The organism is uncultured Pseudoteredinibacter sp. (assembly GCF_947500695.1).
In the GTDB taxonomy this organism is placed as follows: domain Bacteria; phylum Pseudomonadota; class Gammaproteobacteria; order Pseudomonadales; family Cellvibrionaceae; genus Pseudoteredinibacter.
This window is the reverse complement of the sequence record NZ_CANMSS010000003.1, coordinates 1-57671: the sequence shown is the minus strand read 5'-3', so window position 1 is coordinate 57671 and position 57671 is coordinate 1. Positions and strand designations below refer to the sequence as shown.

Sequence of the window (57671 nt, the reverse complement as noted above, 5' to 3'; positions counted from 1 at the left end):
GGCCCCATTAATAATATTGAACAGGTTTTTGCCAACCCGCAAATCCAGCATCGCCAAATGCAAATCGAGGTAGAACATCCTCTATCTGGCAGTATTTCTTTATGCAATAGCCCCATAAAATACAGCCGTACTAAAGTCGAAATCAGCAAAGCCCCACCACTGCTTGGCAACGACACCGAAACAATTTTATCGGATGTTCTAGGTTTAGGCGAAGAGGAGCTTAAAGCCTTGAAAGAAAAGGGTTGTATCTAAGCCCCATTCAAGCCAAAAACAAAAACAGGAGGCCATGCCTCCTGTTTTATTTTGTAAGCCCAAATTTAAAGTAGAAATATACTACTCATCTTCTCGGCCAGTTAGTTTTAAACGATAACTGGTGCCACTAGTGAATATACACTCGGCCCTAAATGCTAGCGGCTCTCCGATCAAGCTAACGGCATCAAAATCAATTGCAATACCCACCGTCGCATCTTTATACAAGGTGGGCTCTGGGCGTTTTCGAGTGAGTACTCGAATCGTACGAAAATCCGCGTACATATCGTTCACTGCCTTTTTACAGGCCATCCAATATTCACGCATAGAGCGCTCGCTAGGGCCAGTATGGAAACGAGATTTTGTGCGATCGTAGGTAGTGAAGCTGCTGCCATCGAGTAGAAGGGAGAAGGTTTTACGCTCATCGTCGCGACATAGAATTTTAAAAACCGGCACCTGCAAGCTGCTTAGATCAACATTTACCGTGCCTTTTAAAACCTTGCTGCAACGGGGGTTAGTACGAGCGACTTCAACGGCTTGCTTTAGCTCTGGCAGCTTCTCTTTATAAGTCGTCGGCAGCCATAAATAGGGCTCAGCAGCCGAACTGACAGCGGATATAAAGAACACAAATAGACCAGATAGAAAACGGCGGGCAGGCATAGCAAATTCCATAAACTCTTCCATTATAGTTATAGCGGAAAATTCAGAGTTTGCTTGAGTTTAAAAGGAGATCAGGGTCAGATCCCACGGGATCTGACCCTCAAGATAAGTGCGCTATACTGGCTGTTCAGCCGCCTTTTTCGTCCAAATATAACGGAAGAACAGGTAGCTAATACGCTGAGGCAAGACCAGCAGCACCGGCGTAACAATCAAAGTAAGAATAGTAGAGAACACCAAACCATAGACCACTGCACTGGCTAGAGGTACGAAGAAGGATGCGATCACCCCGCCAGACACCACTTCACGGCCTACAAAATCGACACTCGTACCGAGCGCGATTGGCAGCAGGCCTAACACGGTTGTTACCGTGGTTAAGAATACCGGGCGCAAGCGCTGAGCACAGGCTCGCACTACAGCCTCAGCTGGTGTTAGCTCCGAATCCTGAGAGCGAACATGGTTGTAGGTATCGATCAAGACAATATTATTGTTCACTACGATACCGGCAAGGGCTACGATTCCCACACCAGTAAGGATCACACTGAATGTCTGCTGGGTGATCAACAGGCCTAACATAACACCCGCTGTAGACATGATCACCGCCGATAGAATCAATACGCCTTGATAGAAGCTATTGAACTGGGTCACCAACAATACAAACATCAAGAACAATGCCAGCGAAAAGGCTACCGAAAGGAAGGCCGCTGAATTATTTTGCTCTTCGTTTGCACCGCGGAATTCAACCGCGACTTCGGAATCCTTCGGCTGCTCGGCTAACCAAGTTTCAATTTCCTTCACTTTCGTATCGGCAAGAACTCCAGGCTGCACATCAGCGCGCACCATCATGATTTCAATACCATCAACACGTTTGATCTTATCAACCTTAGGCTGCGCCTGACGATTTACAAAGCTTGAAATCGGTGTTGAGCCTGCATTGGTATTAACACGCAGATCATCCAAAGCCATCATACCGCGCTCGGCATCTGGGTAACGCACTCGAATATCCACTTCTTCATCGGCATCATCAGGACGATACTCACCCACTTTTACGCCATTGGTAACCAATTGTACGGAGCGTCCGACTTCAACAATATTAGCGCCCATTTGAGCGGCAAGAGAACGATCGACTTTTAACTCCCACTCAATACCTGGTAATGGCGTGGTATCAGTAATATCTCGCAAGCCTTCGAATTCAGTATCCAGAGCATGATGAATTCGGCGCGCCGTAGCAATTAGCTTATCGTGATTATGGGAAGCGATTTGAATTTGAATCGGCTTACCTACCGGCGGACCACCTTCAAAAGCATTAGCGCTGACAATGACACCAGGAATATCTTTAGTGTTCTCATTGATAAGAGCGAAAACTTCGCGGGTTCGCATCGTCAGCTTTTGCGGATCATCCAGCTCTACCAGAATTGAACCAACCTGATCTTTTTCAGGTGGGCGAGCACCGCCGCCTTGGGTTCCGCCACTACCACTGGCTGAGTAAGTTGAAACCACACCTTCTGTGGCAATCACGCGGCGCTCAACTTCCTGAACGATATCACGCGTTTCTTCGACCGATAAGTTACCCTGCGCGCGAACACCGACCTGACCATACTTCTCTTCGGTCTCGGTAAAGAATTCAAGGCCCGCGTTACCAGCACCATAGGCCATAAAGATCGCGACCAAGGTAAAAATACTTACCCCAAACATCACTACAGGGCGTCGTAATAGAGTCGTTAGCAAGCGCGCATAAGCACCCGTAACACCTTTAACTTTGGTGGGAGATTCAGTTTCCAGTTTGCGCAAATGCTGCTGAACCTCCAAGTCCATTTCACTGCGCCCCATCAAGGAACCTAAGACAGGCGCGAATAGCAAGGCGTACAGTAGGGAGCCGGTCAGCACTGCAAATACGGTAGTTGGCAAAAACCCCATAAACTCACCGGCCACACCTGGCCAGAACATTAGCGGTAAAAAGGCTGCTAAGGTTGTTGCCGTTGAAGCAACCACCGGCCAGAACATGCGCTTAACGGAGATCTGATAAGCCCCTCGAGCACTTAAGCCTTCCGCCATTTTTCGGTCGGCAAACTCGGTAATTACAATTGCCCCATCAATGAGCATACCAAGGGCCAGCAACATGCCGAACATCACCATAAAGTTAAAGGTGTAGCCCATATAGGAAATAATAATGATGGCAAACAACAAAGAGAAAGGAATACCTAAGCCAACCAGCAAACCTGATCTAAAGCCCAAAGCCGCTACAACAATCACCATCACCAACAGCATAGCGGTAACGATATTACCTTCCATCTCGCTGATCATGCCGAGCGCAAACCCTGATTGGTCCAGGATGTATTCAACAGTAACGCCTTTAGGAATATTGCCAGCGTTTTGGTTAACAATGGCCTGAACTTTGCGAGTCACTTCAATCTGATTCGCATCACGACGCTTAGTCACTTCAACCGCAATCGCACTTTCACCATTTACACTGGTAAAGCGGCTTGGGTCTTTAAAGGTGCGTCGAATATCAGTCACTTCACCTAAGGTCACCACGCCGTCGGCGGTAGACTTAATCGGGATGCCATATACGTCTTGGGCGGTCTCAATCAAACCAGGAACTTTAATCGCAAAGCGACCCTGACTGCTATCTAGCTCACCAGCCGGTACCAATAAGTTATTGCCAAGTACAGCATTAATCAGCTCATTACTGGTAATACCATAGTGCTCTAATTGGTCAGGGTTGATAATAACCTCAACCACTTCTTCACGGTGGCCAACCATATTGGCCTCTAGAATGTCTGGCACACCTTCGAACTGACGCTTTAGAGCTTGGGCTGTTTTAAAGAGCGTTCGCTCAGAAACGTCACCGCGAAAAGTCACTACGATAGCCGGAAAGTCGCTGGCCGAAGCCTCTTCAACAACTGGCTCCTCGGCTTCCTGTGGTAGTTTTGCTTTTGCACGATCAACTGCTTCGCGCACCTCGGTAACAGCCTGCTTAATCTCTTTATCAGATTCAAACTCTACTAAGATATAGGCAGTAGACTCACGCGCCGTGCCATTGAGCTCTTCCAAACCTTCCAAGGTTCGCAGCTCCTGCTCAAGCGGGCGCAACAATAAGCGAGCACCATCTTCAGGAGAAATCCCCTCCTGGAAAACCGACACGATAACAAAGGGCAAGCTAACATCGGGCTGCATTTCAACAGCCATTTTTTCACGGGAAAACAAGCCCACCATGACGATAAGGAATAGAATACTTAAGGTACTGCGGGAACGGCTGACCGCAACTTCGAGAAACTTCATAGACTGGCTGCCTGCTCCGCGTTTTTATTGCCCGCGAATTTGTAAGCGACCTTTTCACCCTTAGCAACGTACTCTTGGCCCACAGTGATCAGTAGAGAGGACTCTGGAATACCCAAAACCCAAACTCCGTCATCGTCATTGCCAATAATATCTACAAGGTGAAACTGTACTACTTTGGTTTCATCAACCACTCGCACACCGACTTTACCATCGTCATCCAAAGTCAAAAGCGAAGCTGGAATATGAAAGGCATCTACGGCGCCTACAGGTATCACTAATTTGCTGGTGATACCGGCCAACAATTTTCCGTCGGCATTGTCAACTTCAACCTCAATAGGAAAGGTGCGAGTCACACTGTTGGATTCACGACCAATATATCGAATACGACCCGTAAGCTCTTCACCAGTACGTAACTTAGCATGCGCTTCACCACCAACGGCCAATCGAGCAACCTCGGTTTCAGAAACCTGGCCCGCTAAGACAATAGGATCCAAATCGATAACGCGAGCACAGGTATCACCTTTGCGCATATAGTCACCCAGCTCAACTGGACGTAGATCAACCACGCCATCGAAGGGCGCGCGGACATTTAGATTAGCTAAGTCCAGCTCGCTGCGTTGCAAATTTGCCTTGGCGGTTTGCAAACGTGCCTTGGCACCAGCAATGGCGGTTTTCGATTGGTAACCGCCAGACTTCAATCGTAGAGCACCATCGTATTCCAACTGAGCTTGTTGAACAGCGGCCTTGGCTTCGTCTAGACGCAACTTGCGATCTTCCATGGCGATTTCGCACATAGTGTCGCCAATTTTAACCTTCGCGCCTTTATCAACCGGCTGACGAGCGACACGTCCTTCCACTTCGGCTCGAACATCCACCATACGGTGTGCTTGGGTACGCGCCCTTACCCGAACCTGTAGGGCATATGGCTCACTCTTTAGACGCTGCACCTGAACAGTAGTCAGCTTATCCTCAGCCTTTACTACGCTGCTTGTCTCTTCACTATCTGAGCTAACGACTAAACCCGATAGCATCCAAAGAATAGAACACAAAGCAATAACAAAAGCGATGCGATAATTTTTACTTTCCCACAAGGAGTTTAAACTCTGCATAATGAACCACGAACCAAGAGCATCAATATAAAAAAGAAGGGTATTTTCGAGGCTAGTAATTTAGCGCCGACAGGTAATACTGCAAGCCAATAAATGTAAAGCCCCACAAAACGTCCTAATTTTAGCAAAGATTAGGAAAATAGCCGCATTTGGCCGCATATTTATGCATTTTATGAATGCATATTCGCACATGCTTAAGAATTGGAAGCTGCTTGACAAAATCCATGGCACAGCTTGCATCTCAAACGCTGCAAGTTACAATCTCGCCTTTGTTTTTTGCCCTCTTGGAAGAGCTATGAATATCCGTGATTTGCTTACCCAGCGCTTTAGCCAAGCTATGGCTGCCGCTGGCATCCCTGCTGACTGTGCCCCTCATGTGGCCCCCAGCAAAAACCCACAGTTTGGTGACTACCAAGCCAATGGCGCCATGGGCGCTGCCAAAACCGTGGGCCGCAAACCTCGCGATATCGCCCAAGAGATTCTCGACAAAGTCGAGCTTGATGACTTAGCCGACAAAACCGAGATTGCCGGCCCAGGCTTTATTAATGTGCATTTACGTCCTGAGTGGCTCGCCGAGCAGCTAAAGCAGCAGAATTGTCAGACTCAGAGTAATGTAAGCCCACAAACGATCGTTATTGACTACTCCTCTCCCAACCTAGCCAAGGAGATGCATGTAGGCCATCTACGCTCCACAATTATTGGTGACAGCTTGGCTCGTGTGCTGGAGTTTATGGGACATAAGGTGATTCGCCAGAACCACGTAGGCGACTGGGGCACCCAATTTGGCATGCTCACCGCTGAGCTGGAAGAGCAGCTCGGGCAAAATCAAGCTGCCAGCATGGCGCTTAAAGACCTAGAGCAGTTTTATCAGCAAGCAAAAAAACACTTCGACGATGATCCCACCTTTGCCGATAAGGCCCGTGATTACGTCGTGAAGTTACAAGGTGGCGATGCCAAGCTATTAGAGCTATGGGAGAAATTCCGCGATGTATCTCTAGAGCACGGTGAAGAGCTATACCAAGCTTTGGGGGTCACCTTAAAGCGTAGCGATGTTAAAGGTGAAAGCTTTTACAACGACGACTTAGCCAAGGTGGTTAGCGAGCTTAAAGAGCAAGGCCTAGCCGTTGAAGACGATGGCGCTATCGTGGTTTTCCTGGAAGAGCTTGCCGATAAAGAAGGTAATCCTTCGGTGGTCATCATTCAGAAGAAAGGCGGTGGCTACCTATACGCCACTACCGATCTAGCCGCTATGCGTCACCGTGTGGGCGAGCTTAAGGCTGATCGCATTATGTACTTTATTGATGCGCGCCAGTCACTACACATGAAGCAGGTATTTACCTTAGCTCACAAAGCCGGCTTTGTTTCTGAGGCTGTAAGCTTGGAGCACCACGCCTTTGGCACCATGATGGGCGAAGATGGCACGCCATTTAAAACCCGCAGCGGCGGCACGGTAAAATTGGCGGACTTAACGACCGAAGCCGTAGAGCGTGCCAGTGCATTGGTGGAAGCCAAAAACCCCGAACTAAGCGCGCAAGAACGTGCAGAGGTGGCTCGCAAAGTAGGCATTGGCGCGGTTAAGTATGCCGACCTTTCTAAAACCCGCACCAATGATTACATCTTCAGCTGGGAATCCATGTTGAGCTTTGAAGGTAATACTGCGCCTTATTTGCAATATGCCTACGCTCGCATCCAGAGTATTTTCCGTCGCGCTGAAATTCAAGCCGATGATTTGAATGCAGATTTGAATCTTGCTGCAGCTGAAGAACAAGCACTAGCCTTAAAACTATTGCGTTTTGACGAGGCCCTAGAGCAGGTCGCCAAAGAAGCCTTCCCACATGTTCTTTGCACCTACCTATACGAGACGGCTAGCCTATACATGAAGTTTTATGAGGCCTGCCCAATTCTAAAAGATGGTGTAAGTGAAGCTGACAAAATGAGCCGCCTGCAGCTATGTGCGGCTACTGCCACCGTTTTGCGCACAGGCTTGGATTTATTAGGCATAGATACTATGGAGAAGATGTAAATCTTCTATGTTGCAGCTGGTCACCACGGTGACCAGCTTTTAGACCATCAGTGATGCTGTCTTATCTCTTCCTTCGCCAGCTCTCTAGGCAATGTAATATAAAAACAAACCCCTGCCCCTAAATCGCTTTCGCAACGAATCTCGCCCTTTAAATTCTGAGTAATCAGGTTATAAAGAATATTGAGTCCCAATCCAGTGCCTCCACCTTGGGAGTTTGTGGTAAAAAATGGGTCAAAAATTTTCGAAAGATTATCGGTACTGATGCCCTTGCCATCATCACAATAGTTTATGTTGATTTCGCTATCATCAATGGATACTTGAATTTTAATCTGACCAGAATCTTCTTCCTCATAAGCATGGGACAATGAGTTCATTAGTAGGTTCGTCAGCACCTGAGAATAAAAACCAGGGTATGAATCGATTTCAAGTAGCTCTGGGCCTTCCAGGTCAACAGTGATATCGCGATGTGCATACTGACTATGTAAGCTCAACAAAGCATCTTGCAAATATTCGGTTAAATAGAAACGTCGGCGAGCCTCACTGGTTTGATCAACTGATATCTGCTTAAAACTCTTCACCAACTCTGCCGCCCGATGTAAATTATTATGTAGCAGCTCAGCAATCGACATACTGTTTTTAAAATAGCCCTCTAGGCCTTGCTGGCTCATCGAGCCGGACTCATAATCCCTAACAATTCGCTTGGTACTGTCTATAAACTGGGTAGCACCCGTGACTCCAATGCCAATGGGCGTATTGATTTCGTGAGCAACACCAGCAACCAGTCCACTAAGGGCGGCGGCCTTTTCAGATTCGACCAGCTTGCTTTGTGCCTCCTTCAAGCTCTGCAAAGAAACCTCCAAATCATGTGTTCTTGAAGCAACACGCTCTTGCAACTCCTGATTAAATCCTAACATTTTTCGCTTAGCGACAATCTCCTCAGTGGCATCCACACCAAAAATCAAAATTCTACGACGCCCTTTTTCCGCTTGGCGGATAACATTACTCCATAACACTATGCGCTCTTCGTTATCCTTAGTTTGAATCGAAAACTCGAAGTTATTCAATTCGCCCTTTATAACGGCGCGACGCACATCCCTAAAGTTAGCTGAGTTTTCTTCATGCAGAAGCAAATGCCACCAATTAGCATCAATCATTTCTTCTTTACTATAGCCAGTTAGCTGACAAGCTTCGGGGTTGACGTACAGTATCCGAGCATCGACTGATACTTCAAAAACCAGTAGTGGCGCAGCATCAATTATATTTTCGACGTTTTTTCGCTCTCGTTCGGCATGCTCAAAAACGCCGGCATTTTCTAACGCCATACCCGCTTGCAATGCTAGCAAACGTAAAACATCAACATTGTCTGGTCTGAATGCGTCGGCAAAGAGTGAGTTTTCGAGATAAATCAAACCTTGCAGCTTAGCTTTGCGATGAATAGGAATTACCAAAACACTTAGACTGGCACCATTAAGCTCACAGTTTTCTAGCAGAACTCTGCCCTTGTTATCTCTTGCCTTGTGAAGCAAGGATAACTGCAACTGATGTTCGTGTAAGTTGGATTCACCTTCTTCAAGAATTAGGCAATCCGAAGCACCACTTTTAAGCGCCAGTAGGTTTAAACTACCAGAAAAGTTTTCCACATAAGCTACACGATTAGCCCCGGAATTCAGCAGTAACGCATCCATCAGCCCTGAAAGCAGCTGGTGCTTGTCCAAACTGCTCCCTAAAAGCTCAATACTTTGTGAAAGCGCCTTAAAGTCAAGATCCGCACTCACGGTACGGGTAGTAGTCCCTAATATACTGTCAGACGCAGCATAACGATCTTGCAAAAATGCAAACTCTTCACGCAAGGAGCGTAACTTTGGCTGAGCACCCCACTGCTGATAAAACTCATAGGCTAAACGTATCTGGGTATTTGCCAAGCCGATAAAGTTTTTTGCCAGTAGATATCGTGCGAATAACTCATGAGCCAAGGCTTTAGTCTGTAAAACTCCATCTCTAGCGACAGAATCTAGGGCTTTCTGGTAAGCCTGCATGCCTCGCTCAAAGGATCCTTTATGCGCTAGGAAACAAGCTCTTGCCAGTAAGTAATACGGCGTAAAGTTAACCGGGCTTTGATTTGATAAAGCTTTTAAACGGCGTAATAAGGCCCATATATAATAGCGAGCTTTCAACGGCTGATAATCGAGCCTCAGACAGTTGACGGCCGCAACCACTCCAACCATGAAAATAAAGGGGTGATAATAACTCCCCGCAGCTTCCATGATCTTGCCATTGAAGGCACGGCTAAAATTATCAAATGCCAGCTTGTAGTCTTTTTGCAAAATACATAAAAAGGCCTTATCAGCATAAAGCCCCGAGACAAATATGCTCTCGCCTTGATCGGCCTCAAGGCTCAACATGTCCTCTTCATTGAAGAAAGGGCCGGAAATCGTCACCCCATCGCTTTCGTTCAGAGAGGCGGCTCTAAATAGTTCGATAGTAAAATCACTATGCTGAAGGGACAGATCCTTCTCAAATTGCTCAATATACTCACGTGCATTGAGTTGAATTTCGATCAAGGACGGCAATGGTAAACCACGCAAATAACGCTGACCAGTCAGAATAGCGATACCCAAACTGGCCACTTCGAACTCTCCGCAGGCCTCTGCACTTTCCAAAGCCATTTTTACATAGCTTTCATTTTCAGAAATTGGGCGATTAAACCAATGATTAACCAAGGCGCCGTAATTAAGATAAACAAAGGCTTCAGTCGATTTATTGTCGTATCTCTCTAATAGCGCCAGAGCAGATTCTGCAAAGCGTCGAGCCAAATCCCAACGCCCAAAAGCCATACACACTACTGAAAAGCAAATCATAGGGCTTGCGCTCTGATCAAAAACGCCATGCTTCAGAGTCAATTTGATCATGTGCATGACAATCAGGCCAAAATAGTCCGACTCGCAAAGATAAGCCGCCACGAGACAAGCAGACAATAGTTTTATTTGCTGTTTTACGTCCTCGTTTTTAAGCTCTGGTAATTCAAGTATTTTTTCAGGGTTTCGAACCGCAGAATGGCGCATCAAACTGAAAAAGCCCAAGACCTGACGCATTACCCCAACACGCTTAGGCATTCCTATATGCATTGCGCCAAGTAATTCTTTAAGCACGCCCGCCGCTTCAGAGTTAAGATGACCTGCGGAGAAATAGTTTAGCTTGGAGACCAAAGCGGGTATTTTTTCTTTATCTTTGCGAGCCTGGCTTATCACCCAGTCAAGTTTGGCTAATCCATCATCGAAGTTACACAGACCAATATTGGCCTCACCCATTGCGGTGCGCACTTCCCCAAGGCTCTGACTGTAGCTGCCCGCATGTTTTTCTAACAGAATTTTCTCTGCAACCGATAGAAACTCTAGAGCTGAAGCAAAGGCCGCTTGCGCCATTAGCTCGCGCGAAAACTCAAGGTTCATTCTGACCAAATCGTCTAACTGAGTTTTGTCCAGTAGCCGTAGAGCTCGATTATATAGGTGGAGAAATTGAGAGTAGTCAGGTGGCGTGCAGGTATCGATTTGCTTTGCTTGCAGCTTATCAGCTAAAGCGAGGCACAAACTCTGAACCCGCGCCTCGGGTAGCAGATCAAAGGCGGTTTTCTGCACACTGTCATGACAAAAATGTATATATTCACCCGCTTTAAACAAGGCATTGATCTTGATGAGGTCGCGTATTTTTTCGGCCAACTCAAACCTTCTTACATCGAGAAGATCACACATCTGAGAGATGCTGAATTTATTCCCTAATATAGAAAGCTGGGCAAGCAGATTCCTGGATTCCTCACCCAGTCCCTGCAATTTGTCCTTTATATGTTCTGTAGGGCTTAGAATGGGTAATGCCAGCATTGAATCCCAATCTATCTTAACTTTTGCCCCTTCTACAAACACAATCCCTAAGGAAAGAATACTCTCTAGCAGGGAGCGTACATGATAAGGATTCCCTGCTGTTCTAATCATCAGCTGCTCAGCCAGCTTGGAAGCCACATCATTATCGAGGTGAAGGTCCGCCTGCAACCAACCCAGAAGATGCTCTTGCTCCAAAGTCGGTAGTTGCAGCTTCTTAAAGCGATACTCTGATCTCTCAACGATCCTGAGAAGTTGGCTGGCGTGGTAATTCTCTTCAACTTCGTCGTCACGATAACTCAGTAAAATAAGCAAACCATTTGGTTTTCTTTGTAACATCTTTTCCATCAACTCGATGCTAGCAGCATCGGCCCACTGCAAGTCGTCGATAAACATCACCAATTCTCGGCCACGACTATGCAATTGCTCGCATATTGCGAAGAACAACTCCGAAAATAACCTGTTGCGCTGAGTTCTAACCTCATGCTTACTAAATTGACTCTCAAGCTTTGATGGATCACCCAGGAGCAGAGAAAACTTTGGCACCATTTCCAAGAGCAAGGGAAGCGCCGATGCCGCCGACTGTATAATGACTTCGCGCCACGAAACCTTGTCATCTGCGAGCGCTTGATCAATATAATCTTCTAAGGCGGAGCAAATCGCCGTATAGGCATGCCCCTTTTCAAACTGATCAAACTTTCCAGAGATATAGATGCCATTGGTGCGACTAATTTCGGAAAAAAGTTCTCGAATTAGAGCACTTTTGCCAATACCAGAAGGGCCACATACAGACAATAGGCAGGCTTGCTCACGTGCTTCTTCTAAGGATTTTAATAGCTCGGCGTTTTGCTGATCACGACCAAATAATTTCTGACTCAATTGAATAGCGGTGCTGGCGTCACCCAAACCGACATTGAAGTTATCTAGAGATTTATTTTGTCCCAACGCTTTTCGAATGTGTTCAAGATCTTGCTGAACAGCAGTAATACTTTGATATCTTAGCTTGGGGTCTTTTTTAAGAAGTCGATCGATAACTCGGGCGATAACTTTAGGCCAGCGAGGTAAAACGCTATCAAGCGCTGTTGGTGCTTGAGCGATATGGGCGTATATCAGCTCGGCCGACTCCTTGCTTTGATACAAAGTTTGGCCGCTAGCAAGATAAAATAAAGTACAGCCCAGTGAGTACAGATCGCTGCGTTGATCGATGGGTAGGTTTACCCGGCCAGTTTGCTCTGGCGAGATATAAGCTAGTGTACCTGCGAGCTGTTTAGCTGACGTAAATTCTACCGAATGCTCTTGCAGCGCACTGGCGTGCTCGAAGTCTATCAACTTGACTGAACTGAAATCAGCCCGACTGACAATATTGGCCGGGTTAATATCACGATGTATTACGCCTGCATTATGAATAGATTCGACACAGCGACAGATCTCAATGGCTAAATCTAGCCAGACGTGCAAGTCCATACCTTCCGCTGGCGCCAGCTCAGCCAATGAGCGCAAGCCCTCTTCGGCGAAGACAAGCGCTGGTCGCCGATCTAACTGCAGGATAGCGATTGGGCAACTGACATAGCTCGGGTCCAAACCTCTTCCCAGCACCCACTCTTTGCACTCACCATAGCGGGAAAAATCCAAATCCAATGATATAGACTGCTTAACCACCAAGGGCTCTCCACTTAGCCTATCGAGGGCCTTGGATATCCGTGTCCGCTGACTGGTATAGAGGGGGGTAAGGTTGTCTAGCTGAAATTCCTGCTGACTATTCATAGAGAATTCTTGTAATGCGACCCTGCTATTTTGTTATTACTATAAATCTAGCATATGGCGCTCAGTTTGCTCTGCCGTATCGAGATACCCCTGTATTCATTAACAGTCCCTGAGCTTTAGGATGCTCCCAGCAGACCACTCAGATAGCACTTTTGACCATTTTCATTATTTTTTGCCAATGCAATGGCATATCTGGCCATTGCGAGCGAATCTCATCTGGGGTCTTATAGTCGCTGGTACATTTTGTGTCTTGAAATTTGGCAAAGGAAACACCCCATGGCATTACCTGAGATTCTAAAAGGCCGTCTATCTGTCCCTGCAGTAGCGTCGCCAATGTTTATTATTTCCAACCCAGAGCTGGTTCTCGCACAGTGTAAGGCTGGCGTGGTGGGCTCCTTTCCATCACTTAACGCGCGCGGCGAAGGTGAGTTTGAAAAGTGGCTAATTCATATCAATGAAGAGCTCGATCGCCACAACCAAGCAAACCCAGATAAGCCTGCTGCCCCTTATGCAGTAAACCAGATCGTGCATCGCTCTAATAACCGTCTGGACGAAGATTTAGAGCTATGCGTGAAATATGAAGTGCCTATTGTCATCACCTCACTGGGTGCACGTGTTGAGCTTAACGAAGCTATCCATTCTTATGGCGGCATTACGCTGCACGACATCATCAATAACACCTTTGCTAAAAAAGCGATTGAAAAAGGTGCTGATGGACTAATCGCGGTTGCTGCCGGTGCCGGTGGCCACGCTGGCGTGCAGTCACCTCTGGCCCTAATTCAAGAGATTCGTGAATGGTTCGACGGCCCATTATTGTTATCTGGTTCTATCGCTTCTGGCGATTCCATATTGGCAGCTCAAGCTATGGGTGCAGATTTGGGCTATATCGGTTCTGGCTTTATCGCCACCACCGAAGCCAACGCTGATGAGCGCTATAAGCAGATGATTACCGATTGCGGCGCAGAAGATATTGTTTACAGCAATCTATTTACTGGCGTTCACGGCAACTACTTAAAGCCTTCCATTGAGGCTGCTGGTATGGACCCGAATGCATTACCTGAAAGTGATCCGTCTAAGATGAACTTTGGCTCGGGCGGTAATCAGAAGACTAAAGCTTGGAAAGATATCTGGGGCTGCGGCCAGGGTATTGGTGCGGTAAAAGAAGTCCAGCCTGCTGGAGACTATATTGCCAAATTAGGTACTGAATACAAAGCAGCCCTGGCGCGCCTAAACGCTCTGCAGGGCTAAAGGAGCATGTAGAAAAAAGTCGCTCAAAGCCGATGGGGGCTATAAAGCAGGAAGGGGGCTTTATAGCTACCTTGGGGTATGAAGGGCGGCATCCCATCGGCTTGAGCAGTTCCATTTGACCCTGCTCAAGCTGTTCATTCCTCACGCAAATATCACAATTTCCTCATCCCTTCTCGTCGCGTTTTTTTACCATAAGCTCATTCATTTTGAATCTAAACAATGCCTTGCAAGCCGCTGCCTGCTCGGTAAAACTTCCCGCACTTCACAATGAGCGCAACGATGAATTTAAGCGGGATAATTTATGAAAGCATGGACTCTACTTTTTACTCGTGTTTCAACAGGCTTACTATTAGTATTGTGGGGCGCCATAAAAATTGGTGCACCTGACAAGGCCAAGGGTGTCTCTGAAAAATACTATGGAGGCTTAGTCAGTGCCGACGAAATTGTTTTGCTGATGGGTGTTGCCCAGATTGCCGTTGGTGCTTTAGTAGTTTTAGGCTTGTTTCGAAAGTACGTTTACCCAGCCCAGGCGGTGATTTTGGGTTTCGGTTTATTTGCCATTTGGCAGTATATTTTAGATCCGCTTGGCTTGTATTTAGCCGGCGATCCAAAGCCACTATTCTTCCCATCGACAACTGTTTTTTTTGCGACCTTGATTATGCTGCTCTATAAGGAAGATGATTCTTTAGCGTTGGATAATAAATTGTAACGAGTCGATCTCGTTACAATTTAGGGGTCAGATCCCATCCTTATTTAAAACAATGCAGACAAAAAGCCCCGTTTCTTTTTAGAAACGGGATCTGACCCCGATAGTTATCGGGTTCAACTTTGTACTAACAACTAACAACTAACAGCTCTAGGGGTCAGACGCCATTTTTTATAAAGCAATGCAGACAAAAAGCCCCGCTTCTTTTTAGAAACGGGGTCTGACCCCGGGTGTTCTTACACGGGGCTTCCCCCAAGCATTTCCATATCGAACTAATGGCTTAATTCATAGCAAGGGGTGTATTCACCTTTAAGCTTCATCCTCCCTGCGCTCACGAAGCTACGTAACAGGGAGTCCATAGCCTGCATAATGTCGGCATCGCCATTTAATTTATACGGACCATGGTTTCGAATTTGCTCGATCCCAAAAGGTTTAACATTGCCCGCCACGATACCCGAGAAGGCGCTACGCATATTGGCAACCAATTCGTGGGCTGGAACATTCTTATTAAGCTCTAGAGCCGCCATATTCTCGTGACTGGGAATAAATGGCCGCTGTAGTGATTCTGGAATCATTAGCTGCCAATTGTACACATAGGATTCATGCGACTTACGACGCTGGCGTTTTACCCGCTCGACTCCCTTCTTGGCCAAGCGTGCAACTTGCTCTGGCTGCCCTACGATAGTCTCATAATATTGCGCCGCGTCCTCACCCAAGCTAAAGCGAATAAAGCGATCAAGATCTTCAAAATACTCAGGCTTTTCTTCGGGTGCAGCAAAGATTAATGGCACTTCAATATCGCTGTTATCCGGGTGCATTAAAATTCCGAGCAAGTACATGACTTCTTCAGCAGTACCAGCACCACCAGGGAATACAATAATGCAGTGCGCCATGCGCACAAAGGCCTCTAAGCGCTTTTCAATATCGGGAAGAATCACCAACTCGTTGACAATAGGATTGGGGGATTCCGAGGCAATAATGCCTGGCTCGGTAATTCCCACATAGCGGCCATTATGTATTTGCTGTTTGGCATGGCCAACGGCTGCACCTTTCATGGGACCTTTCATGGCGCCAATACCGCAACCGGTGCCGACATCAAGGCCGCGCAAGCCCATTTGATAGCCAACCTTTTTGCTGTAATCGTATTCCACTCGATCAATGGAATGGCCACCCCAGCAAATAACTAGATTGGGCATGCGCTCGGGTTTTACCACGCCGGCGTTGCGCAAAATACGGAATACCGCATCGCTAATGCCTTCAGCGTTACTAAGATCAAAGTTGCCGCGCTCACTCATTTTGTTATGGGTAAACACGATATCCCGCAATACATCAAACAGCTGATCTTGTAGACCTCGAATCATCACACCATCCACAAAGGCAGTCGCCGGGGCGTTGCGAACCTCCAGCTTTACTCCGCGCGATTGCGGTGAGAGTTCAATAGAGAAATCTTTAAAGCTATTTAGCAATAGTTCTGGATCATCATCTTCTGACCCGGCGTTTAAGACCGCCAAGGCACACTCTCTAAATAAACGGTGCACCTCGGGGTGGGAATCCATCAAGCTTTCAATTTCGCGATGGGAAAGCAGATTCATGCTTCGTGTCGGCCTGACACTGGAATATTTTATTTTATCACTCATTTTTTATTCTCCTTACATTCCTTCTTGTACGGAGCTAGCATGAGCGATCAATATGACAGACGGTTGAAACTTATAGGCTATTTTTTTAAATTAATTTTTTAAAATATATACTCGTTTACGTCTTCTCGCTCTAATGCTGAGCTTCCTGAGGTGGTTCCAGCCTATCGGCAATTGTAATAATTAGCAAGGCCAAGGCGGAACACATAGCAAAGCTTAACACTAAGGGAAATACGCTACCGCTGTAGAAACTGCCTATCCACGCCCCTAAGGCAAAGGAGATTAATGTTGAGACAGAACCCACTACTGCAGCGCCGATTCCGGCTAGTTTTCCTAGTGGTTCCATGGCGACGGAACTCATATTTCCGAACACCATACCTACACAGAATAGCAAAAATCCCAGAAATAGCATAAACCACAATAAGCTTGGCTCTCCTAAGATATAAACTGCTACAGAGTAAAGGCTACCCGCCAGCATGATGCACGACATGGCATTGCGACTGATTGCTCGCATGCCATAGCGCACTACGATTCGCGCATTAACTACCGATGCAGCACCTAAACACAGTGCCAAACAAGCAAACAATAGCGGGAAGTATTTTCCACCCCCAAGTTGGATTTCTAGAATTTGTTGTGAGGTTGATAAAAATGCCACAAAGGCTCCGGAGATGCTTCCGGCAGCTACGGTGTATCCAATCGCGGTAGGGTGTTTTAATACATAGGCAAAGCCTTTTGCGATATCGACAATATGGAAGCGTCGTCGATTTTCTTTGCTCAGCGTTTCAGGCTGACGTAATCCTAACCACACCCAAACCACAAGTCCCAGTATTACAAATGAGCTGAAGATCATACGCCAGTCGGCAACAAATAAAATTAACTGGCCTAAGCTTGGGGCGAGCGCTGGCACTAGGATAAATATTGTCATCATAAAGGACATTACTCTGGCCATTTCACGGCCTTTATAAAGGTCGCGAACAATTGCCATGGTGACGACTCGAGGGCCTGCTAATCCCAGGCCTTGTAGTAATCTTCCCATTAACATGGTGTCGAAGTCTTTGGCGAACATGGCCATGAGGCTGCCGAACAAATATATTATTAGGCCAATATAGATGGTGGGTTTGCGACCTATGCTATCGGATAGTGGGCCGAAACCAATTTGGCCTACGCCCAAGCCTAGGAATAGGTATCCGATAATAAGTTGAACATCATTAGAGCTTTCGACTTTTAGCTCTTGGCCGATTTCGGCCAGCGCTGGCAACATGGCATCGATGGCCAAGGCGACCAATGCAGTCATGAGTGCCATGAGGGCGATAAATTCGGGTAGCGCTAAGGGCTTTGTAGGGGACTTAAACAACATTGACTCCTAGAATTAGGTCCGAGACAAACATTACTGCAAACCGGACCACTCTTAAGTAGTGCAAACTCTCGCTGGAAACACGCTAAAACCATCCGCGGGCGCTCGATTCGTCTCGTCCATGAGACTCCACGGTTTCCAGCAAGAGTTTGCACTACTTAAGAGCTGCATTTGTTAAATTTTCAATTCAGGCTGTGGGTATATAGCAGACCTGATCGCCCGTAAGCCCTAGTAGGTTCCTAGAGAAGTCTACTAGGGCTTAGAGGCTATATTTTTTGATTTTGAACTACCTAATTTCATTCCCCGCACTTGGATTGCAAGGGATTTTTCTGGCTAGTATGAATGATACTAAGGCCATGGCGGCGCCTAATAGAAACACCGCGGCGCTGGATGTCATCCAGAGTAAACCAAAACTTACCGGGATAACGACAGCGGCAATATGGTTGATGGTAAAGCTTACTCCCGAGGTTGCAGCGATGTCTTTTGGATCGGCAATTTTTTGGAAGTAGCTGTTAATGGCGATGGCCATTGAGAAAAACAGGTGATCGATAATATATAGGCCGGCGGCTAGTTTAGCATCATTTACAAAAGCGTAGCTGACAAATACTAAAATTAAGCCGATGTACTCCAAACTTAATGCGGTGCGCTCGCCTACTCGGTTTATCCAGCGCCCAATCGGGGCGGCGATAACGCTATTGATCGCGTGATTGATTAGGTAGAGGGTAGCTATGTCGCTGACATCGTAGTGGAATTTTTCTACCATCATAAAGCCGGCAAATACCATAAAGATTTGTCGGCGTGCGCCACTCATAAAGACAAGGGCATAGTAGAGCCAGTAGCGTCTACGGAGGAAAAGGTTTTTATGCTGGGGCTCTCTCTCTGGGAATAGCGGGTAGGCCAGAAACATAAATAAGGCGAGCAGTATGCATAATCCCCCGCCCAGTATATAGGTGGTTTCATAACCGAGAGGCTGCCAGATAATAAAGGCGTAAACCACCATGGAGCTTGCCGAACCAATGCCGAGTAGCTTGCCCATTAGGGCCGGCGCTTGATCTTTAGGTAGCCATTGTAAAGTCAGTGATTTTTTAAGGGTTTCAAAATAGTGAAAGCCCACTGACATAATGAATGTGGTGCATAGCAGGCCTACGCTACTTGGCAGCAAGCCTGTTAATGACACCCCCAAGCCAAGGGTAAATAAGGACAGGATGGCGAAACGTTGCTCACGCAGGAACAAAAGAATAAATACTGCGGTAAATGCTAGGAAGCCTGGTATTTCTCTAACGCTTTGCAATAAGCCAATATCGGCGCCGTTAAATTGTGCACGCTCTACTACGAAATTATTGAGCAAGGCATACCAGGTGGAGAAGGCCAAGGGCATGGCGACTGTCATGAGGGCTAGCAGCGCATAGGGGGAGCGCCAGCCGGTGCCCGGGGTATTTATTTGCGCTGCGGTATCGCTCATTACACTCTCGCCTTTTTGCGGTCTTTACTTGAAGGGCTTATTTACCGTTTTAAGGCCCTACTGCCTAGTCTTAGGTATCGATACGCTGCTGTCTCCACCCAAACATTGATCAATATTATTTAAAGTAGGCACTACACTGTTAAGGATATGGCCGTCCGCTTTGTAAACTTCTTCAGCCATTGCGGCGATGCCACTTACCGCGGGTAAGTCAATTTTTTGCTCCAACATAAACTGTATGCGCGGAATAAAAATAAACTGCAACCACTGGCAAAAATCTAAGGTATCTACGCAAAAGGGCTGGGTACTGGTAAGCGCCTCAGCGCTTGGAGCTGTACTTTGCCACTGCCCCGTTTTTCGCAGAGCGGCTTCTAAATCGATGAGCAGAGCAGCCATTTGCTCGGCCTGATTGAGCTTTCTATCGGACATTTCGAGCTCCTACTCTTTGCTGACTGAGTTTAGAACTGACGAGCAAAGGGCGGCAGTGAATTTAATATCGCCTGACCATAGCGGCGGCTTAGCAATCGATTATCGAGCAAGGTTACTTGGCCGGTATCGCTTTCGGTTCGTAATAGGCGGCCACTGGCCTGAATCAACCTTACACAGGCGTCGGGGACGGTAATCTCCATAAAAGGATTGCCACCGCGCGCCTCAATCCATTCTGAAAGCGATGCTTCTACGGGATCATCAGGCACTGCAAAAGGTATCTTGGCGATCACTACATGGCTGCAATAAGGGCCAGGTAAATCGATACCTTCAGCAAAGCTGGCCAAACCAAAAATGACGCTTTGCATTTCACGATCAACCGCTTTTCTATGAGCGGTAATTATTTCCTGCTTGGATTTATCGCCCTGCATTAAGATCCGCCCCTGCCAAGACATAGGTAAACCTTCAAATACTTCGCGCATTTGCCGGCGGGAGGAAAACAAAGCCAGGCTACCTAACTCATCTTTTAATAATTTAGGTAGCAGCTCGATAATACTGTCGGAATGAGCCATTGCATTGCCAGCATCGGCGGCCTCTTTGGGGATCGCCAATGTGCCATTGCCTTGATAATCAAAGGGGCTGGGCACTGAGTTGTAACAACTATCAACAGGCGTACCGGCTCGCATACGAAAACGATCGAACTTTTGCAGCGCGGTTAAGGTGGCGGAAGTTACCACCGCACCACAGCATCGGCTCCATAAACCATAAGCCAAGGTGCCCGATGCCAGTATTGGGCTAGAACAAACTTCTAGATCAATATAGCCGCTGATTTCCACCACAGTAATCCAGCGCGCCGTTGGTGGTACGCCTTCTTTATCTGGGGTAGCAAATGTTTCCCAGAGAGCCGCATTGGCCTCGGCCCTTGCCTGCCAACTGCCCACCAGCGGATACCAATTTTCTAAATCGACCTTCGGTACTTCGCAATAGCTATCTTCCATGGCTTCTTCTAGCTCACGGGATATCTTGCCAAGTAGATCTTGCAAACGATCAAAGGCGCGATAAATTTCATCGCACTGCTCACGCTGCTCGGTAGGAATAACACCACCCTCAAAACGATAACGCAAATGGCGTTCATCGTCTTCGATGGTATCGGTTAAGGCTTGGAACGCCGGATAAATTTTATCGAGCTGTTGGCGAGCATCCAGCATAGCCGCTGGCAGTTGCTCGGCAAAATGATCGATATTGCCGGCTCCAGAAATATGCCCCAACATGGCGGCTAATTGTTTATTGCTTTGCTCCAACCACTTTGATGTCGATAACATGCGGCTATGATGAGCAAAGTGGCCCAAGGCCTTATCCGGTAGATGATGACCTTCGTCAAAAATATAAATAGCATCCTCAGGCGCAGGTAAAATTGCGCCTCCGCCTAACGCCAAATCGGCCAACACCAAGTCGTGGTTGGTAACAATACAATCCACATTACCAATATTATCGCGCGCTTTTAAAAAGCTGCAGCTGCTGACGTTTGAGCAACGTCTACCCGTGCACTGACGGTGATCGGTAGTTACCCGACGCCAAACATCGTCCTCGACACCATCAGCCCAACCGTCTTTATCACCATCCCACTCGTTCGCCGCTAAAGCATCCACCATATTTTGGTAAATCTTGATGCTCTGCTCATCAACACCACTGGCGTACTCTTCATAAAGTGCTTGGGTAGGATCTACCGGCACAGGCTCATCAGCGCTCTGCAGCAGGTTATCCAATTTACTGAGACACAAATAACGACCGCGCCCCTTAGCCAGAGCAAAACTAAATTGCATGCCGCTATTGTTGCGCACATCGGGCAGATCTTTATTCACAATCTGCTCTTGCAACGCAACAGTAGCGGTTGAGACCACCAGCTTTTTACCCAAGGCCTTAGCGATCGGCAGTGCCGCCAGCAAATATGCAACCGTCTTACCGGTACCTGTACCAGCCTCAACCACGCAAATATGCCCCTCATTATGGCGCTGATCTTGGTCATCCAAGACAATACCACCCAGAGTGCGAGCGATATCGGCAATCATCAACTTCTGCCCATATCGAGGTCGCAAGCCTTTGGCTTCTAGGAATTTACTGTAAGCACCTTGGATTTGGCGCTTGAGGTCGTTATTTAGCATGAATGTGCGTGAAACTACTGGATAAATATCAGGTAGAGGATTCTACCCTTTTTGGGACTTGGAGAATAGCCGCATGATCGGATGGTAAGAGCTGGCCATAAAAAACCCCAGCAAAGGTGCCAGGGCTTCTTAAAGTGCTACTTACAACGGTGAGCGACCTACTTAGACAGCTTATTACCCACCGTATTAGCATACATCGCCAAATAGATGTCGCGCTGCGCTTCGGGCACTTCAGCCAATCGGGATTCAAACTCGGCCTGCTCTTTGGTGTAAGCTTCCTCTTTAAAGTCCTCCGCACTAGCACCCACTTTAACCATAGGCCACTTGCCGTTGAGCTTTTCATAGGCGAAGCAGTTGCTGGGGAAGAGGCGGTATTCTAGACGAATCTGGCGATCAATTTCGGCGGCCACATCATCAGTATTCTCAAACTCACCGCGTAGCACCTCACCAAAGGCCACATGCACTCGACCTTTGTCACCCGTGATGCCCTGGGCAATACTGGCAATATCTTCGTGCTCGTCTTTCTCGTAAGCGCCGTCTTTAGCCTGCCTGTATAACTCGTTGGTTTTTATGCTGTCGCATGGGTCTAGCTCATAAGAAATAGCAACCGGCACGATATGCAGCTCATTAATATACTCGCTAAGACTGCGCTGCTTGCCCTTACTCAAGGCAATCATACTGATCACCGCTGGATTGGTAACATCCAAGCCATCTTTAGCACGCCCTTCTCGATGAGCAATCCAAATATTGGCATTCTCTTCATTAATGGAGTGGTGAATATAGCTGGAAAGGTGTTTGGCGGCCTTTAGCTTTTCACGTGGAGCGGTCGCCGAGCGATTAACGATAAAGCTCTTATTCAGACGCATCAAGTCGGACACATAGGGCTTAGTCAGTAAGTTATCACCTATAGCAATACGTACTGTATCAAAGTCATTTTTGTGAAGGGCCATACCTACAAAGGCCGGATCCATAGCAATATCGCGATGATTACTAATAAACAGGTAAGATTTATTGCGATCAAGCTTTTCAATACCAGAGATGCTCAACCCTCTAGATGTACTGGCGATCATTTTATCCATATAGGACTTTACCACCACCTGGAAGTCTTCCACATTTTTCACGCTTGCTAAGCGGCGCTTTAGCGCAAACTTAATGATAGGGCGTAACAGGCCGCCCATAAGGCCATTTAAGCGTGGAAAGCGAAAGGCCGCTACTGCTTGTAGTAACTCTGGATCTTCTAGAATCTTGTCCAGTGTGGGCCGAACTTCGGCATCATTATAGGGACGGATATCGTCAAACTTGCTCATAGTCTTCCTGCAGCAAAATAAGCGGTCGAGCTATTGTTATTATGGCCTGACCAAAACCTGCCAACATACCGAAAACAGGCCCCAAAAGCTATAAGTTCAAGACTTATAATGCTTATAACATGCCTATAAGAGCGGGGGCTCCAACTAGGGTTGGACTAGTCTCTCGTGTTAAGATCGCGAGTTTTTAATAGGGATAACTATCATGGGCCGCTATGTCCGCTAAGCTCTCCGCCAGCAATTGCTATTGCCAAAGCCAAGCCAGCTTTGAAGATTGCTGCCAAGCGATTCTGGCGGGCAAAGCAGCTGCCACTGCCGAAGCCCTAATGCGCTCGCGCTATACAGCTCATGCCTTGGGGGATATCGATTACCTGATGGCCACTTGGCAGCATAGTGCTGGCCAAGCAGAAGACACCCGAGCCTGGGTAGAAGCCCACGATTGGCTGGGCCTGCAAGTATTGCAATGTCGCAAAGGTGGTAGCCAACAAAACGAAGGCACAGTAGAGTTTATCGCTTACTATCGCCCCAAAGGCAGCCGCGAGCGTTTGGCCCATCACGAGCTATCCAGCTTTAGTAAAATTGACGGTCGCTGGCTCTATGTTGAAGGCAGCACCCCACAAAAGGCGCCGAAAAAAACTGGGCGTAACGATCCCTGTCCCTGCGGTAGCGGCTTAAAATTTAAGCGCTGCTGCGCCTGATCTGTATAGGACTTTTATCATGAGCGCTGCAATCAGCACCCTCTACCAATTATTAGAAAATATGCAGGTGAACTGTCGTTGGTTTGATGCCGGCCACCGCATTAGCAAGCTAAGCCAAAGCCAATGGCAGCAATTTGAAGGCGGACAAATCGGCTACCCTCACCCCTATCTAAAACAAGCTTACCTTGGCCTAGCTTTTTGGCCGGAAGATGATCAGCGCAAGCAGCAAGTACAACTGTGGTGCTTGCGCTTTCCTTTGGACGAGCAGGGCAAATTAGACCTAGCCAGCCGCGACCAGTTTTTAAAACACTTATTAATTGCCCTAAGCAGTAATTTGGAAGCCGCCAAAAAAGACGAACAACTCACGGCGGTGCTTGAGGGCAATCCTTACGTTTTCAAACCCAGCGAAGAAAAGCAGGCCAACCTGCATGCGATTGTTAGCCAACAATTAAAGCAGCCCCATAGCGCTTTTATGAGTACCGCGCTGGAGTATTTCGCTAAACCAGAAGGTGATGACTGGCAACAATTAGGCATTCAAGGCTTGGCCGATTTAGCCTGTCGCTGGCAGGACTATCAAAACGAAATTTGTGCGGCTATTGCAAATTTACCAAGCCCGGTCCTATGCAGCTTTTGTCACTGCTTAGAACACCATGCAATTAACGGCCGAATCGCCGACGCCCTAGTTTTACGCTTAGAAAATACTATTGAAGATAGCGATGCAAAAGCCGAGCAAATTGCCCTTATGCGCGGCGTCAGTTTTTGCCAAGATGCTACACGAGTCGAAAAGGCGTTAAACCTTGTATTATCCAGCCCAGTAATCATGGATGTCGAAATGCTGGTTAGCCTTAGCAGCCGCTGTAGCGAGCAACTGGTAAGCGATAAATACGCCCTAGTATTTTTAGAGCATCTAGCAGCAGCCGGCAATGATGTTTTCGCCGCCGTAGTACAAGAGCTTTTATTCCAAGCGCCGTTACGCGAAACTTTACTGCGCTTCATTCGCTCTCCTGATCGCTCCGAAACTTTGAGCCAAGCCATTGGCCATTTATTTTCACAACCAAAGCCCCAAACGGCCACAGAAGATAAAGCTGCTGAGCAAAAGCACTAACGACAGCGAACCGTAAAACCTTAAGAAGAAAGCAACACAAAAAAGTACAGAGAATTAATGAAAGCGCCCAGCCATATATTGCAAACTATCGCCGACGGATTGGACTTGATTGCTAATCGCTGGACACTCAGTATTCTGCAAGCGGCTTTTCAGGGTTGCTGTCGCTTTGACGACTTTCTAAGCCAAACAGGCATTAGCCGGGCGACCTTAAGTCGACGCTTAGAAGAACTAACACACCATAAGATACTCATCAAAACCCCCAGTGATCATCCGCGTCGCTTTTTATATGTTTTTAGTGAACGCGGCCTTGGGCTATTAAATGCCTCCTTACTCGCCCGCGAGTTAGAAGCGGCTTGGAGCGGCCAGGCACCCAGACCTTTGAAACACACTAGCTGCGGCCATGCGTTTCATGCCAAGCTTATTTGCCAGCATTGTAAAGAAGCGCTACACGATAAAGATATTACCTGGCAGCAGCTGGCTCATGGCCGCGACGAGTTACAAGAGCTAAACCAACTGCAAGCCTTGAGCATAAAAGGCCAAGGCAAGCGCCCCAGGGAAAGCGCGGTATTTAAAAACAGCGCAGGCGACAATAAACAGAGCATAGTCGCCAATATTATTGGCGACCGTTGGTGTCTACTCATTATTATCGCCAACCTTCTCAAGGTAGAGCGCTTTGATGATTTCCTAAAACTGCTCAATATCGCGCCCAGTACCTTAAATGCACGCCTTAAGCTATTTCAAGAACAGGGTTTAATGGTAAAACAACAATACCAAGATAACCCACCGCGCTTTAATTACCAGCTCAGCAAGAAAGGCTTAATGGCCGGGCGCTTTATCAGTGAATTACGCCAATGGGTATTGGCCGGCGATGAACAGGGCAAAGCCATTAGCAGCCAATTGATCCACAAGACTTGTGGGGCAAGTTTACAGCAGCAGCTGGTTTGCGGGCATTGTAACAACCCAGCCACCGCTAGCGAACTTGTCTCATAGACGATATCCTCTTATGCTAAGAACTCAAGCTGGTGAGAAATTCGCCCCATCAAGCCATCCTTGCATATCACCATAGAACTATAACTAATATCTCATGGACCTTAGAATATGGACATTCTTATCAAGTTCTTAATAGCGTTAGCTTTCACAGTAATAATACTATCAGCAATATATTTATTCGGTTGCCCCATCATTAGCGAGTATCAAATGAAGGTATTGCCAGGCATAGCCATAAGCTCCGGCGTGCTTGTAGCCTCTCTATCGTACCTAAAGGATAAAGAAAAATTCAAAGATGAAAGGCAAGTGAAGCACGATGAATTTCAATTACGGATAGCAAAAGAGGGTTTTGAAGAAGTCTACAACCTACTCAAAGATCTAAATAACTCTAGAGTAGTCTGGATAAGAGCCTCGAGAGTCCTACTAAATACGCTCAAATTAGGCTCCTCGATAAAATCAGAACAGATCAAGGAGGCATATGAAATCATAAAGTAAGATCTAAGATCCAAGTTATACAGATTACTTCACATCTCCCCCCAAGATCCGCTGCAGTCTGACAAGGAATCACTACCTCCACAGTTCTTTTACGGCATCGAGAATTGGAGAGACAAGTCGATTTCTATAAACGATGCGGCGATTCTTTCACGCTCTAAAATAAAGGCCTATTACTCTACTCCAGATAAGATTACACCTGAACCCAAAATATCTGAGCTCGATGATAGATCTGTTGTAGCAATTTATGACTTCATACTGCCAACAGAGGATTCTTTTCAAGACCCTTTATCAAAAGTTGAAGTCTGGACGAGCAACCCCAACTTTGAAAGTGGCATCAAACAAGGACCCTCAAAGTATATACACCACCTAAATCGTTATTATGTGGCCGATGGAAAGCTGTTTGAGAGAGAAACGAGAGACGAGTAATAAAAAGTTACATAAGCAAGCAGCCCACTCAGCACTACTGACAGTGTGTGACATTGAAAAAAGGTAAGATATCTTTATGATCACTAAAAGGGTTTACCATGAAGATGAATTACTTTGTTCTAGGCACCAATAATATGACCGCTGCCATTCAATTCTATGACGCGCTCTTCGAGCTGACCGACTATAAGCAGACTTTTGCGACCGATAGAATGACTTATTGGCAGGGCGAAGACAGTGATTCGGCATTTGCTGTAGCCATCCCTTTCAATGAAGGGCCCGCAACAAATGGCAATGGCACCATGGTGGGATTTAGCCTAGGCTCTAGCGAGGAGGTTTCAAAGCTATACAAAAAAGCGCTGAAGCTAGGCGGCCGCTGCGAAGGCGAACCCAATCAGCGGGGCCCTCGCTTCTCAGCCTATGTTAGGGATTTAGATAATAATAAAATCGTTTTTTCGAACTAGGGGCTTTCTTCAAGCTCAACTTATCAGGTAAAGCAGAGGCGGCCCTTTGTCGCCCACACACCCCACTTTAATACAACAACCTCCACAAAACCCTAGCACTTACCTCCTGCAAAGCACTCCAATCAAACAAAAACTATCAACACCTTAGTTGGCATTTCAGGTTACACCGTTGCCGAAAATTTTGGCCAGTGATTAAATTAATTCTCTCCCTACCGACGTTTAAATCGGGTAGAGCATCACACATTTACATTTCAGAATTCTCTAAGCCCTCCCCCTGGAAGACAACATTGTATAGACATCTACTACTCGCCATCTTAGCCCTTACTAACCCAACTATTGCTGCAACTGTAAACACCCACACAAACCTTGCTGATTTCGAATCAGCTTTAAACTCAATCCCGCACAGTTCAACATTAGAAGACTTCTCTACGGTAAGTACCAACTACACAATGAGTAATCTTGATAAGGGGGATTTGTGGCGAGGCTTTTTTGCACGAAGAGTTGGAACAGGGGGATTTGGTGACTCAGGGTACTGCCCTTTGCTGAGCGACCCAGTAGACTCTACCCCTACCCGCTGCTTAAACTACAACCCATCTTCACCAGACTTACCTGGAATATCAGGATCTTTTGACGCCCTGAACGCTGCCTCAATTGTGTTCACCCCTCTAGAAACAAACAGGGTGTTCGGATTCCACTTTGATTTTGTCGATTGGAATGACGGAGGGGTTCGCTCTGAACTCGTAGTTAACCTCAGTGACGGCACCAATCTTCCTGTATCAGGATCTGCCAATATTGGCGGCGCACCAGCACAGTTCTTTGGATTTACGCTGGATTCTACCGCAATATCGCAAGGAGTATACATCGAGAATATTGAGTGGAAAGGGGTTACTTCCGAGCTCGTTGGCTTCTGGAATATAGGAACACGCTATAAGCCAAGCACAACAGCAAGCATTCCCATAATGCCATATTGGTCCTACATCACCTCTCTTATCTTGCTAATAGGCATAGGGCTTCAAGCTTTGCGGCTAAAAGTATAAGAAGGACTCTCCTCATATAAAATTAGAACAAAGAAACCTACTGCTTTGTAGTTTGGATATAGGCAACACCACTGTTTACACCTTTATCCGCACGGTTAGGTGAAGCAATAATAATATGAGATTGCTCTTCGGTATCCTTGATACTTAAAGACTGCGCTATATTCCAGCCAAACCTATCACCCAATTTACCGTCCTTCGCTAAAATTTTAGACGCCAAGATCCAATTCTTGTTTGATCTTTTGTACACATACACAGCCCCAGCATCATCGCCATTCACATCGTGATTCATCGCGCTGATAATAGCGGTATCATTTAACAATGAGACGCCACGACCGAACCGATCATCGGCCTTGCCATCAGGTGAAATTAACTTAACTTGCTGAGCCCACCTACCCTGTGTTCGCTCAAAAATATAAGCTGAACCAGCATCAATACCAATACCCTCAACATCATCCCTTCTGGCTGAAATCAATGCCGTATCGCCTGATAAGGAAACTCGCACCCCAAAGATATCCGTGTGCCCACCATCAGCCGCCATTAGCTTAGCCTGCTGCTGCCATTTACCATTTTCAAATACAAACGCATAAACCGCACCCGCTTTTTCGGCTTTTTCATCATTTAAATCCGCTCCCACTAAAACCGTATTGCCATCAATAGTCACACTGATACCAAAGAGGTCGCCTTCAGCTCCATCACTTGCGGTTAATTTTTTTTGAAATTTCCACATTCCTTTTTGACGCTGGTAAACATAGGCCGAGCCGGAGTCTTTCGCCAATGCATCGCTCCGGGGAGCGCCAATTACCATGATATTTTCTGTAAGTGCAATACTCTGCCCAAATGCGTCTCCAGCCATTCCATCATCGGCTACAAGCCAAGTTTTCTCCTCCCATTTGTTGCTCTGCTTTTCGAACACCAGAACAGCTCCCGCATCTTCAGCAACATCATCCCGTCTCGACACACCAAGTACTGCCGTACTACCTTTAAGAGCCACATTGCCACCCAAGGTATCACCAGCCTTTGGTTCACGGGCAATCAGCTTACTATCAAGAGTCCACCCTTCTGAAGTCAGCTTATAAACATAGGCTGCACCGGCGTCTGGCACAGGGCCCAACTGAGACTCTAAGTCAGCATTGAAAGCGCCAATCAAAGCTGTATCGCTATCAATCGCTACGCTAAATGCGAAAGAATCACCAGGTTTACCGTCATAGGCCTGCAATTTCTGTTGCCCGGCACTTAAATGGGTGGCCCAGAATACAGTGATTACAAGTAAGATTTGCCGTTTCAGTATTTTCAACATCAAGATAGCTCTTTTGAATCAATGGTTTTCCCGATAGAGTACCGGACTGTTAGATCTGGATATTAACGGGAAGAGCGTCCAACACAAACAGTACTGGGCTAAATAGAGCAACAGAGACGATAAATAAGCAAATGATTACCCACCTTAAGCAGCAATCTATGGGGATCGCCCTAGCAATTCACGAGGTTTTTCAGGCCTCCTATAAGATCGAAGCTGAGCTAATAGGGGCAGACAACTTCCCACCATTATCGAGAAGTGTTCAAGATATCGCCCACTCAAGCAGTATGTTTTATGGTTACTATGCAGATGGCGAAATCGCTGGGGTGATTGAGCTCGCTCAACTAAACGATCAGCTAGATATTAATAGCTTAGTCGTTTCACCAGAGCACTTTAGAAAAGGTATTGCCGGAAAACTCATAGAGCATGCACTTACGCAGTTTAGCTATGACGAGGCCGTTGTAGAAACAGCTACCGCGAATAAACCCGCTATCCAACTCTATCAGAAGCATGGCTTTGTTAAATTTAAGCAGTGGGTGCCAGATCACGGCGTTACTAAAACCGCTTTGGTGCGCCGCAGCGATAAATCAAGAGAACAACAGAAATAAGGCACGCGAAGCGATAGAATTGTTTATAGTTAAAGGCAACAGAAGAATAGAGCGAGCATTCATTGCTTACTCTATTCATTTATTTTCAAATTAGCGCTTCAACTTCGGAATCAAAACCGGCGTATTTTGCTTGTACGCTTGATACTCCTCCTCCTCTCCCCAACGCTTGTCCGCACCAGCCTCAAGCCCAGGAATACCAGAAATACGGGTTAATAATACGATAACAAATACTGGGCTTAACAATGCCGCATACTGCCAACCTTGAAGAACTGGCAGCGCTAGAATCGCTACGCCAATCCATAAGCAGATTTCACCGAAATAATTTGGGTGGCGAGAATAGGCCCATAAGCCACTATCAATATAGCGGCCTTTATTGGCAGAATCGGCACGGAAAATACGCTTTTGGCGATCTGAAATAGCTTCAAAGGCAAAGCCCAATAACCATAAAGCAATCGCGAAACCATCCCACAACTGCAGCTCCAAGGTGGCCTCGCTACTGATAGCCGCAAGTGCCGCTGCGGCGGTAAAAGAAACCCATAGGCCTTGCAGCGTCCAGACCACAAAGAAACGAGCAAAGTTAGGCTTTATCTCATCGAAGCGATGATCCGAGCCATCTTGCAAAATACGGGTAAACAGAAAGCTACCCAAACGCAGCGCCCAAACCAAAACCATCGCCAGCAAAACAATGCTCCGGGTATCTTCTTTGGCCGCCAAGAAAAAGGCCAGCAAGGTGACACTGATATAGGTGAGACTGCCCGTTAGATCAAAGTAACGCTCGGTTTGCCAAATATAAGCCGGAATAAACATCAGCCATTGCACGGCGAAAGCTAGCCCCATGCAAATAGCGAATATCGGCCAATCAAAAGCCATCAAACTATGGCTACTTCCCGCATAGCCCAAACCCGCCGCAACCAATGCGATCACCAATAAGAATTTCAACGCCCGCATATACTTCGCCATAAGGCCCTCGCTTTTAATTATTTTCTACGTATTGCTAAAGATTTAGGATCACCGACTAACGTTACTATCACTATAAGACTTAAAAGAGGCCAAAGCAAGCTGCCAAAAACGTCACTTTCTATGGCCCACATTGACTAGTTAGACTTAGCTATTCAAGACAGCCCTCAAGGATTAGACCATAGAGTCTATGTAGTTTGCATATATAACTAAGGAGCTTTGATTTCAAACCTTAAACAGGAGATAAACGAAAAATCATGATCACCGACAACAACAATGAACAGCAGACATCACCATCACTTTTAAGAAAATTCTAAGCATCCCCCAAAAGCACATTTATATCCGCCAAAGAACAGTGGCTAGGCTACTCGAGAGGGAGAAGCTTTAGGGACAACGATAAGAAGTTTATTGCTGACTGCTCTCATTCTTGCTCAACACTCTGTGTAGCCAACCGTTTATTAAGGGCTTCAACGCCCCATTTTTGATATAAAGCCTTTGGGTTTTCCCTTCAGAAAACCGCTCAAGCAAACCAGCTTCTTCTAAATTATTAAGGCGGCGCATAATAGAAAACCTGGAAACAGGAAAACGTTCACACAAAACCCCTGTCGTTATTCCAGGCTCTTCTAGAATGATGTCAAGCAGTTCTCTAGTGACTCGATCAGCGAAAGCTGAGAAGATCTTATTGAGCGATGAGTTGTCGTATTCTTGGCTAATAGTAACCTCGGTCTCAGCTAAGCCCATAAATTATCAATGAGGCCATGACAACAGAAAATAGCTCAAAGCCACTATCAATAAAAAATAGTATCGCAGGCCTATCTTCCCAAAAAATCATCTTAAACATGGCGTTGATGGAGAAGCAGAACCATATTCCAGCACCAAATAGAGCGGCCAAGCCCCATGAGCTAGGTTGAATGTAACTAAACAGTACCATTATACCGATAGCTGTTGCTGCTGAAGCTACCACACTTGCAGAAACAGCTCGCAAAATGGACAACCCTGAACCATCAACATCCTCCCTTTTGATACCTAGGGCTTTCATCCATGGCTTGGAAAACAACACGCTATACCAAAAGAACCCCCCAAAGAATGAAACCGCCGTTGCCAAGCCCAACGCCATAAAATTAAAGCTCATTCTTAGTCCTCGCTCTGCCTGTGGAAAACTAACTTCATTGTCGGCACACTAACTTCATTGGGCTTTTCTTTATAAGTACTTATTGTAAAACCCTCTTCACCACCTGAAATCAATGTGTAACTGAGGCTTCTGACTTCACCCTCAAGCCCTGAGTTTTGAAACTGAAACACTCCACCTTTACTGAGCGTACCAACCTTCAGCCCCAAGCCTTTGTTAAAACTATCAACCCAAACCAGGGAATATTTTCCTATAGGCTTTTCGCGAGAAATAATTTCTGTCAGATTAAAGCCCTTCATTGGGCCATCTATACTTGTATATTCAATAATGACAGAGTTTTTGGCGGGTCCCCATGTGGCGGTCGCCACTCCACTCCCAACAGACTCGCGCCCCATCATGCTTTCAACTACAACCCACTTTCCAACGAACATGGCCAAAGGGTTATCAGGCTTCTTGATTTGCGTAGCTGCGCCAGCCATAACTAATCTGGCCAATCCGCAGGTCAACATCAACACCATTAATACACGCTTCATCCTCACTCCATCTATATGTGCGACATTTCGCACATATAAACATATGTGAAATTCTGGCGCAAGCACACCGCCATAAACTGTTAACTCACGTTAGCTGAAAACTTCAGGTCAAAATGGATTAAGCGTATAGCCATTCTGCTGCAATAGGGCATGGGCTGTCATTGCAGAAAGTGACATTTGCACACCTTGGTAGAGATCTTCGTTTTTAATACCGTAATAGGCCGCCGTTTGGCCACACAGGAAGACTTGGGTATTGTTATCTAGCAGTGCTTGTAACAGGGGTAGATTTGGGTTCTCTGCCAACTCTTTTTCCGTACGAGCCTTATTATGCAATAAATCATTTGCTGCCTTACCATGGACAACAAGGGCAAGCTCAATATTTTCGGGTTTCACTCCAGCGGCCACATGCATATTGATAAAACGAGCCAACGAATTAAAGCTGCGATTTAGCTTGCCTTCTTCGGCAGGCTTCCCGACATCAAAAGCCACTTTAAATTTAGCATCTGAATTGACCGTCTTGCTCTGATTAACTTTGGCATTTTCGCCAAAATTCTTAATCTGCGGGCCAGGTGTAAAAGCATCGGGGCCTGCCATGGCGCTGTTCAATACACTTAAGCTCAGAAGCGATACTAGCAAAACCGCATTAAAAAACTTCACTTTTACACCTTCCTTTATTATTTGCACTACTATTCAATTATTCACTGGATTTGGTAAATACCTTAATTGCTTTAATTCAAACCCTGGCGAATAAAACGCATTAGGTATTCTTTAACTTCATCCTCGGTGTAATCCTGCACACTCCAGTAGCGCAGTGACCAAACATTACAGAAGAAATACACCATATTAGCCGCTAGGCGTGATTTCGGGGCATCGAAAACGCCTTCTTTGTTGCCTTCAATAATGATGGCTTCCCAAAGCTGGGTGAACTTGCGCTCGATATCAAAAACCTTCTCGCGATTATGGCGGCTCAGTGCACGAGTTTCACGATAAACCAGATTAATATAACGACGGTTTTTTGAAATGTACTTCATATAAGCCGAGACCGCTTCTTCCAGCTTTTGTACTGGAGGATGATCGGTACTCATCTCTTCATACATATAATCGAAGATCTCTTCCATGCAGCCACTGGTGATCATAAAGAGCAGATCTTCTTTACTCTCGATGTACTGGTACATGGTAGAAATTGGCAAACCAGCTGCCTTAGCCACTTTACGGATGGTAGTGGCCGCATAGCCTTCTCGACCTATGACTTCACAGGCACCTTCAAAGATACGACGCTTCTTATCTTCGATGGCCTGCTCTTTGGCACTCAGGGGGGCACTCTTACTAGCAACTGGCTGCTGCTCATTGCGGGCAGCGACAATTTCTTCGGCTTTTGCCGCGGCTTCACCAATATCGTACCAAATACCTTGCAGATTATATTCGGCGATTAGCGTTTCGGGGCTCGCCTTATGTTCCGCAGCACCGCGAAACAGCTGTACACGTATGGCACAGCGTTCGCCATTTTTGAAAATCACTTCGGCGACGGCTTGTAAACAAGCCCCCTCACCTTGAGCGAAGGCATTTAGGTGGGTGTTTTCAATACGTAAAAGGCGATGCTTTTCTTGGCTGCGTAATAATTCATGTGCAGCAACCCAAGCCATGCGGGCACAGGCATCATCCAGTACCCAAGCATGATTACCGACATCTTCCTTGGTTAGATCCGACTCAATGCAAACGCCTTTTTCACTCGTGCGTTTACGAATACTGTAGCTGCTTTCTATTTTGTTAAGCTTTTGCTCAAGACTTTTATTTGCAGTTTGTTTGTCTTCGGCCATTGGGTCCCCCAAATTTTGCCCAATTGTATCAAATCCATTGAATAAAGAATGCATTATTATACAATTATTGTTTATCACCACTTACAATTAACCCTATGCATAACCGTACCTCTGTCAGCCATGCTCCGGCGGGTCGCACCTTTTTAAAATACTTGCTGCCCTCACTTATCGGCCTACTAGCCATCTCCTCGGCATCTATCGTGGACGGCATTTTTATCGGCCGCTATGAAGGTGAAACCGCTCTGGCAGCCATCAACCTGCTGATCCCTATTTTCTCGATGTATGCCGGGCTTTTTTATATGCTCGCCGTCGGCGGCTCGGTATCAGCCGGCAAGTGGATTGGCGAACAAAATCTTGACGATAGCTCAGCGATTTTCAGCAAAACCCTAATCGCACTAGCACTGATATCAATACTCTTTGCCGGCAGTAGCTTTCTGCTGGCTGATGCCCTTTATGGCCTACTAGGCGCGCAAGACTCACTGAAAGAGCTGCTTAATGATTATTTCAAAACCTTACTGCCATTTTTACCCATTCAAGCTTTAAGCGTAGGCCTATACTTCTTTGTGCGCATTGCAGGCAAACCTGCTCTCGCATCAGCTGCTTTGATAGCCGCCGCCGTTTTAAATATTGCCCTGGATTATCTATTTATCGCAAAACTCGATCTAGGGTTATACGGTGCGGCCCTTGCTACTGGGCTTTCTCAGTTATCGGCTTTACTGGTCTTACTGTTATACTTTTTTCAGAGAGATAAAATTCTGCATTTCAGCACTCGTCAAAAGAACTGGAGCAGCCTTGCTGCAAGCGCTTTTAATGGGCTTTCTGAGTTTATTAATGAGATGTCGGCTGGCACTGTCGCATTTATTATTAACTTACTCATTATCAAACAATTAGGCACTCAAGGCTTAGCGGCGTTCAGCCTGGTCAATTACACGATGTTTATTGGTCTTCTAGTCAGCTTCAGTATTGCCGATTGCCTGCAGGCACTAAGCAGCCAGTGTTATGGCGCCAAGCAATGGGACCAGCTCCGCCGTTTCTTGCTCATTGCATTAGCGAGCAGCATCTCCGTCGGTATCGCTTTTAGTGCTTTACTACTCAGCTCGGCTGATTCGATTATGGCGGTATTTATTAAAGGTCAAAATCCTGAGTTACTTGAGCAAGCCATGTTGTTTGCCAGTATTTTGTGGCCGGTGTTTATTTTAAATGGCTTGAACATTACCCTTTCAGCCTATTTAACAGCTCTACATAAAGCCGCCGCTTCATCTCTAATCGCCCTATGCCGAAGTTTAATTTTACCTTTGTTGTTTATTACCTTGTTCATTAACTTTCTACCCGAGTATTCGCCGGTGCTGAGCATTACCTTGGCAGAGGGTTTTACCTTGATTGTGGCAATATTGCTGTATTGGAGGTTTCGCATCTCTAGAATGAAAGCTAAGAATTAGTAAGTGCCGACCTGACCGCCTGCCATGAACCTAGACCGCTTTGATGGGCACGCAAAAAGCAGCATCCATGCTAGCTCGTCTCCTCCTCCAAGTCGGAGACGGCCCTTCAAAGCGATCTAGGTTCATGACATTCTACGACAAAATGACCTCAACCATTGTTGCCTTCAAGATATCTACACCAAATCAAATTAACTACAAGCAAACTTTATTAAGGCACAAATGTAGAATGTTTTGCTTGAAGGAGGCTATTTAGGGGCATCTCCGACTTGACCAAATCTCTAGGAGAGATTTTGGGCTTGGCCGAAGGCTGAGCACCCGGATGGTGCGAATCCAAGAGGAGGTGAGCTTGGATGGATCCAGCTTTTTGCGCCCCCTAAATAGCCTCCATCAAGCAAAGCATGCGGTCAGACTTCTACCTTATCGATACTGACTTACAAGCCCATCGGATTATCAATTATAAATTGCCACTCACCATCAGTATTTTTCTGTAAAACATCAATAGCCTTGTGAAGCTCAGGCGAATCAGATTTAGCATCCGCCCAATGCCAAGCAACAACTACCAAAGCCGTATTTTCAACAATATGAATACTACGCTTTACCAAAGCCATATTGGCGATAATATCCGTGAAGCGCTCAAGCTCGGCATTAAGCTCTGTCTCATTTTGAGTTAACTCACCGTCTGCTTTGACATAAGCACCCTGCTCAACATACAAAGCTCTTGCAGTAGCGTAGTCTTTTTTCAACAAAGATTTGACCAAGGTTTTATAAACCGCCTCAATAGCTTCTTTATCAATAGCGCTCATAAATGACTCCATCGGTTTTCAAGTAGATAGTTAAGCCGGGGTTTTGCGATAAGAATCTTTAACTTTGATTTTATCACCAGCAAATTCGAATAGGTCGCAGCCCATTAAATTGACACTACTGCCATCAGCCTTGGCGCCCGTAAAACGCCACTCGGACACACCACGGTCACCCGCAACAAAGTGAGTGTCTTCGTTCCACTTTGCATCAGGGAAGACCTTAAAGATAGCTAGATAGCTTTCCCTAACAGCTACCAAACCTTCCGCACGATTACCAAAAATATCCGCACCTGCCGAGCTATCGAAGCGGCAATCCTCTGACATACAAGCCATGAGGGCCTCAATATCGTGATCATTCCAAGCTTGGGCAAAATCTTTTAACAACTGTAGGCGAGTCGCCTGTAGAGATTCACTCATAGTATCCTCTTTACTCTAATTCGTTTTTACTTCAACAAACTCTGGCCAAAGTCTTGGGATAACATCACCAGCAGCATCTAAGCCGTAGCAACTATCAACCAGAGGTTTAAATATTTGTGGGTTTTCGGTGTAGTCTATTGGGCGATAAACCGCATCTGTAATGGCTTGGTAAGCTACAGTGGCCATAGGGCCAAGTAGCTCTCTCAAATGAGTGCAGCCTTCCGTTGCCCCAAGCCGCTGTTTAATCTCACGCTGCCAACCTGGGCCTATTACCACGCCTAATAAACGCTGATAGTTTGGTAAAACATCAGGGCAACGCAGATAAGGGGTATCACTCATCGTGGCTTCCACTTCTTGAATAGTCATATCCAAATCTAAAGCGATACGAAAGCACATATCGTGAAGATAATCGTCACTTGTGATCAACTCTCGATCTGGGGTGCCCAAGCTAAAATGCTTCTTATCGGTTAAATGTGCCTCGATATCCCATAAACCATCTTCGCGCTCAAAGGCTTGCACCTGGATATTGCGAGTATGTGATAATTTTCTTTTACTCATACAATCAACCTAGCCAGCAAGAAACCTAGAACGGCTCTTTTAACCAATAATCAGCAATGGAGTCATTACCCGCACTAATAGCCGCCGCCAGTGCTTGGGTACGCGGCAAAATACGTGCAACATAGAAACTTAACAAAGCTTGCTTTTGCTCAAGAAACTCAGAACTATAGTCACCGCCCTGATAGGCATTGGCTTTATTTGCAGCACGCAACAGATAATACGCCGCCACAATGTAACCACAGAACATCAGATAATCGCTGGCGGCCGCATTAACCTCCGCAGAGTTTTCTGCAAATTTCGCCAAGCAGCTTGCATTCAAATTTTGCCAGTCAGCCACGACATCCGACAGAGCACTGGCGCACTGATTAAGATCGGGCAAATCGCTGGCTTTAGCTTCTTCGCAAGCTGCACTGACTTGATCAATAAAGGCATTTAGCTGTCGCTGGTCATCTGCAATTATCTTACGGCTAATAAGATCGATGCCCTGAATTGCCGTGGTGCCTTCATATATCGCCGTGATACGTACATCGCGATATAACTGCTCCATCCCGTATTCGGAAATAAAACCATGGCCACCTAAAATCTGCACACCGTGACTGGTGGCTTCCATAGCAGCTTCAGTAATAAAGCCCTTAGCAATTGGCGTTAAGAAGGCCAGCACGGCTTGAGCCTCAGCTGCCACTTCGCCGCCATCGTGCAGACGATCAACCTTTTCTGCTAGCTCATAGGACATCATTCGTGAAGCTTCGGAAAAGGCCTGCTGCGTAAGCAGTAAGCGACGTATTTCTGGGTGGGCAATAATTGGATCAGCCGCTCTATCAGTTGAAAAACGCGGACTCGCCTTCATTTGTAAACGCTCTTTAGCGTAAGCTAAGGCATTTTGAAATGACTTCTCTATTTGGCCCTGGGCCTGCAAGCAAACATCGACACGTGATTCATTGATAAAGGTAAACATATTGGCTAAACCACGATTGGGCTCACCAATTAAAAAGCCTTTCGCACCATCAAAGTTGATAACACAGGTCGCGTTTCCGTGAATCCCCATCTTGTGTTCGATAGAACCGCAGGCCACAGTGTTACGCTGATTAAACTCACCTTGCTCATTGGGGAGAAACTTAGGCACCAAAAACAATGAAATTCCACGCACCCCTTCAGGTGCACCTTCAATACGGGCCAGAGTGATATGTACCACATTGTCGACCATATCGTGCTCACCCGAAGAAATGAAAATTTTGCCACCACTAATCGCATAGCTGCCATCTTCATTCGGCGTTGCTTTGGTTTTTAACAAACCTAAATCAGAGCCACAATGTGCTTCGGTTAAACACATAGTCCCCTGTGATTGCCCACTCACTAGGCCGGGTAAATAATCGGCCTTTTGCTCTTCAGTGCCGTGGTTTTTTAGGGTAGTAACCGCACCCCAAGTAATGGTTGGGTATAACGTCCAAGCCAAATTTGCGCTCACCAGCATCTCATAAATTGAAAACTGTAAGCTCATCGGCAGGCCTTGGCCTCCCAGCTCTTCTGGCTGAGCAAGAGCGGGCCAGCCATTTTCTACAAATTGCTGATAGGCCGATTTAAAACCTGTGGGCGTAGTCACCTCGCCATCTTGCCACTGACAGCCCTCATCGCCGCTTTGATTTAAAGGAGCCAACTGCTCCTGGGCAAAGCGGCCGGCTTCTGCCCAAATCGCCGATACAAATTCCATATCCATATCGGGATTATTTTTTGTATAGGCCGCAGGGACCTCCATTACTTGCTCAAAAGCAAAACGAATGCTCTCGTAGGGAACGTGATACTGGGTCAAAATACTTTCTCTCGAATTAATACGGTGTTAAATCAGCTAGTAGATATTTCTTGCAGCTTTACAGAACCTCAAACAAACCTGCAGCACCCATACCGCCGCCCACACACATAGTGACGACAACATAACGCGCACCACGGCGTTTACCTTCGATTAGGGCATGCCCCACTAAGCGAGTGCCTGTCATGCCATAGGGGTGGCCAATCGAAATACCACCGCCATTTACATTCAGTTTATCCATTGGAATACCTAGCTTTTCAGCGCTGTAGATAACCTGGCAAGCAAAGGCTTCGTTTAATTCCCAAAGGCCAATATCATCAACAGTTAAGCCATGAGCTTTGAGCAACTTTGGTACAGCATAGATAGGACCAATACCCATTTCCTCGGGCTCTAGTCCCGCTACCATCATGCCTTTATAGGCACCTAGCGGCTGTAAGTTTTCACGCATGGCCAATTCATCAGAAACCAAGACGCAGGCCGCCGAACCATCTGAAAGCTGAGAGGCATTACCCGCCGTAATATAACCCCCTTCGATAACCGAGCTCAGCGCCTGCAAACTTTCCAGTGTAGTCTGTGGACGATTACCTTCATCAATACCTAGCGTCACTTCTTTAAACGAAGTTTCTTTGCTTTCCCTGTTAAAAACAGCTTTAGTCGTTGTAACAGGAACAATCTCCTGGTCGAAAGCACCCGACTCCTGCGCTGCCGCAGTGCGTTGCTGAGACAGCAAGGCATATTCATCCTGCGATTCGCGAGAGATACCGTACTTCTTACAAATATATTCAGCAGTTTGCAGCATTGGCATATAAGCCGTATCAGCATTAGCCAAAACCGTTTCGTCTTTTTCCTTCATAATCCAATCGAAGGCCGGTGTTTGCACCATGGAGATATGCTCATGCCCCGCCGCCACGACGGCATCCATACGATCAACCATAATTTGCTTTGCCGCTGTCGCCACCGACATTAGGCCAGAAGAGCATTGACGATCGATCGACTGACCAGAAACCGTTAAAGGCAAGCCTGAAGCCAAAGCCGCCATACGACCTAAGTTCATGCCTGCCGTACCGGCCTGCAATGAAGTCCCCATTACTAAATCATCAAAGTGATCAGCGGCCAAACCGCTTCGCTCTACCGCCGCTTTAATAGAGTAAGAAGACAAGGTGGGTGATTTAGTAATATTGAAAGCACCGCGAAAGGCTTTAGCAATTGGCGTACGTGCGGTTGATACAATAAGGGCTTGACGTTGACTCATAAGATAACTCCAAAAAATTTGTATTCGCTTTAGGCTAGACACTTAGCCTTTATGATTTTCTATATGATTTAAGACTGCTCTGATTTTCAGATAGCTCACTTAGCAGGGCGGCTGGCTTAAACCAACGCTCACCATATTCCCCAAGGCTCTTTTTCAATTGAACTAAGCTTTCCTGAATATTATCCAAGCCCAGCTCATCGATATATTGCATTGGGCCGCCACGCCAGCGAGGGAAGCCATAGCCATTGAGATAAATCACATCGATATCACCAGAGCGCAAAGAAATGCCTTCTTCAAGAATACGCATACCTTCATTGGCCATACTGAGGATGCAACGTTGAACAATTTCTTCTTTTGAGATCTCTCGCTGTTTAATGCTGAGATTTTCAGCAATCTCAGTGGCCAGAGCCAATACTTGTGGATCTTCTTGTTTTTTACCTTCCGGATATTGATAAGCCCCGGCTCCCGTTTTTTGTCCTAAGCGGCCTTGCTCACGCAGGGCAAACTGTAAGGCCTGATAACTTTCTTCACCCTGCCACTCATTTTGATTAGCCAGAGCTGCCATACAGCCGACATCAATGCCCGCCATATCAGCCATTTCAATTGGGCCCATTGCCATGCCAAATTCCCGCAACGCAGAATCAACCTCACTTGGCGTCGCACCTTCAAGCACCATACGAAACGCTTCACGTGAATAGGGGGCTACCATGCGATTTCCCACAAAGCCGTAGCACACACCCACGGTCACCGCAGTTTTCTTTATAGTTTTTGCTAACTGCAAACAACTTGCCAAAACCGAAGCCGAGGTACGCTCGGTACGCACCACTTCAAGCAGCTTCATAATATTGGCCGGGCTAAAAAAGTGCAGACCGATAACATTCTCTGGGCGAGAGCAAACCTCGGCAATTTCATTCAGATCGAGGGTGGACGTATTACTAGCGAGAATCGCGCTGGGCTTACAGTGGCGATCCAGCTCAGCAAATACCGACTTTTTCACTGACATATCTTCAAATACCGCCTCTATAACCAGATCGGTATTTGCTAATTCTTGATAGTCACTTACTGTGGCAAGAGCCGCTAAAGATGCTTCGCATTTAGCAGCACTGATGCGACCCTTATCGCGATTAGATTCAATAGTTTTAGTAATGTAAGCGCGGGCTTTCTTTAATGCCTCTGCATTTACATCTAACAAACGAGTTCTAATGCCAGCCAATAAGAAGTTAATAGCAATGCCACAACCCATTAATCCGGAGCCAATAATGGCTACCTCGTTGATTTCCAAAGAGGCATCAGCTGAATTAATACCAGGTACTTTCAATGCTTCTTTCTCAGCAAAAAAAGCATGCTGCAAAGCTCGAGCCTGGAAGCTATTAGCGCATTCATCAAAGAGTTTTCGCTCCAAGGCAAGGCCCGCCTGCAAGCTTAGCCTCATCCCCTCGCGCACCGCCTCAACAATAGCAGCAGGGGATTTTTGACCATACCAGCGGCGAGACTGCTGCGCTTGATAAGCTCGCAAGGCTTGCTCATCATCCTCACTTACCGTGAAGCTCTGCTCAAACATATTGATAGGCTCAACGTTTTTAGAGGATTCTGCTAAGGCCAAGACAGCCTCATTAGCTTGCTCTTGGCTTTCAAAAACGGCTTCAATCAAGCCCAATTCTAAAGCCTGCTCCGCAGAAATCGGCTTACCGTCGCACATCATTTTTGCTGCAGTCGCCATAGGTATTATTCTTGGTAATCTTTGGGTACCACCGGCCCCTGGCAGAATACCTAAATTGACTTCCGGCAATCCCAAGCGGCTGCCCGCTTCAGCAATACGCTGATCCGCTGCAAGAGCCAGCTCCAAGCCACCACCTAAGGCATAAGCTGAAACCTGCGCAATCACCCACTTCGGAAAACTGTCTATACGATTGCATAAAGACGGCAGACTTGGTTCAGCAAAAGATTTTTCGCTGCCAAACTCAGTAATATCTGCACCTGCCGAAAATGCTTTTAGGCTTGAACAAATTAGTACAGCCTTGACCTGCTCGTCCTGTTCAGCCGCATCCAGGTAATGATCGATCGCGCAACGAAGCTCATAGCTCAAGGTATTCACTGGCGCATGGCACATGCTCAGTGTCGCCAAATCGCCCTGAACAGAATAATTTACATACTGATTAAATTCAGACATCAAACTTTATCCCTCGTAGGAAAAATCACGGTATTGCTCACGCAAGTCTTTTTTGCTGATTTTCCCCGTTGCGGTGTGCGGTAGCTCAGTCGTAAACAAAATGGATTCCGGTATCCACCAGCGCGTTACCTGAGTTTCCAGGAAGTCTTTTAATTCCTGCTCACTCACTTCTTCACCGGGTTTGCTAACAACAATTAAGAGGGGGCGTTCAGACCATTTGGGATGGTAAACACCAATTGCGGCGGCCTCCAAAACTTTGTCATGAGCCATCACAGCGTTTTCGAGATCAGCAGAACTGATCCATTCACCACCGGATTTGATAACATCTTTGCTGCGATCGGTAATGGAGACATAGCCCTTAGAATCAATAACGGCGATATCGCCAGTATCAAACCATCCATCTTCAGTGTGGGCATCGGCTTTTTCTATGCCTAAATACTGAGAGCACACCCATGGGCCGCGCACTTGGAAAGAGCCAGGGCTTTTACCATCCCAAGGCATTTCATTTAGAGCATCGTCAACAATGCGCACCTCGATACCAAAAGTTGGGCGACCTACAGTTTTGCGCAATGCAAATTGCTCATCTTTTTCCATTGCCATCATGCTTGGCGTTGGCATATTCATCGTGCCTAAAGGGCTAGTTTCCGTCATTCCCCAACCCTGCTGCATGAATATACCCTGCTCTTCTTCGAAGGCCTGCATCAACGCAAGAGGTGTTGCAGCGCCACCTACCATCAAACGCTCAACAGTTTCCAACTTGGTATTGCTTTCGCGCAAATACTGCAACAAGGCCAGCCAAACCGTGGGCACACCCGAAGCAAAGCGAACGCGCTCAGCGTTCATTAACTCGGCTAGTGCTTGGCCGTCACCCATAAAGCGCCCAGGAAAAACCATTTTGGCACCAGCCATTGCGCCAGCGTATGGAATATTCCAAGCGTTTACGTGAAACATAGGCACAACCGCCAACAAGGAATCTTCTGGCAGCATGCCAACGGAAGAACTAGTATTTGCAGTCAAACTGATCAATACAGTTGAACGATGACTGTAAACAACACCCTTTGGATTACCGGTAGTACCCGAGGTATAGCAAATACCACAGGCCTGGTTTTCTTCGAGCTCTGGCCAATCAAATTCACCACTTTGCTCGGCTAAAAGTGTCTCATAGCAGTAAACGTTAGGTAGTTCGTGAGCCGGCATTGCCTCCTCATCACAAAGAACCACATAGCCTTTAACCGTTTTAAATTTATCGGCCAGACGGCTCATCAAAGGTAAAAAGTCTGCATCAACAAATACCCACTGATCTTCAGCATCGTTTAATACAAAATCAAACTGTTCATCGGATAGACGCGGGTTGATGGTATGGCATACTGCTCCTACTCCTGGGATCCCATAATACAATTCAAAGTGACGATAACTATTCCACGCCAGGGTTCCAATTACATCGCCTTGTTTAACGCCAAGCTTTTCTAAAGCGCCCGCCAACTTTGCAGCGCGTTTAAATGCATCTGCATAGCGGTAGCGATGCAAACTGCCATCCGCCAATTTAGAAACAATTTCAGTATCACCATGGATTCTTGCGGCATGACGCATAACCACAGGAATGGTGAGCTGAAAATCCATCATTTTTCCGAGCATTTTTAACTCCTATAAACAAGCTTCTGTGCCAAAGATCGTCGTTGCCTGACTAGACAGCGTGCCGCCATTACCATGTGCCAAAGCAAGCTCGGCCGATGGTATTTGTCGATCGCCACATTCACCGCGTAACTGACGGACTGCTTCGATCATGCAAAACAAACCGTACATGCCGGGATGCACACAGGAGATACCACCCCCATTGGTATTGACTGGACGCTCACCACCAGGCGCAATTCGCCCAGCAGAAACGAAAGCACCGCCTTCACCTTTAGCGCAAAAACCAAGATCTTCTAAGAATAAAATGACGTTAATGGAAAATGCGTCATACAGCTGGATAACATCGATATCACTGGCTTGGACGCCAGCCATTTGATAGGCACGACTGCCGCTTTGTACTGCGGCCGTTGTTGTCAAATCAGGCATCTGATCTATTTGTCGATGAGTTGTTGCCGAAGATGCCCCTAGGACATAAGCGGCTTGTTTGCCATATTCTTTGGCGCGATCTTTAGCAACTAAAACCATCGCTGCGGCGCCATCAGTTACCAAACAACAATCCATTACCGATAGCGGATCAGAAACCATCTTCGCGGCAAGTACCGTTTCTAAATCAACTTTTTCTTGAACAAAAGCTTCTGGGTTCATCGCGCCCCAAGCACGAGCCGCCACCACCACCTCAGCCAACTGCTCTCTAGTTGTTCCGTATTCATGCATATGTCTTGCTGCAGCCAGGGCGTAACCGGTGACGGGAATGCGTGGGCGATAGAGCTGCTCCCATTCTGGGGTTTCAATTAACCCCGCATGATTACCGCCATTGCTGCGCGCATTACTGCCGTAGGCAATGAGCACGGTTTTGCACAAGCCAGATTCAATCGCCATTACGCCCTGCAAAAGCTGAGACATAAACGACGAGCCGCCATTCATATCGCAACTAGTAAAACTTGGCTGAATACCTAGATATTCAGCAGCACTAAGGTTGGCAAAATAATGGGAGCCTGTAGTCGCACAAAGCCCATCAATTTCGTGCAGCCCTATGCCGGCATCTTCCAGAGCACGCTGCACGGCGACTCCCATTAACTCTAATGGTTGCCAGCCTTCGTAATTTCCAATACCTGCTTGCGCTACGCCAACAACCGCAGCCTTTCCACGTAAACTTTCAGCTGACATTAGCGCGCCCCTTCCTGCAAACCGTGCTTAAAAAGCAATAGCGCATCAGCGCCTTCTTGCTGCTCGATAAAAGCCTCAACTGCATCGCCGATTTTTGGTAGCTCATCCGATTGCAGGCGCAATTGAGTCATCATTCTCGGCCCTTCTTTAAGCTCTACAATCGCTACGTAATAGTCACCGCCGCGCTCTGGCCGCTGCGGAATTCGACTAAGTGAATAAATACTGGCTGCACCACTGGCAGCCACCCACTGCCAATCATTGCTGCCACTGCCGGGCGCAATAACGCGCGGATAAAAGAAAAACTGACCATCGCCCCCTTGCTGAATGCAAAGCTGCCCCGCATTCAAACGCGCTTGATACTCGGCCCAAGGGCCATGACCACTAAGTGATTGCTCCACCATCGGCTTTTAATTACCTCATCGTTTTTGTATCTGCGACAGACTGGCGAGCCTTACGAGACGCCAGGAACACAAATGGCACTTTTGGCCAAACTGCGCTGAAAATGCCAATCAAATAGTATTTTCTAAGTCTAATAATTACTTAATATACTTTTAACCGAACGAACGATCATGTCAAGATCAAATTAAACCCATTTGATCGACTAAAATTTGACTTAAATAGCTCTCGAACATAATATTATCGAACGTTCGTTCGTTGCTTATTGAGCAGATTTGAAGACAATGGACACATATCAGACAGAAATTGAATTTGTGAGAGTGGTACCGTGGAAGAAAAGCACACCAACAAGCCGATAGACCCCAGAGAGCTCAGAGATGCCCTAGGCCAATTTGCCACCGGGGTTACAGTGATCACTTGCTTTGATCAACACGGTAAGCCAGTTGGCATGACAGCCAGCAGCTTCAACTCATTATCGCTAGAGCCAGCACTAGTGCTATGGAGCATCGGCAAAGGCAGTAGCAACTTTGAGGCCTTTAATAGTTGCAGCCACTTCAACATCCATATCCTTAAGCACAGCCAGGGCGACTTAGCCTACCAATTTGCCAGTAAAGACGGCGACCGATTTGCCGGCGTTAAACTTGCTCAAGGCGAACAGAGCGCCCCAGCCATGGAAGATTGCCTAGTTCGATTTGAATGCTCTTTAAACGCTAATCACGACGGCGGCGACCATCGCTTGCTGATCGGCAAAGTAGAGAAACTACAACACAATGACGGTGAAGCACTGGCGTTTTACCGAGGCAAATTTGCCGGGCTTTTAGCATGAAATTTTGTAGCGACTGCGGGCACAGTTTAATACTCGCAATACCTGCGGGCGATTTGCGCGAGCGCTTTATTTGCAGTCACTGCGGTCGTATTCACTACCAAAACCCCAACCTAGTCGTTGGCGTCATTGCTCATTGGCAAGACCAGGTATTGCTTTGCCGACGAGGTATTGAGCCACAAAAAGGTCTCTGGTGTCTGCCGGCCGGCTTTATGGAAAACGGCGAGTCCAGCGATGAAGGCGCCATGCGCGAAGCTAAAGAAGAAACCTGTGCGGAGCTTGAGATTCAATCTTTGTACGCGGTGTATAACCTACCCCATATCAATCAAACCTATATGTACTACCGAGCCAAGCTGCTGAGTCCAAAGGTAGAAGCAGGCCTAGAAACCTTAGAAGCTCAGCTTTTTAAGCAAAACGAGATCCCTTGGTCACAGCTCGCTTACCCAAGTATCGCCGCTGCCTTACACCAGTTCTTTATCGATCACAAAAGTAGCCAGAGTGGCGAAGAAAAGTACCCACTGATCCATGAAACCATTAACAATCAAGCCAGCCTACTAGGGAACGCTTCATGAGTGACATTTCTAACTTAAGCGCACTGGAACTCAGCCGTCTTTATCAAAACAAAGCGCTAAGTCCAAAGGAAGTTATCGACACTCAATTGCAGCGCCTCGAAGCGCTAAACTCCAAATACAACGCCTTTTACGAAATTGACCATGAAGGCGCCCGTCGCGAGGCCCAAAAATCCGAACAGCGTTGGTTTAATGGTGAACCCAATAGTGTTTTAGACGGCACCCCTACAAGTGTAAAAGATGCACTATTAAGTCGCGATCAAAAAAGTTACCGCGGATCAACCGCCAATAATGCTGACGATATCGACTGGAACGAAGACTGCCCTCTCGTTGCACGCCAAAAAGAAGCTGGAATGATTTCATTAGGTAAAACCACCATGCCAGATTTTGGCATATTGGCTTCCGGCTACAGTTCATACCATGGAATTACTCGCAACCCATGGGATAGCAGCGTGACTACCGGCGGCAGCAGCTCAGGCACGGCTGCTGCAATAACAGCCGGCTTCAATACCGTTGCAGCCGGCACCGATATTGTTGGCTCCATACGACTACCAGCTTCCTATACCGGATTATTTGGGCTCAAGCCCAGTCAAGGTAGGGTTCCTTACTTCCCAAGCAATGCTGACACCTTAGTAGCAGGGCCAATGTCACGCAGCGTTATGGACTCGGCCGCCTATTTAAATATCTTGAGCCGCCCAGATCGGCGCGATGCTCGCTCTCTTGCCTGGCAAGATTTTGATTTTACCCAAGGACTGCTATCTGCCCGCCCTTCTTTACGTCTGGGCCTGCTATTAGATATTGGCTTTGGAACAAGCCCCGACCCAGAAACCCTAGCCGCCGTCAGCCAAGCCGCCGAGCAACTTGAAGATCTTGGACATAGAATTGTTCCGATCCAGTCGCCTTTTAAAAGCGGCGATGAAGATTGCGCTGAACTCTATTATCAACAGCGCTGCCACAATGAGTTTAAGCAATACAACGAAGAAAAGCGCCGCCAAAGTCCGTACATCTGGAAATTTACGGAACACTGTGAAGACGTTTCTGCGCCGGATTTATTTGAGGCCACCATGCAAATGCGCAAGCTTGGCGTACAAACCTTGGAGATGTGTTCGCAAGTAGATTATTTGTTATTACCATCGACTCCCCGCCCTGCATTTCCTGCTGAGCTTCCTGCCGATGATGCCGACAAACTATTTGACCCATGGTGTAATAATTTTTTATTCAATATCAGCGAGCAGCCTGCGGCTTCCATTAACTGCGGTTACAGTAGTGAAGGCTTGCCCATAGGCTTACAAATTGTTGGACCAAGGTTTGATGATTTTGGTGTGCTGCAGCTAGCTAAGCAGTATGAAAATATTCGGCCAGAGCAAAGGGCATTTCCGATTTAAGAGCGGGAGAACTTGTAGGGGTCAGACCCCACACTTATTAAGCTAACCTTAGCCTGCTAAACCGCGTACTTTTTAGAAACGGGGTCTGACCCCGGCGCGCTGAGCCGCAGAGCCTTTTGCCCAAAAATACTTTTAATAGGGGTCAGATCCCATACTTTTTAAGTTGGCCTTAGCCTGTTAAACCGCGCACTTTTTAAAAACGGGATCTGACCCCGGTGTGCTACCACGGGTTTGTGGCTCACGGACAATCAAACCCGCAAACTTTGCAGCAGGGTTTTTGCCGCTTTCAGACCGCTACGCTGATAGAGTTTTGCGGAACCTAGAGGCGCCATAGAAAGATGGCTAAGCGAAATACTCGCTAATCCCCAGGCAACCGCAGCACATTGCTCAGCCTGGGACTTTGGGTAAACCTGCTGCAACAAGCTTTGAAGGTTAGCAATAAAATCATTATTCCACTGGCTAAGGCGTCTTTTGATACTCGGATAATTTTCTACCGCCGCCAACAATGCCAGCGCCACCCGAATTCGCAATTGCTCTTGCTCCGGCATTTCGCCAAATAGATAGGCAATAATAAGCTCTTCATTTTGCTCAACAGAGGAATCGCCAGAATGGAGATCATCAAACAAGCGCTGAATATCATCCTGTTCGGTGCCCACACAACGCTCAAGCAGACGCTCAAGCAAAGCCTCACGGTTCCCCACATGGTGACGCAGCAAACTGCGATGTAGGCCGGACTCTTGTGATATACGCTCCAAAGTCGCCCCTTCGACCCCGTAGCGCGCCACACAGCGCTCAAAGGCTGCCAAAATAGCCGCTGCCCTTTCCTCTTTTACACTTGGTCTTGCCATATTTACCCCTGCTGATTGGGGAAGTATTTTAGCAACTGCTTGTGAAAATAATAGAGCTCTACACAGCGTAAGCTTTATAACTACTATTTCTGCACTAGCAGACTTAAGCCATGATCACGCACTCAAGCAGCTTAAGGCCGTTTCAAATCCCCCTTATGATTATATTAGAAGGTTATATTCAAGTACCGATGCATGAACTCTCGCTGTTTAAGAACGCCCTACAGCAGCATATAGCTGCTACCCAACAAGAACCCGGCTGCGTTTGCTTTAGGGTGAATCAGGACAGCGAAAGAAAAGAAATTTTCTGGGTCTACGAAGAATTCATTGACCAAAGGGCTTTTGATTTTCACCAACAAAGAAGCAGGGCTTCAGAGTGGGCCAAAGCCAGCCAAAACTGTGAAAGGTTTTACGAATTAAAAGAAGTCTAGCAAATTCGAAGCCGCAGCAAGCCATAAAAAAAGGGCCACAATGTGGCCCCAAGCAATGTGGTGAGGATCTCACCTAACCGTCGCTAAACAGCTATAAGCGATAGGCTACCGTCAAACCAACCGTGCGAGGTTTACTGTAGGTTGAAAAGGTGGAGCCAAACGACTCTGTAAATTCACGAGTGTTCGAGCTGTTGTAAACCTCATCCGTTAAGTTCTCAACAAAGAAAGTAGCATTGAGGCTTTCATCGGTGCTGGTCCAGCTGATACGAGCATTAGTCATCCAATTATCTTCCGTCTTGCCCAATGGGTTATTGGCAATATCCGTGAAGTACTCATCGGTGTAGGACCAATCCAATTGCGGAGTAATAAAGCCCATCTCGCCTAACTCAAAGGTATAGCTCAACACGCCATTAAAGGTAAACTCTGGCGCATAGCGAAAAGCATTGCCACGAATATCTGGGATCGCACCAGCGGCAACTGTTGGCTGCTTATCCACTTCCGAATCCAACCAAGAAGCACCCAAAGTTAATACCAGGTTGGTGACCGGATTGTAAGCCATCTCAACTTCTGCACCGCGAATAGTTGAATCTGGCACATTGACCAATTCATTAACCACGGTAGTGCCTTGCAGTTGCGAAGGTAGAGTCACGGCGATAACAGCTTGGAAATCCGTGTAGTCATACTGGAACAATGCAGCATTTAAAGTCATGCGGCGATCCAGCAGATAGTGCTTAGTCCCCAGTTCAATTGAGGTCAGCTTTTCAGGATCAACTTCAACTAGACGATTGTAATAAGTACCGTTAAAGCTGCCACCCTTAAAGCCACGAGAAATACCGAAGTAGTATAGAGATTCCTCGTCGGGCGTATACTCGAATGAAACCTTACCGCTTAGTGAGTCCCAACTTGCATCGCGAGCAAAACTCTCTGGCGCGCCATTGTTAACACCGCAAATTTCCGGATCCATTACTAAGCCGGCGATATCAAAGCCAAAGGGCGCATTAGGATCAACACCAATACCCTGCAACTGATCAAAGCGTCCTTGTCCGGCATTTGGGTTTTGCCCCACATAACAACCTAAGTACTGACCAGAAAGATCTTTTTCATCACGACTCCAACGCAAGCCTACGGTAGCCCCCCAATAATCATTGATGCGATATTTCAAATGGGAGAATAGAGCCATACTCTCCAAGTTTTGCTTGTGCTTATTGGCACGAGTAGAAACATTGCCCGCCGGGATTCGGCCAATTGCCTGCAGAACATTATAGGCCTGCGCGACATTCAAAAAGTCCGTCGGCGCAAAACCAGCGGCGGCTGCCGATGCAATCCAAGCACCATTCAGACCTAGAGCTGCATCAAAGCCACCCACTGAGCCATCGCTACCTGGCACAAAGCCGTGGGGAATTGCCGCCAACACACCGTTGATGTCATAACTGGCTTGCGACTCCACATCTTCATCCATAAAGAATGCACCGGCCACCCAATCGAGCTTTTCGGTTTCACCTTGCAGGCGAAATTCTTGGGTAAACTGACGCTGCCCAGTAAAAGCTTGGCTATGTCCGATTGGCTGCGTGCTGGCATCCTCATCGTTTTGATAAAGGAAATCATGATCAACAAAACCCGTTACCGAAACCAAGTTAACATCACCCAGATCCCAATCAAAAGTTAAGGAGCTCATGATAGTCTCGCCCTTTTCTTTTCGCTCATAATCGGGGCTGAGGGTAACTCTACGATAATCCGAGGCGCCACCACCTGGCGAGCTTGGATCAAAAGCATTCGCTGGCAGCTGGTTATGAAAAACCACTGGTTTGTTGTCGATTTGCTGGTGAGCTAAGCGCCACTCAACGACGATGTCTTTATTTACATCCCAGTCAACACTCAAACGTGCGGCTTGCACGTCTTCGTTTTGAGCATCGCGGCCTAACTGATCTTTTACATAACCGGAAGAGCGGTTGCTAACATAGGCCAAACGCCCGCGAACATCTTCGGTCAAAGCACCAGAAACGAAAGCCTCCTGACGAGAACGATCAAAGCGCCCAAAGGTAGCCTCAATACCAGCACTGAACTCCTCCGTCGGTCTGGCAGAAAAAACCTGCATCGCTCCCGTTGTGGAGTTTCTTCCAAATAGCGTACCCTGAGGACCACGCAAGATTTCAACCTGATCAAGATCGAACATGGCGAAGCCATGGGTTTGAATATTGTTTAAGATCACTCCATCGCTGTACACAGCAATCGGGGTATTGGATATCGCACTAAAATCGACATTACTTACCCCACGCATACTGATAATCGGCGCCGACAGGCCGAAGTTACCATCAACCGCCACCATATTGGGGGTTTGCGCAGCCAGCTCACTGCTACGGGTAATATTCACGATTTTCAGGTCTTCTGCACTGTAAGCCGTTAGGGATACAGGTACATCTTGAGCCGATTCCGTGCGGCGCTGGGCCGTTACCAACACCTCTTCAATTTGCGCTGCCGCCCAATCAGCCGCCAACGTTGAACCCACTACAACCGCTGCTACTAATGGTTTTACCGGGAAATTTCTAGTCACTGACATTCTCCTAGCCTCTCGATCTTTATTGTTTTAGAAATTCTTTGCATTCACTCCGCATACACCACAATCGAATCACTCAAGCCATTGCATGACCGAACGTTCGATCGTATTATGGGCGAGACTACAAATTTCAATAAGCCTTTGTCAATGAGAATTTAATCGGGAAGCCGATTTTTAGCCGAGAAGCGAATAATGATTCAATCTAGTTTTAATAAACGACAGATCAGCGCTCTGCTGGTTTTAGCCGTGATTGGTGGCTCTGCTGCCAATATTCTGCCTTTTATCTTTTCTTCATTTAGCTTGGTTTTCGATATCGAATCGACTGCAACCCTCACCACTGCCGAGCTATTCGGTATTTGCGTCAGCGGCCTTAGCTTCAACCTTTGGCGCAAGCGCTTGAGCCTAAAGCTGAGCTGTTTGCTAGGCTTATTACTTTTTATTGCCGGTAATGCCATTACCATGGCGGCCGATGGTGACTTCAACCTGACATTATTTGCCAGACTGATGTGCGGCCTGGGTGCGGGCATTGTTACTTCCCATGCTTTTTCTATTATTGGCAGCCAGAAAAACCCAGAGGCTCTTTTTGCCCTGGTGCTGTTTGCACAGGTACTTTGGTCTGCCGTGGCATCCTTTGCGATGCCTACCTTGAGCGAAAGCATGCCCTTACTTTCCTTCTCCTTCTTATTGATCTGTGGCTTGATCGCCATTATCCCAATGGCCTTATGGACACCTAAAGGCGATCAACAGGAAGAGGAAGTCGAAGATTTCAAGGCAAGCCCCTTACTGAAGCGCTTAAAAGCCATTGTTATTGGCACCACCATCATTTGGTACGCGGCACTCGGACTGTTTTGGGCTGACTCGGCAAATCGTGGGATGGAAATGGGTTTATCTGCTACTTTTATTAGTAGTATTTTTGCCGCAGGTTACTTGGCAAGCCTAACGGGGAATGGTATCGCCATCTACTTAGCGAGCCGTTTTGAGCGCACTTACCCCATGCTGATCGCCGGCGGCATTCACCTAATGGTGTATTTTATGTTCTACCTATCGACTGGCCCTCAAGATAAGTGGATTTATACCGTTGCGGTACTTATCTACTCGATTTCATGGGCAATCTTTACGCCATTTCAACTTGGTCTATACAGCGAGTTCAGCATTGACGGGCGCTTTGCCGCCATCTTCCTACCCGCCACCGTTGTTGGTATGACCTTTGGCACCCAGTTTAACGGCTTGCTCAGCGAAGACGGAAAAATGATTCTGGCAACGTTTTTTATGGCTATTTGTTTAGGCTGTTACGCCTATGTCTTTAAGCGTTTGCCGGTGTTTTATCGTGAACTCGAAGAGCAATACGGCGCAGAAGCCCTTAATGATGAAAATTATTCTCAAGTGTAATAGTGTGATTAGCAGGTAAAACTATGAACTTTTTTGTCTCAGCCTTAAGCACCATCTTACTCGGCTTAGTGGTAGGCTTTGCCCTCAGCTTGCAAAAAGCCGAACCGCCCACTGAATTTGAAAAGTACAGCAGTGCTAACATGGACTTCGCCACCATGAGCGAAGTTGGCTACGCCATGGCCGCCTTTGGCCGTGAATCTACTGCAGATTATTTCGAGCTAAAGGATTATCAGGAATATGTACAACTAGCGCAAAATGATCATGCCAAAGCGCTTAGCGCCAGCGACTCCCCTCAAGTAGCAGCCAGCGAAGCCCAAGCAAGCAAGGCGGAAGCACCGACGATGCAACTGGCTCAAGTTGAGCATCCAGCCAAGCCTAAAGCAAAACCATCACTAAAAGACTGGCCCAAATCCGTGATTGGCATACAGCGCAGCACCGAATTAATTAATGTCGAGAAAGTGTGGCAGGAATTTGCCAGCAATAGCGCCCTTAGCGACCAGCTAGATAGCTATACGGTGAGTGTGTTCGCCATATACAGCGATTTCAATAGTGATTACAGCCGCGCCACCATCAGTATCGGTTATGACAAACCGAGCATGAAAGGCGAGCAGCAACTGATTCCAAAAGGCAAAATTGAGACCCTTCTTAAACCCAGTAATTATGGAAACAATGCGCTGCTTAATGCGTGGCAGGATATCGACTATAGCAAAGCTGTTAAAGCGGTAGTGGAACGTCGCGACTACACCCAAAACAGCGAGCTGACGTCTTTATTCGTGATTTATCAATAGAGAGCTTTGCCATGATGGAATTTTTACAGCAACGCCTTACCGATCTCGAGCTTTTTGGCTGGGATGAGTATATAAACTACTGGTTCTTCCTAGCGATGATGGCCCTGTTTGCCTTCGAGCTGATCGTTATGGCCTTTAAGAAAGCCGTGACTTGGAACCTCATTGGTGACTCCATCACCAACTTCATCACTTTATTTGCCTACCGCTTTATTGGCGGGCTTATTTATATCCTGTTTTATCTAACGGCCTTTTTTTGGGTATACGAAAACTTCAGCATTACTCAACTACCGCTAACTTGGATGAGTTTGCTGGGCTGTATTTTATTAGCGGATGTCATCTACTACTGGGAACATCGCTTTATGCATGTTTGCGGTTTGGGCTGGGCAACCCACACGGTTCACCACAGCTCGCCACATTTTAATATTTCTGTGGCCTATCGTTTCGGTCCACTGGATGGCTTCTTCCCGTTCTTTTTCCACTTACCGCTGATCATGCTAGGTTTCCATCCGTTCATGGTGTTCTTAGCAGAAGCACTGGTGCAGCTATACCAGACAGCGCTACATACGCAAATGGTTAAGAAATTACCACGCCCAATCGAGTACATCATGAACACGCCTTCGCATCATCGTGTTCACCATGCCACCAACAGCAAATACATTGATAAAAACTACGCAGGTATTTTTATCATCTGGGATCGCATGTTTGGCACCTTTGCCGAAGAAGACGAGAAAGTGAAGTTTGGTGTTTACCCTCGTATTAACAGCGTAAATCCATTTACTGTGTTCTTCCATGGCTTTACCAAGCTGGGCAAGCAATTATGGGAAGCACCGAGTTGGTCTTATCGTTTTCAGCTGCTGATTCGCCCGCCGATCTGGGCTTGGGAACAAGAGCAAAAACGCAAACGAGAAGCGGCGGCAGCCGAAGCTAAAGCAAGCCCTTAATGACAACACAACCTTTTGCCTCATCTAGCAGCTGAGGCAAAAGGTATTTTTTTAAATAGTTGTTTGTAACACATTACAATAAAGATTGATTAGCCAATACGACTCTGAAGGAGATGAAAATGACAGTTCTGGATTCGATAAAAAAAGTCGCCAGTGCCAAAATTGAGGAGGCCACCGGCTTACCATTTGCCGCCTACTCAGACGAAGAAGTTTACCAATTAGAAATGGAAAAGATTTATCGCAATGATTGGGTGTTCGTCTGTAATGAGGGAGAAGTTGCTAACCCTGGCGATTACTACGCATTAACCATTGCCGATGAACCCATCATTATTATTCGAGGTAGAGATGGCGAGCTACGAGCTATGTCCAACGTATGCCGCCATCGCGGGACGCCACTAAACGATGAAGGTTTTGGTAATAAAGGCCGCATGGTTTGTCCTTATCATGCATGGACCTATACCGATCAAGGAAAGCTGATTGGCGTACCTCACCCTGGAATTATTGCTGTAGACAAAGAAAAACACTGCCTACCTCATTTCAAATTGGAAAGCTGGCATGGCTTGATATTTGTGAATATTAATGGCAATGCGGAAGCTTTGAGTGAGCGCTATTCTGGCATAGAGAAGTATTTGCAACGTTACAATATCGGCTCTTTTGATAAAGGTGTTGGCGGCGAAAATGAATACTGGGAGACCAATTGGAAGCTAGCCGTAGAGAATGGCATAGAAAGCTACCATCTATTTAAAGTTCACCAAGAAACCCTTGAAGTTAACACCCCGACTCGTGAAGCATTTTACATAGAAGGCAAACCGGACTGGACTTTGACAGGCGGGAATTTGGTCGGCGAAAGTCGCAGCTTTACAGAAAATGCCATGATGGCCTTAATGCCCAAATCACAGCAACGTCTATGGGAACATTATGTGCTATTTAGCTTACCGCCGAATTTTGTTGGTATTTTGCTTGGTGATACTCTCGGTTATTTATCGGTAATTCCTGTTGACGCTAACAACTCTATTATTCGAGCAGGCACTATTTCTTCTAGCAAAATTAACCCTGGGGCGGGAGAGCAAGAGTTCGTTGAGGCCTTTTTCGCTGAAGACAAGTGGATCTGTGAGCGCAATCAAAAAGCCATGAAATCCCGCCATGGTGAGCCAGGAAAACTGGTTGAGCTGGAGCAGGTGGTTGTGGACTTCCACCACTATCTAGCTGAGCGCCTTTTCGATACCAAAATCGATAGTCATATCGTTGATGAAAGAGCCAAACCGCTGATGGATTAAGCCCCCAAACGGAGGGGGGGTCAGAACCCTTGGGTTCTGACCCCTGGTGCCTGCACAATTTTTAAGTACACACCTAAGCGCAGCGAAGCTTCATATAGGTAACCTTTTAAGCTCGCCGCTGCAGATACATCTCGGCTCCGAAGAGCGGGGTCAGAACCCGCGGGTTCTGACCCCTGGTGCCTGCACAATTTTTAAGTACACACCTAAGCGCAGCGAAGCTTCATATAGGTAACCTTTT

At 46.8% G+C, this 57671-nt stretch carries 48 protein-coding genes (1 of these 48 running past the window's edge); 20 read left to right on the top strand and 28 right to left on the bottom strand.

The window, feature by feature from the left end; all coding sequences use genetic code 11:
* Positions 1 to 252, top strand: the 3' end of a protein-coding gene (locus Q1A08_RS06895; protein ID WP_299771206.1) for a CaiB/BaiF CoA-transferase family protein. The gene continues 999 nt to the left of window position 1, outside the view; 252 of the gene's 1251 nt are visible here — the last part of the coding sequence; the start codon falls outside the window, past its left edge; it ends in the stop codon at positions 250 to 252.
* An 81-nt stretch (positions 253 to 333) separates the two neighbouring features.
* On the opposite strand, the gene Q1A08_RS06890 is transcribed toward Q1A08_RS06895, so the two are convergent.
* The 3 genes from Q1A08_RS06890 to Q1A08_RS06880 all read right to left on the bottom strand — a co-directional run bounded on the left by Q1A08_RS06890 (position 334) and on the right by Q1A08_RS06880 (position 5297).
* Positions 334 to 921 (bottom strand): hypothetical protein, encoded by a 588-nt coding sequence (locus Q1A08_RS06890; protein WP_299771204.1) that lies wholly within the window; start codon positions 919 to 921, stop codon positions 334 to 336.
* 102 nt (positions 922 to 1023) lie between these two features.
* Complete coding sequence (locus tag Q1A08_RS06885; RefSeq protein WP_299771202.1) at positions 1024 to 4188, bottom strand: efflux RND transporter permease subunit; 3165 nt, start codon at positions 4186 to 4188, stop codon at positions 1024 to 1026.
* The gene (locus Q1A08_RS06880) at positions 4185 to 5297 is read right to left on the bottom strand and encodes an efflux RND transporter periplasmic adaptor subunit (protein ID WP_299771200.1); all 1113 of its coding nucleotides are present in this window, start codon (positions 5295 to 5297) and stop codon (positions 4185 to 4187) included. Before Q1A08_RS06880 ends, Q1A08_RS06885 begins: the two co-directional genes overlap by 4 nt.
* 295 nt (positions 5298 to 5592) lie before the next feature.
* Here Q1A08_RS06880 and argS point away from each other — a divergent pair, with 295 nt between their 5' ends.
* Positions 5593 to 7320 (top strand): arginine--tRNA ligase, encoded by a 1728-nt coding sequence (gene argS, locus Q1A08_RS06875; RefSeq protein WP_299771198.1) that lies wholly within the window; start codon positions 5593 to 5595, stop codon positions 7318 to 7320.
* A gap of 47 nt (positions 7321 to 7367) precedes the next feature.
* Here the strand turns inward: argS and Q1A08_RS06870 are convergent, their stop codons facing one another.
* A complete protein-coding gene (locus Q1A08_RS06870) occupies positions 7368 to 12956 on the bottom strand; it encodes an AAA family ATPase (RefSeq protein WP_299771196.1) in 5589 nt (1862 codons plus the stop codon).
* Between the two features lie 276 nt (positions 12957 to 13232).
* On the opposite strand from Q1A08_RS06870, the gene Q1A08_RS06865 reads away from it, so the two are divergent.
* Positions 13233 to 14204, top strand: coding sequence for a nitronate monooxygenase family protein (locus Q1A08_RS06865; protein ID WP_299771194.1), 972 nt, complete (start codon positions 13233 to 13235; stop codon positions 14202 to 14204).
* 301 nt (positions 14205 to 14505) lie between these two features.
* A complete protein-coding gene (locus Q1A08_RS06860) occupies positions 14506 to 14913 on the top strand; it encodes a hypothetical protein (protein ID WP_299771192.1) in 408 nt (135 codons plus the stop codon).
* A gap of 269 nt (positions 14914 to 15182) precedes the next feature.
* On the opposite strand, the gene ppnN is transcribed toward Q1A08_RS06860, so the two are convergent.
* The 6 genes from ppnN to Q1A08_RS06830 form a co-directional block, all read right to left on the bottom strand.
* Entirely contained in the window at positions 15183 to 16547 is a 1365-nt protein-coding gene (gene ppnN, locus Q1A08_RS06855; RefSeq protein ID WP_299771190.1) for a nucleotide 5'-monophosphate nucleosidase PpnN, read from the bottom strand.
* A 130-nt stretch (positions 16548 to 16677) separates the two neighbouring features.
* Positions 16678 to 17901 carry a multidrug effflux MFS transporter gene (locus Q1A08_RS06850; protein ID WP_299771188.1) on the bottom strand — a complete coding sequence of 408 codons (1224 nt, stop codon included), beginning with the start codon at positions 17899 to 17901 and terminating at the stop codon, positions 16678 to 16680.
* A 283-nt stretch (positions 17902 to 18184) separates the two neighbouring features.
* Positions 18185 to 19360 (bottom strand): MFS transporter, encoded by a 1176-nt coding sequence (locus Q1A08_RS06845; protein ID WP_299771186.1) that lies wholly within the window; start codon positions 19358 to 19360, stop codon positions 18185 to 18187.
* 57 nt (positions 19361 to 19417) lie between these two features.
* The gene (locus Q1A08_RS06840; protein ID WP_299771184.1) at positions 19418 to 19786 is read right to left on the bottom strand and encodes a YqcC family protein; all 369 of its coding nucleotides are present in this window, start codon (positions 19784 to 19786) and stop codon (positions 19418 to 19420) included.
* A 29-nt stretch (positions 19787 to 19815) separates the two neighbouring features.
* On the bottom strand, positions 19816 to 21945 hold the full coding sequence (gene dinG / locus Q1A08_RS06835; protein ID WP_299771182.1) for an ATP-dependent DNA helicase DinG: 2130 nt from the start codon (positions 21943 to 21945) through the stop codon (positions 19816 to 19818).
* 158 nt (positions 21946 to 22103) lie between these two features.
* A complete protein-coding gene (locus Q1A08_RS06830) occupies positions 22104 to 23252 on the bottom strand; it encodes a 1-acyl-sn-glycerol-3-phosphate acyltransferase (protein ID WP_299771180.1) in 1149 nt (382 codons plus the stop codon).
* 212 nt (positions 23253 to 23464) lie between these two features.
* Here Q1A08_RS06830 and Q1A08_RS06825 point away from each other — a divergent pair, with 212 nt between their 5' ends.
* From Q1A08_RS06825 to Q1A08_RS06800, 6 genes are all read left to right on the top strand, one after another.
* Positions 23465 to 23947 (top strand): YchJ family metal-binding protein, encoded by a 483-nt coding sequence (locus Q1A08_RS06825; protein ID WP_299771178.1) that lies wholly within the window; start codon positions 23465 to 23467, stop codon positions 23945 to 23947.
* 19 nt (positions 23948 to 23966) lie between these two features.
* A complete protein-coding gene (locus tag Q1A08_RS06820; RefSeq protein ID WP_299771177.1) occupies positions 23967 to 25052 on the top strand; it encodes a DUF3549 family protein in 1086 nt (361 codons plus the stop codon).
* A 57-nt stretch (positions 25053 to 25109) separates the two neighbouring features.
* Positions 25110 to 26042, top strand: a complete 933-nt coding sequence (locus Q1A08_RS06815; RefSeq protein ID WP_299771176.1) for a winged helix-turn-helix transcriptional regulator — start codon at positions 25110 to 25112, stop codon at positions 26040 to 26042.
* 108 nt (positions 26043 to 26150) lie between these two features.
* The gene (locus Q1A08_RS06810; RefSeq protein ID WP_299771175.1) at positions 26151 to 26534 is read left to right on the top strand and encodes a hypothetical protein; all 384 of its coding nucleotides are present in this window, start codon (positions 26151 to 26153) and stop codon (positions 26532 to 26534) included.
* A gap of 524 nt (positions 26535 to 27058) precedes the next feature.
* Positions 27059 to 27421 (top strand): VOC family protein, encoded by a 363-nt coding sequence (locus Q1A08_RS06805; protein WP_299771174.1) that lies wholly within the window; start codon positions 27059 to 27061, stop codon positions 27419 to 27421.
* A 287-nt stretch (positions 27422 to 27708) separates the two neighbouring features.
* Positions 27709 to 28458 carry a hypothetical protein gene (locus Q1A08_RS06800; protein WP_299771173.1) on the top strand — a complete coding sequence of 250 codons (750 nt, stop codon included), beginning with the start codon at positions 27709 to 27711 and terminating at the stop codon, positions 28456 to 28458.
* 37 nt (positions 28459 to 28495) lie between these two features.
* Here the strand turns inward: Q1A08_RS06800 and Q1A08_RS06795 are convergent, their stop codons facing one another.
* Positions 28496 to 29755: an FG-GAP repeat protein gene (locus Q1A08_RS06795; RefSeq protein WP_299771172.1), complete on the bottom strand. Its 1260-nt coding sequence runs from the start codon at positions 29753 to 29755 to the stop codon at positions 28496 to 28498.
* Positions 29756 to 29886: 131 nt separating this feature from the next.
* Between Q1A08_RS06795 and Q1A08_RS06790 the strand changes: the two genes are divergently transcribed.
* Positions 29887 to 30360: a GNAT family N-acetyltransferase gene (locus tag Q1A08_RS06790; protein ID WP_299771171.1), complete on the top strand. Its 474-nt coding sequence runs from the start codon at positions 29887 to 29889 to the stop codon at positions 30358 to 30360.
* Between the two features lie 90 nt (positions 30361 to 30450).
* Here Q1A08_RS06790 and Q1A08_RS06785 read toward each other — a convergent pair whose 3' ends face one another.
* The 6 genes from Q1A08_RS06785 to Q1A08_RS06760 all read right to left on the bottom strand — a co-directional run bounded on the left by Q1A08_RS06785 (position 30451) and on the right by Q1A08_RS06760 (position 34796).
* A complete protein-coding gene (locus tag Q1A08_RS06785; protein ID WP_299771170.1) occupies positions 30451 to 31308 on the bottom strand; it encodes a DUF1295 domain-containing protein in 858 nt (285 codons plus the stop codon).
* Positions 31309 to 31722: 414 nt separating this feature from the next.
* Positions 31723 to 32058: a helix-turn-helix domain-containing protein gene (locus Q1A08_RS06780; RefSeq protein WP_299771169.1), complete on the bottom strand. Its 336-nt coding sequence runs from the start codon at positions 32056 to 32058 to the stop codon at positions 31723 to 31725.
* Complete coding sequence (locus Q1A08_RS06775; protein ID WP_299771168.1) at positions 32045 to 32449, bottom strand: DUF1761 domain-containing protein; 405 nt, start codon at positions 32447 to 32449, stop codon at positions 32045 to 32047. Before Q1A08_RS06775 ends, Q1A08_RS06780 begins: the two co-directional genes overlap by 14 nt.
* A gap of 2 nt (positions 32450 to 32451) precedes the next feature.
* On the bottom strand, positions 32452 to 32979 hold the full coding sequence (locus Q1A08_RS06770) for a hypothetical protein (RefSeq protein WP_299771166.1): 528 nt from the start codon (positions 32977 to 32979) through the stop codon (positions 32452 to 32454).
* 108 nt (positions 32980 to 33087) lie between these two features.
* Positions 33088 to 33636 carry a DsrE family protein gene (locus Q1A08_RS06765; protein ID WP_299771164.1) on the bottom strand — a complete coding sequence of 183 codons (549 nt, stop codon included), beginning with the start codon at positions 33634 to 33636 and terminating at the stop codon, positions 33088 to 33090.
* 71 nt (positions 33637 to 33707) lie between these two features.
* Positions 33708 to 34796 carry a TetR/AcrR family transcriptional regulator gene (locus Q1A08_RS06760; RefSeq protein ID WP_299771163.1) on the bottom strand — a complete coding sequence of 363 codons (1089 nt, stop codon included), beginning with the start codon at positions 34794 to 34796 and terminating at the stop codon, positions 33708 to 33710.
* Positions 34797 to 34891: 95 nt separating this feature from the next.
* Here Q1A08_RS06760 and Q1A08_RS06755 point away from each other — a divergent pair, with 95 nt between their 5' ends.
* A complete protein-coding gene (locus Q1A08_RS06755; RefSeq protein ID WP_299771161.1) occupies positions 34892 to 36235 on the top strand; it encodes an MATE family efflux transporter in 1344 nt (447 codons plus the stop codon).
* Between the two features lie 431 nt (positions 36236 to 36666).
* Here Q1A08_RS06755 and Q1A08_RS06750 read toward each other — a convergent pair whose 3' ends face one another.
* The 9 genes from Q1A08_RS06750 to Q1A08_RS06710 are packed head-to-tail and all read right to left on the bottom strand — an operon-like array spanning position 36667 to position 46436.
* Complete coding sequence (locus Q1A08_RS06750; RefSeq protein WP_299771159.1) at positions 36667 to 37038, bottom strand: nuclear transport factor 2 family protein; 372 nt, start codon at positions 37036 to 37038, stop codon at positions 36667 to 36669.
* Positions 37039 to 37068: 30 nt separating this feature from the next.
* A complete protein-coding gene (locus Q1A08_RS06745; protein ID WP_299771157.1) occupies positions 37069 to 37452 on the bottom strand; it encodes a nuclear transport factor 2 family protein in 384 nt (127 codons plus the stop codon).
* A 15-nt stretch (positions 37453 to 37467) separates the two neighbouring features.
* Positions 37468 to 38010 carry a DUF2889 domain-containing protein gene (locus Q1A08_RS06740; RefSeq protein ID WP_299771155.1) on the bottom strand — a complete coding sequence of 181 codons (543 nt, stop codon included), beginning with the start codon at positions 38008 to 38010 and terminating at the stop codon, positions 37468 to 37470.
* 25 nt (positions 38011 to 38035) lie between these two features.
* Complete coding sequence (locus Q1A08_RS06735) at positions 38036 to 39817, bottom strand: acyl-CoA dehydrogenase family protein (protein WP_299771154.1); 1782 nt, start codon at positions 39815 to 39817, stop codon at positions 38036 to 38038.
* Between the two features lie 58 nt (positions 39818 to 39875).
* Positions 39876 to 41066 carry an acetyl-CoA C-acyltransferase gene (locus Q1A08_RS06730; protein ID WP_299771152.1) on the bottom strand — a complete coding sequence of 397 codons (1191 nt, stop codon included), beginning with the start codon at positions 41064 to 41066 and terminating at the stop codon, positions 39876 to 39878.
* 49 nt (positions 41067 to 41115) lie between these two features.
* Positions 41116 to 43236, bottom strand: a complete 2121-nt coding sequence (locus tag Q1A08_RS06725) for a 3-hydroxyacyl-CoA dehydrogenase NAD-binding domain-containing protein (RefSeq protein WP_299771150.1) — start codon at positions 43234 to 43236, stop codon at positions 41116 to 41118.
* A 6-nt stretch (positions 43237 to 43242) separates the two neighbouring features.
* Positions 43243 to 44871 carry a long-chain fatty acid--CoA ligase gene (locus Q1A08_RS06720; RefSeq protein ID WP_299771148.1) on the bottom strand — a complete coding sequence of 543 codons (1629 nt, stop codon included), beginning with the start codon at positions 44869 to 44871 and terminating at the stop codon, positions 43243 to 43245.
* A 9-nt stretch (positions 44872 to 44880) separates the two neighbouring features.
* Complete coding sequence (locus Q1A08_RS06715) at positions 44881 to 46035, bottom strand: acetyl-CoA acetyltransferase (protein ID WP_299771146.1); 1155 nt, start codon at positions 46033 to 46035, stop codon at positions 44881 to 44883.
* Complete coding sequence (locus Q1A08_RS06710; RefSeq protein WP_299771145.1) at positions 46035 to 46436, bottom strand: OB-fold domain-containing protein; 402 nt, start codon at positions 46434 to 46436, stop codon at positions 46035 to 46037. The genes Q1A08_RS06715 and Q1A08_RS06710 overlap by 1 nt, the downstream gene beginning before the upstream one ends.
* A 323-nt stretch (positions 46437 to 46759) precedes the next feature.
* Here Q1A08_RS06710 and Q1A08_RS06705 point away from each other — a divergent pair, with 323 nt between their 5' ends.
* Genes Q1A08_RS06705 through Q1A08_RS06695 form a run of 3 tightly spaced genes read left to right on the top strand, consistent with a single transcriptional unit; the run spans position 46760 to position 49208 of the window.
* Positions 46760 to 47257 (top strand): flavin reductase family protein, encoded by a 498-nt coding sequence (locus Q1A08_RS06705; protein ID WP_299771143.1) that lies wholly within the window; start codon positions 46760 to 46762, stop codon positions 47255 to 47257.
* Complete coding sequence (locus tag Q1A08_RS06700) at positions 47254 to 47826, top strand: NUDIX hydrolase (RefSeq protein WP_299771141.1); 573 nt, start codon at positions 47254 to 47256, stop codon at positions 47824 to 47826. Before Q1A08_RS06705 ends, Q1A08_RS06700 begins: the two co-directional genes overlap by 4 nt.
* Positions 47823 to 49208, top strand: a complete 1386-nt coding sequence (locus Q1A08_RS06695) for an amidase (protein WP_299771138.1) — start codon at positions 47823 to 47825, stop codon at positions 49206 to 49208. The genes Q1A08_RS06700 and Q1A08_RS06695 overlap by 4 nt, the downstream gene beginning before the upstream one ends.
* Positions 49209 to 49456: 248 nt before the next feature.
* Here the strand turns inward: Q1A08_RS06695 and Q1A08_RS06690 are convergent, their stop codons facing one another.
* On the bottom strand, positions 49457 to 50056 hold the full coding sequence (locus tag Q1A08_RS06690) for a TetR/AcrR family transcriptional regulator (RefSeq protein ID WP_299771136.1): 600 nt from the start codon (positions 50054 to 50056) through the stop codon (positions 49457 to 49459).
* A 110-nt stretch (positions 50057 to 50166) separates the two neighbouring features.
* On the opposite strand from Q1A08_RS06690, the gene Q1A08_RS06685 reads away from it, so the two are divergent.
* Positions 50167 to 50484 (top strand): antibiotic biosynthesis monooxygenase, encoded by a 318-nt coding sequence (locus Q1A08_RS06685; protein WP_363323501.1) that lies wholly within the window; start codon positions 50167 to 50169, stop codon positions 50482 to 50484.
* 91 nt (positions 50485 to 50575) lie between these two features.
* Here Q1A08_RS06685 and Q1A08_RS06680 read toward each other — a convergent pair whose 3' ends face one another.
* Positions 50576 to 53035 (bottom strand): TonB-dependent receptor, encoded by a 2460-nt coding sequence (locus Q1A08_RS06680; protein WP_299771132.1) that lies wholly within the window; start codon positions 53033 to 53035, stop codon positions 50576 to 50578.
* 195 nt (positions 53036 to 53230) lie between these two features.
* On the opposite strand from Q1A08_RS06680, the gene Q1A08_RS06675 reads away from it, so the two are divergent.
* The 4 genes from Q1A08_RS06675 to Q1A08_RS06660 all read left to right on the top strand — a co-directional run bounded on the left by Q1A08_RS06675 (position 53231) and on the right by Q1A08_RS06660 (position 57433).
* Positions 53231 to 54427, top strand: coding sequence for an MFS transporter (locus tag Q1A08_RS06675; protein ID WP_299771130.1), 1197 nt, complete (start codon positions 53231 to 53233; stop codon positions 54425 to 54427).
* Between the two features lie 23 nt (positions 54428 to 54450).
* Complete coding sequence (locus Q1A08_RS06670) at positions 54451 to 55215, top strand: hypothetical protein (RefSeq protein WP_299771128.1); 765 nt, start codon at positions 54451 to 54453, stop codon at positions 55213 to 55215.
* An 11-nt stretch (positions 55216 to 55226) separates the two neighbouring features.
* On the top strand, positions 55227 to 56156 hold the full coding sequence (locus tag Q1A08_RS06665) for a sterol desaturase family protein (RefSeq protein WP_299771126.1): 930 nt from the start codon (positions 55227 to 55229) through the stop codon (positions 56154 to 56156).
* A 119-nt stretch (positions 56157 to 56275) separates the two neighbouring features.
* Positions 56276 to 57433, top strand: coding sequence for an aromatic ring-hydroxylating dioxygenase subunit alpha (locus Q1A08_RS06660; protein ID WP_299771124.1), 1158 nt, complete (start codon positions 56276 to 56278; stop codon positions 57431 to 57433).
* Positions 57434 to 57671 lie beyond the last annotated feature (238 nt).

Bases quoted from the DNA above. Each gene is read 5' to 3' on its own strand.
- Q1A08_RS06810 (WP_299771175.1), top strand. From the start codon at position 26,151: ATGGACATTCTTATCAAGTTCTTAATAGCGTTAGCTTTCACAGTAATA.
- Q1A08_RS06845 (WP_299771186.1), bottom strand. From the start codon at position 19,360: ATGAGCGATACCGCAGCGCAAATAAATACCCCGGGCACCGGCTGGCGC.
- Q1A08_RS06805 (WP_299771174.1), top strand. From the start codon at position 27,059: ATGAAGATGAATTACTTTGTTCTAGGCACCAATAATATGACCGCTGCC.
- dinG (WP_299771182.1), bottom strand. From the start codon at position 21,945: ATGCTAAATAACGACCTCAAGCGCCAAATCCAAGGTGCTTACAGTAAA.
- Q1A08_RS06685 (WP_363323501.1), top strand. From the start codon at position 50,167: ATGATCACGCACTCAAGCAGCTTAAGGCCGTTTCAAATCCCCCTTATG.
- Q1A08_RS06725 (WP_299771150.1), bottom strand. From the start codon at position 43,236: ATGTCTGAATTTAATCAGTATGTAAATTATTCTGTTCAGGGCGATTTG.
- Q1A08_RS06785 (WP_299771170.1), bottom strand. From the start codon at position 31,308: ATGCGGGCGTTGAAATTCTTATTGGTGATCGCATTGGTTGCGGCGGGT.
- Q1A08_RS06790 (WP_299771171.1), top strand. From the start codon at position 29,887: ATGATTACCCACCTTAAGCAGCAATCTATGGGGATCGCCCTAGCAATT.
- Q1A08_RS06850 (WP_299771188.1), bottom strand. From the start codon at position 17,901: ATGTTGTTTAAGTCCCCTACAAAGCCCTTAGCGCTACCCGAATTTATC.
- Q1A08_RS06750 (WP_299771159.1), bottom strand. From the start codon at position 37,038: ATGAGCGCTATTGATAAAGAAGCTATTGAGGCGGTTTATAAAACCTTG.
- Q1A08_RS06890 (WP_299771204.1), bottom strand. From the start codon at position 921: ATGGAATTTGCTATGCCTGCCCGCCGTTTTCTATCTGGTCTATTTGTG.
- Q1A08_RS06745 (WP_299771157.1), bottom strand. From the start codon at position 37,452: ATGAGTGAATCTCTACAGGCGACTCGCCTACAGTTGTTAAAAGATTTT.
- Q1A08_RS06780 (WP_299771169.1), bottom strand. From the start codon at position 32,058: ATGGGCTTAGCTGAGACCGAGGTTACTATTAGCCAAGAATACGACAAC.
- Q1A08_RS06820 (WP_299771177.1), top strand. From the start codon at position 23,967: ATGAGCGCTGCAATCAGCACCCTCTACCAATTATTAGAAAATATGCAG.
- Q1A08_RS06720 (WP_299771148.1), bottom strand. From the start codon at position 44,871: ATGCTCGGAAAAATGATGGATTTTCAGCTCACCATTCCTGTGGTTATG.
- Q1A08_RS06710 (WP_299771145.1), bottom strand. From the start codon at position 46,436: ATGGTGGAGCAATCACTTAGTGGTCATGGCCCTTGGGCCGAGTATCAA.
- Q1A08_RS06760 (WP_299771163.1), bottom strand. From the start codon at position 34,796: ATGGCCGAAGACAAACAAACTGCAAATAAAAGTCTTGAGCAAAAGCTT.
- Q1A08_RS06740 (WP_299771155.1), bottom strand. From the start codon at position 38,010: ATGAGTAAAAGAAAATTATCACATACTCGCAATATCCAGGTGCAAGCC.
- Q1A08_RS06770 (WP_299771166.1), bottom strand. From the start codon at position 32,979: ATGAAGCGTGTATTAATGGTGTTGATGTTGACCTGCGGATTGGCCAGA.
- Q1A08_RS06715 (WP_299771146.1), bottom strand. From the start codon at position 46,035: ATGTCAGCTGAAAGTTTACGTGGAAAGGCTGCGGTTGTTGGCGTAGCG.
- Q1A08_RS06865 (WP_299771194.1), top strand. From the start codon at position 13,233: ATGGCATTACCTGAGATTCTAAAAGGCCGTCTATCTGTCCCTGCAGTA.
- Q1A08_RS06840 (WP_299771184.1), bottom strand. From the start codon at position 19,786: ATGTCCGATAGAAAGCTCAATCAGGCCGAGCAAATGGCTGCTCTGCTC.
- Q1A08_RS06880 (WP_299771200.1), bottom strand. From the start codon at position 5,297: ATGCAGAGTTTAAACTCCTTGTGGGAAAGTAAAAATTATCGCATCGCT.
- Q1A08_RS06860 (WP_299771192.1), top strand. From the start codon at position 14,506: ATGAAAGCATGGACTCTACTTTTTACTCGTGTTTCAACAGGCTTACTA.
- Q1A08_RS06825 (WP_299771178.1), top strand. From the start codon at position 23,465: ATGTCCGCTAAGCTCTCCGCCAGCAATTGCTATTGCCAAAGCCAAGCC.
- Q1A08_RS06885 (WP_299771202.1), bottom strand. From the start codon at position 4,188: ATGAAGTTTCTCGAAGTTGCGGTCAGCCGTTCCCGCAGTACCTTAAGT.
- Q1A08_RS06830 (WP_299771180.1), bottom strand. From the start codon at position 23,252: ATGAGCAAGTTTGACGATATCCGTCCCTATAATGATGCCGAAGTTCGG.
- Q1A08_RS06675 (WP_299771130.1), top strand. From the start codon at position 53,231: ATGATTCAATCTAGTTTTAATAAACGACAGATCAGCGCTCTGCTGGTT.
- Q1A08_RS06660 (WP_299771124.1), top strand. From the start codon at position 56,276: ATGACAGTTCTGGATTCGATAAAAAAAGTCGCCAGTGCCAAAATTGAG.
- argS (WP_299771198.1), top strand. From the start codon at position 5,593: ATGAATATCCGTGATTTGCTTACCCAGCGCTTTAGCCAAGCTATGGCT.
- Q1A08_RS06795 (WP_299771172.1), bottom strand. From the start codon at position 29,755: ATGTTGAAAATACTGAAACGGCAAATCTTACTTGTAATCACTGTATTC.
- Q1A08_RS06870 (WP_299771196.1), bottom strand. From the start codon at position 12,956: ATGAATAGTCAGCAGGAATTTCAGCTAGACAACCTTACCCCCCTCTAT.
- Q1A08_RS06670 (WP_299771128.1), top strand. From the start codon at position 54,451: ATGAACTTTTTTGTCTCAGCCTTAAGCACCATCTTACTCGGCTTAGTG.
- Q1A08_RS06690 (WP_299771136.1), bottom strand. From the start codon at position 50,056: ATGGCAAGACCAAGTGTAAAAGAGGAAAGGGCAGCGGCTATTTTGGCA.
- Q1A08_RS06665 (WP_299771126.1), top strand. From the start codon at position 55,227: ATGATGGAATTTTTACAGCAACGCCTTACCGATCTCGAGCTTTTTGGC.
- Q1A08_RS06700 (WP_299771141.1), top strand. From the start codon at position 47,254: ATGAAATTTTGTAGCGACTGCGGGCACAGTTTAATACTCGCAATACCT.
- ppnN (WP_299771190.1), bottom strand. From the start codon at position 16,547: ATGAGTGATAAAATAAAATATTCCAGTGTCAGGCCGACACGAAGCATG.
- Q1A08_RS06815 (WP_299771176.1), top strand. From the start codon at position 25,110: ATGAAAGCGCCCAGCCATATATTGCAAACTATCGCCGACGGATTGGAC.
- Q1A08_RS06755 (WP_299771161.1), top strand. From the start codon at position 34,892: ATGCATAACCGTACCTCTGTCAGCCATGCTCCGGCGGGTCGCACCTTT.
- Q1A08_RS06695 (WP_299771138.1), top strand. From the start codon at position 47,823: ATGAGTGACATTTCTAACTTAAGCGCACTGGAACTCAGCCGTCTTTAT.
- Q1A08_RS06730 (WP_299771152.1), bottom strand. From the start codon at position 41,066: ATGAGTCAACGTCAAGCCCTTATTGTATCAACCGCACGTACGCCAATT.
- Q1A08_RS06775 (WP_299771168.1), bottom strand. From the start codon at position 32,449: ATGAGCTTTAATTTTATGGCGTTGGGCTTGGCAACGGCGGTTTCATTC.